This is a genomic window from Streptomyces sp. NPDC050549 (genome assembly GCF_040655035.1).
Lineage (GTDB): Bacteria > Actinomycetota > Actinomycetes > Streptomycetales > Streptomycetaceae > Streptomyces.
This window is the reverse complement of the sequence record NZ_JBFAJD010000001.1, coordinates 1-56,097: the sequence shown is the minus strand read 5'-3', so window position 1 is coordinate 56,097 and position 56,097 is coordinate 1. Positions and strand designations below refer to the sequence as shown.

51 protein-coding genes, 3 tRNA genes and 1 pseudogene (1 of these 55 only partly in view) are annotated in these 56,097 nt (G+C 70.4%); 31 read left to right on the top strand and 24 right to left on the bottom strand.

Annotation, left to right across the window (positions count from 1 at the left end; all coding sequences use genetic code 11):
- The 3 genes from AB0I51_RS00275 to AB0I51_RS00265 all read left to right on the top strand — a co-directional run.
- On the top strand, positions 1–1,455 hold the 3' portion of the coding sequence (locus AB0I51_RS00275) for a histidine ammonia-lyase (protein WP_362969816.1). 72 nt of this gene lie to the left of the window's left edge; only the last 1,455 of its 1,527 coding nucleotides appear in the window; its start codon lies beyond the left edge, outside the window; its stop codon occupies positions 1,453–1,455.
- Positions 1,456–1,599: 144 nt separating this feature from the next.
- Complete coding sequence (locus AB0I51_RS00270) at positions 1,600–2,202, top strand: DUF4328 domain-containing protein (RefSeq protein ID WP_362969814.1); 603 nt, start codon at positions 1,600–1,602, stop codon at positions 2,200–2,202.
- Positions 2,203–2,319: 117 nt separating this feature from the next.
- A complete protein-coding gene (locus tag AB0I51_RS00265) occupies positions 2,320–3,009 on the top strand; it encodes a hypothetical protein (RefSeq protein WP_362969812.1) in 690 nt (229 codons plus the stop codon).
- A 64-nt stretch (positions 3,010–3,073) separates the two neighbouring features.
- On the opposite strand, the gene AB0I51_RS00260 is transcribed toward AB0I51_RS00265, so the two are convergent.
- The 8 genes from AB0I51_RS00260 to AB0I51_RS00225 all read right to left on the bottom strand — a co-directional run bounded on the left by AB0I51_RS00260 (position 3,074) and on the right by AB0I51_RS00225 (position 13,515).
- Positions 3,074–5,074 (bottom strand): beta-galactosidase, encoded by a 2,001-nt coding sequence (locus tag AB0I51_RS00260; protein WP_362969810.1) that lies wholly within the window; start codon positions 5,072–5,074, stop codon positions 3,074–3,076.
- Positions 5,071–6,387 (bottom strand): glycoside hydrolase family 36 protein, encoded by a 1,317-nt coding sequence (locus tag AB0I51_RS00255; protein WP_362969808.1) that lies wholly within the window; start codon positions 6,385–6,387, stop codon positions 5,071–5,073. Before AB0I51_RS00255 ends, AB0I51_RS00260 begins: the two co-directional genes overlap by 4 nt.
- A 27-nt stretch (positions 6,388–6,414) precedes the next feature.
- Positions 6,415–7,308: a carbohydrate ABC transporter permease gene (locus AB0I51_RS00250; RefSeq protein ID WP_362969806.1), complete on the bottom strand. Its 894-nt coding sequence runs from the start codon at positions 7,306–7,308 to the stop codon at positions 6,415–6,417.
- The gene (locus AB0I51_RS00245; RefSeq protein WP_362969804.1) at positions 7,305–8,285 is read right to left on the bottom strand and encodes a sugar ABC transporter permease; all 981 of its coding nucleotides are present in this window, start codon (positions 8,283–8,285) and stop codon (positions 7,305–7,307) included. Before AB0I51_RS00245 ends, AB0I51_RS00250 begins: the two co-directional genes overlap by 4 nt.
- Positions 8,282–9,580, bottom strand: coding sequence for a carbohydrate ABC transporter substrate-binding protein (locus AB0I51_RS00240; protein WP_362969802.1), 1,299 nt, complete (start codon positions 9,578–9,580; stop codon positions 8,282–8,284). Before AB0I51_RS00240 ends, AB0I51_RS00245 begins: the two co-directional genes overlap by 4 nt.
- Before the next feature lie 265 nt (positions 9,581–9,845).
- Positions 9,846–11,303 (bottom strand): cellulose binding domain-containing protein, encoded by a 1,458-nt coding sequence (locus tag AB0I51_RS00235; RefSeq protein ID WP_362969800.1) that lies wholly within the window; start codon positions 11,301–11,303, stop codon positions 9,846–9,848.
- 107 nt (positions 11,304–11,410) lie between these two features.
- Complete coding sequence (locus AB0I51_RS00230) at positions 11,411–12,814, bottom strand: HAMP domain-containing sensor histidine kinase (protein ID WP_362969798.1); 1,404 nt, start codon at positions 12,812–12,814, stop codon at positions 11,411–11,413.
- Positions 12,811–13,515 carry a response regulator transcription factor gene (locus AB0I51_RS00225; RefSeq protein ID WP_362969796.1) on the bottom strand — a complete coding sequence of 235 codons (705 nt, stop codon included), beginning with the start codon at positions 13,513–13,515 and terminating at the stop codon, positions 12,811–12,813. Before AB0I51_RS00225 ends, AB0I51_RS00230 begins: the two co-directional genes overlap by 4 nt.
- Before the next feature lie 120 nt (positions 13,516–13,635).
- Between AB0I51_RS00225 and AB0I51_RS00220 the strand changes: the two genes are divergently transcribed.
- The 4 genes from AB0I51_RS00220 to AB0I51_RS00205 all read left to right on the top strand — a co-directional run bounded on the left by AB0I51_RS00220 (position 13,636) and on the right by AB0I51_RS00205 (position 16,471).
- Entirely contained in the window at positions 13,636–14,169 is a 534-nt protein-coding gene (locus AB0I51_RS00220; RefSeq protein ID WP_362969794.1) for a hypothetical protein, read from the top strand.
- 113 nt (positions 14,170–14,282) lie between these two features.
- On the top strand, positions 14,283–14,522 hold the full coding sequence (locus AB0I51_RS00215; protein ID WP_362969793.1) for a hypothetical protein: 240 nt from the start codon (positions 14,283–14,285) through the stop codon (positions 14,520–14,522).
- An 18-nt stretch (positions 14,523–14,540) separates the two neighbouring features.
- Positions 14,541–15,869, top strand: coding sequence for an MFS transporter (locus AB0I51_RS00210; RefSeq protein WP_362971089.1), 1,329 nt, complete (start codon positions 14,541–14,543; stop codon positions 15,867–15,869).
- Positions 15,866–16,471, top strand: a complete 606-nt coding sequence (locus AB0I51_RS00205) for a TetR family transcriptional regulator (protein ID WP_362969791.1) — start codon at positions 15,866–15,868, stop codon at positions 16,469–16,471. The genes AB0I51_RS00210 and AB0I51_RS00205 overlap by 4 nt, the downstream gene beginning before the upstream one ends.
- Positions 16,472–16,495: 24 nt before the next feature.
- Here the strand turns inward: AB0I51_RS00205 and AB0I51_RS00200 are convergent, their stop codons facing one another.
- Complete coding sequence (locus tag AB0I51_RS00200; RefSeq protein WP_362969789.1) at positions 16,496–17,365, bottom strand: fused MFS/spermidine synthase; 870 nt, start codon at positions 17,363–17,365, stop codon at positions 16,496–16,498.
- 57 nt (positions 17,366–17,422) lie between these two features.
- Entirely contained in the window at positions 17,423–17,854 is a 432-nt protein-coding gene (locus AB0I51_RS00195; RefSeq protein ID WP_362969787.1) for a hypothetical protein, read from the bottom strand.
- A gap of 272 nt (positions 17,855–18,126) precedes the next feature.
- Between AB0I51_RS00195 and AB0I51_RS00190 the strand changes: the two genes are divergently transcribed.
- Positions 18,127–19,599, top strand: coding sequence for a hypothetical protein (locus AB0I51_RS00190; protein ID WP_362969785.1), 1,473 nt, complete (start codon positions 18,127–18,129; stop codon positions 19,597–19,599).
- A gap of 12 nt (positions 19,600–19,611) precedes the next feature.
- Here AB0I51_RS00190 and AB0I51_RS00185 read toward each other — a convergent pair whose 3' ends face one another.
- On the bottom strand, positions 19,612–20,208 hold the full coding sequence (locus AB0I51_RS00185; protein WP_362969783.1) for a histidine phosphatase family protein: 597 nt from the start codon (positions 20,206–20,208) through the stop codon (positions 19,612–19,614).
- A gap of 209 nt (positions 20,209–20,417) precedes the next feature.
- Here AB0I51_RS00185 and AB0I51_RS00180 point away from each other — a divergent pair, with 209 nt between their 5' ends.
- The 7 genes from AB0I51_RS00180 (at position 20,418) to AB0I51_RS00150 (ending at position 26,978) form a co-directional block, all read left to right on the top strand.
- Positions 20,418–21,395, top strand: coding sequence for a phosphatase PAP2 family protein (locus tag AB0I51_RS00180; protein ID WP_362969781.1), 978 nt, complete (start codon positions 20,418–20,420; stop codon positions 21,393–21,395).
- Positions 21,346–22,524 carry a hypothetical protein gene (locus AB0I51_RS00175; protein ID WP_362969779.1) on the top strand — a complete coding sequence of 393 codons (1,179 nt, stop codon included), beginning with the start codon at positions 21,346–21,348 and terminating at the stop codon, positions 22,522–22,524. Before AB0I51_RS00180 ends, AB0I51_RS00175 begins: the two co-directional genes overlap by 50 nt.
- The gene (locus AB0I51_RS00170) at positions 22,515–24,113 is read left to right on the top strand and encodes a hypothetical protein (RefSeq protein ID WP_362969777.1); all 1,599 of its coding nucleotides are present in this window, start codon (positions 22,515–22,517) and stop codon (positions 24,111–24,113) included. The genes AB0I51_RS00175 and AB0I51_RS00170 overlap by 10 nt, the downstream gene beginning before the upstream one ends.
- Positions 24,110–25,444, top strand: a complete 1,335-nt coding sequence (locus tag AB0I51_RS00165) for an AAA domain-containing protein (protein ID WP_362969775.1) — start codon at positions 24,110–24,112, stop codon at positions 25,442–25,444. Before AB0I51_RS00170 ends, AB0I51_RS00165 begins: the two co-directional genes overlap by 4 nt.
- A 347-nt stretch (positions 25,445–25,791) precedes the next feature.
- Positions 25,792–26,163: a hypothetical protein gene (locus tag AB0I51_RS00160; protein WP_362969773.1), complete on the top strand. Its 372-nt coding sequence runs from the start codon at positions 25,792–25,794 to the stop codon at positions 26,161–26,163.
- Between the two features lie 136 nt (positions 26,164–26,299).
- On the top strand, positions 26,300–26,914 hold the full coding sequence (locus AB0I51_RS00155) for a bifunctional DNA primase/polymerase (RefSeq protein ID WP_362969771.1): 615 nt from the start codon (positions 26,300–26,302) through the stop codon (positions 26,912–26,914).
- Positions 26,905–26,978 (top strand) — tRNA-Lys (locus tag AB0I51_RS00150). The genes AB0I51_RS00155 and AB0I51_RS00150 overlap by 10 nt, the downstream gene beginning before the upstream one ends.
- A gap of 51 nt (positions 26,979–27,029) precedes the next feature.
- Here the strand turns inward: AB0I51_RS00150 and AB0I51_RS00145 are convergent.
- Positions 27,030–28,376, bottom strand: a complete 1,347-nt coding sequence (locus tag AB0I51_RS00145; RefSeq protein WP_362969769.1) for a M6 family metalloprotease domain-containing protein — start codon at positions 28,374–28,376, stop codon at positions 27,030–27,032.
- Between the two features lie 344 nt (positions 28,377–28,720).
- On the opposite strand from AB0I51_RS00145, the gene AB0I51_RS00140 reads away from it, so the two are divergent.
- Entirely contained in the window at positions 28,721–30,550 is a 1,830-nt protein-coding gene (locus tag AB0I51_RS00140) for an EAL domain-containing protein (protein ID WP_362969767.1), read from the top strand.
- Here the strand turns inward: AB0I51_RS00140 and AB0I51_RS00135 are convergent.
- The 3 genes from AB0I51_RS00135 to AB0I51_RS00125 all read right to left on the bottom strand — a co-directional run bounded on the left by AB0I51_RS00135 (position 30,538) and on the right by AB0I51_RS00125 (position 33,266).
- Positions 30,538–31,659: an LLM class flavin-dependent oxidoreductase gene (locus AB0I51_RS00135; RefSeq protein ID WP_362969765.1), complete on the bottom strand. Its 1,122-nt coding sequence runs from the start codon at positions 31,657–31,659 to the stop codon at positions 30,538–30,540. The genes AB0I51_RS00140 and AB0I51_RS00135 overlap by 13 nt on opposite strands.
- Positions 31,660–31,749: 90 nt before the next feature.
- Positions 31,750–32,484, bottom strand: a complete 735-nt coding sequence (locus AB0I51_RS00130; RefSeq protein ID WP_362969763.1) for a decarboxylase — start codon at positions 32,482–32,484, stop codon at positions 31,750–31,752.
- Positions 32,481–33,266, bottom strand: a complete 786-nt coding sequence (locus AB0I51_RS00125; RefSeq protein ID WP_362969761.1) for an aspartate/glutamate racemase family protein — start codon at positions 33,264–33,266, stop codon at positions 32,481–32,483. The genes AB0I51_RS00130 and AB0I51_RS00125 overlap by 4 nt, the downstream gene beginning before the upstream one ends.
- Positions 33,267–33,414: 148 nt before the next feature.
- Here AB0I51_RS00125 and AB0I51_RS00120 point away from each other — a divergent pair, with 148 nt between their 5' ends.
- On the top strand, positions 33,415–34,377 hold the full coding sequence (locus tag AB0I51_RS00120) for a D-2-hydroxyacid dehydrogenase (RefSeq protein WP_362969759.1): 963 nt from the start codon (positions 33,415–33,417) through the stop codon (positions 34,375–34,377).
- Between the two features lie 22 nt (positions 34,378–34,399).
- Positions 34,400–35,809, top strand: a complete 1,410-nt coding sequence (locus AB0I51_RS00115; protein WP_362969757.1) for an amidase — start codon at positions 34,400–34,402, stop codon at positions 35,807–35,809.
- A 3-nt stretch (positions 35,810–35,812) separates the two neighbouring features.
- Here AB0I51_RS00115 and AB0I51_RS00110 read toward each other — a convergent pair whose 3' ends face one another.
- Entirely contained in the window at positions 35,813–36,307 is a 495-nt protein-coding gene (locus AB0I51_RS00110) for a DUF3830 family protein (RefSeq protein ID WP_362969755.1), read from the bottom strand.
- An 89-nt stretch (positions 36,308–36,396) separates the two neighbouring features.
- On the opposite strand from AB0I51_RS00110, the gene ehuB reads away from it, so the two are divergent.
- The 7 genes from ehuB (at position 36,397) to AB0I51_RS00075 (ending at position 41,350) form a co-directional block, all read left to right on the top strand.
- A complete protein-coding gene (gene ehuB, locus AB0I51_RS00105) occupies positions 36,397–37,272 on the top strand; it encodes an ectoine/hydroxyectoine ABC transporter substrate-binding protein EhuB (protein ID WP_362969753.1) in 876 nt (291 codons plus the stop codon).
- Positions 37,269–37,976 (top strand): ectoine/hydroxyectoine ABC transporter permease subunit EhuC, encoded by a 708-nt coding sequence (gene ehuC / locus AB0I51_RS00100; RefSeq protein WP_362969751.1) that lies wholly within the window; start codon positions 37,269–37,271, stop codon positions 37,974–37,976. The genes ehuB and ehuC overlap by 4 nt, the downstream gene beginning before the upstream one ends.
- Entirely contained in the window at positions 37,973–38,623 is a 651-nt protein-coding gene (ehuD, locus tag AB0I51_RS00095; RefSeq protein WP_362969749.1) for an ectoine/hydroxyectoine ABC transporter permease subunit EhuD, read from the top strand. Before ehuC ends, ehuD begins: the two co-directional genes overlap by 4 nt.
- Positions 38,613–39,410, top strand: coding sequence for an ectoine/hydroxyectoine ABC transporter ATP-binding protein EhuA (gene ehuA, locus AB0I51_RS00090; protein WP_362969747.1), 798 nt, complete (start codon positions 38,613–38,615; stop codon positions 39,408–39,410). The genes ehuD and ehuA overlap by 11 nt, the downstream gene beginning before the upstream one ends.
- A 220-nt stretch (positions 39,411–39,630) precedes the next feature.
- Positions 39,631–40,389, top strand: coding sequence for an IclR family transcriptional regulator C-terminal domain-containing protein (locus tag AB0I51_RS00085; RefSeq protein ID WP_362969745.1), 759 nt, complete (start codon positions 39,631–39,633; stop codon positions 40,387–40,389).
- 87 nt (positions 40,390–40,476) lie between these two features.
- A tRNA-Lys gene (locus AB0I51_RS00080) sits at positions 40,477–40,550 on the top strand.
- A gap of 188 nt (positions 40,551–40,738) precedes the next feature.
- Positions 40,739–41,350, top strand: coding sequence for a hypothetical protein (locus AB0I51_RS00075; protein WP_362969743.1), 612 nt, complete (start codon positions 40,739–40,741; stop codon positions 41,348–41,350).
- On the opposite strand, the gene AB0I51_RS00070 is transcribed toward AB0I51_RS00075, so the two are convergent.
- Positions 41,331–41,672: a hypothetical protein gene (locus AB0I51_RS00070; RefSeq protein WP_362971152.1), complete on the bottom strand. Its 342-nt coding sequence runs from the start codon at positions 41,670–41,672 to the stop codon at positions 41,331–41,333. The genes AB0I51_RS00075 and AB0I51_RS00070 overlap by 20 nt on opposite strands.
- On the opposite strand from AB0I51_RS00070, the pseudogene AB0I51_RS00065 reads away from it, so the two are divergent.
- Positions 41,572–42,183: pseudogene (locus AB0I51_RS00065) on the top strand (helix-turn-helix transcriptional regulator); the annotation flags it as partial. The gene AB0I51_RS00070 and the pseudogene AB0I51_RS00065 overlap by 101 nt on opposite strands.
- A 13-nt stretch (positions 42,184–42,196) precedes the next feature.
- On the opposite strand, the gene AB0I51_RS00060 reads toward AB0I51_RS00065, so the two are convergent.
- From AB0I51_RS00060 to AB0I51_RS00040, 5 genes are all read right to left on the bottom strand, one after another.
- On the bottom strand, positions 42,197–43,852 hold the full coding sequence (locus AB0I51_RS00060) for a long-chain-fatty-acid--CoA ligase (protein WP_362969741.1): 1,656 nt from the start codon (positions 43,850–43,852) through the stop codon (positions 42,197–42,199).
- Between the two features lie 49 nt (positions 43,853–43,901).
- Entirely contained in the window at positions 43,902–44,366 is a 465-nt protein-coding gene (locus AB0I51_RS00055) for a DUF3592 domain-containing protein (RefSeq protein ID WP_362969740.1), read from the bottom strand.
- A gap of 78 nt (positions 44,367–44,444) precedes the next feature.
- On the bottom strand, positions 44,445–45,050 hold the full coding sequence (locus AB0I51_RS00050) for a lytic polysaccharide monooxygenase (RefSeq protein ID WP_362969739.1): 606 nt from the start codon (positions 45,048–45,050) through the stop codon (positions 44,445–44,447).
- Between the two features lie 133 nt (positions 45,051–45,183).
- Complete coding sequence (locus AB0I51_RS00045; RefSeq protein WP_362969738.1) at positions 45,184–46,323, bottom strand: SPFH domain-containing protein; 1,140 nt, start codon at positions 46,321–46,323, stop codon at positions 45,184–45,186.
- A gap of 54 nt (positions 46,324–46,377) precedes the next feature.
- On the bottom strand, positions 46,378–47,745 hold the full coding sequence (locus AB0I51_RS00040) for a peptidoglycan-binding protein (RefSeq protein WP_362969736.1): 1,368 nt from the start codon (positions 47,743–47,745) through the stop codon (positions 46,378–46,380).
- A 177-nt stretch (positions 47,746–47,922) separates the two neighbouring features.
- Between AB0I51_RS00040 and AB0I51_RS00035 the strand changes: the two genes are divergently transcribed.
- The 4 genes from AB0I51_RS00035 to AB0I51_RS00020 all read left to right on the top strand — a co-directional run bounded on the left by AB0I51_RS00035 (position 47,923) and on the right by AB0I51_RS00020 (position 53,023).
- Positions 47,923–47,996, top strand: a tRNA-Lys gene (locus AB0I51_RS00035).
- Between the two features lie 123 nt (positions 47,997–48,119).
- Positions 48,120–48,833, top strand: coding sequence for a FadR/GntR family transcriptional regulator (locus tag AB0I51_RS00030; RefSeq protein WP_362969734.1), 714 nt, complete (start codon positions 48,120–48,122; stop codon positions 48,831–48,833).
- Positions 48,834–49,148: 315 nt separating this feature from the next.
- Positions 49,149–51,092: a glycosyltransferase family 2 protein gene (locus AB0I51_RS00025; protein WP_362969732.1), complete on the top strand. Its 1,944-nt coding sequence runs from the start codon at positions 49,149–49,151 to the stop codon at positions 51,090–51,092.
- The gene (locus AB0I51_RS00020) at positions 51,089–53,023 is read left to right on the top strand and encodes a kelch motif-containing protein (RefSeq protein WP_362969730.1); all 1,935 of its coding nucleotides are present in this window, start codon (positions 51,089–51,091) and stop codon (positions 53,021–53,023) included. Before AB0I51_RS00025 ends, AB0I51_RS00020 begins: the two co-directional genes overlap by 4 nt.
- Positions 53,024–53,106: 83 nt before the next feature.
- On the opposite strand, the gene AB0I51_RS00015 is transcribed toward AB0I51_RS00020, so the two are convergent.
- Positions 53,107–54,135, bottom strand: coding sequence for a glycoside hydrolase family 6 protein (locus AB0I51_RS00015; RefSeq protein ID WP_362969728.1), 1,029 nt, complete (start codon positions 54,133–54,135; stop codon positions 53,107–53,109).
- 151 nt (positions 54,136–54,286) lie between these two features.
- Between AB0I51_RS00015 and AB0I51_RS00010 the strand changes: the two genes are divergently transcribed.
- A complete protein-coding gene (locus tag AB0I51_RS00010) occupies positions 54,287–55,036 on the top strand; it encodes an ANTAR domain-containing protein (RefSeq protein ID WP_362969726.1) in 750 nt (249 codons plus the stop codon).
- A 264-nt stretch (positions 55,037–55,300) separates the two neighbouring features.
- On the opposite strand, the gene AB0I51_RS00005 is transcribed toward AB0I51_RS00010, so the two are convergent.
- Positions 55,301–55,984 carry a class F sortase gene (locus AB0I51_RS00005; RefSeq protein WP_362969724.1) on the bottom strand — a complete coding sequence of 228 codons (684 nt, stop codon included), beginning with the start codon at positions 55,982–55,984 and terminating at the stop codon, positions 55,301–55,303.
- Positions 55,985–56,097: the final 113 nt, after the last annotated feature.

The following is a 56,097-nucleotide window of genomic DNA, read 5'->3' as shown; positions in this document are numbered from 1 at the left end:
CGCGTCGAGTTCGACGCGACCTACGTCGACCGGGTCCGCAAGTCCCGCGCACTGGTCGAACGCTTCCTGGCCGAGAACCGCCTGGTCTACGGCGTCACCACCGGCTTCGGCGACAACGTCACGGAGGTCGTCGACCCGGCGGACGCCGAGCAGCTCCAGCGCAACATAGTCCGCTCGCACGCCGTGTCGGTCGGCGAACCGCTGCCCACCGAGATAGTCCGAGCCACCGCGCTCATGGAACTGGTCGGCCTCGGCGAGGGCTACTCCGGCATCCGCTTCGAGACCCTGGAACTGATCCGGCACATGCTCAACGCCGGCGTCACCCCCCACGTCCCCGGCGAGGGCTCCGTAGGCTACCTCGCCCCCGAGGCCCACATGGCCCTCGTACTCCTGGGAGAGGGCCGGGCGACGCACGACGGTCAACTCCTTCCCGGCGCCCAGGCGTTGGCCCGCATCGGCGAACAGCCCACCCGGCTCGCCTGCAAGGAGGGCCTGTCGCTGACGAACGGCACGCACTCCGTCACCGCGACAGCCGTCCTCGCCGCCCATGACGCCGGCCTGGCGGCAACCACCGCCGACATCGCCGCGAGCCTGTCGGTACAGGCGCTCAAGGGGACCGTCCGCGCCTACGACGCCCGGCTGCAAGCCCGCAAGCGCCACCCCGAGCAGGCCGCCGTAGCGGACAACCTACGACGCCTCACCGCATCCAGCGCGATAAGCACCGAGTTCCTCGACCACCGCCTCCAGGACAGCCTCTCCCTGCGCGCCGTCCCGCAGATCCACGGCGGCGCGAAGCGGGCGCTCGCGCAGGCCCGGGAGGTCATCGTCGAGGAGCTGCACTCCGTGGGCGACAACCCGGTCATCCACCCCGAGGGCGAGGACGGGGTGGCACTGAGCGGCGCGAACTGCGACAGCACCTACGCAGGCATCCAGGCCGACACCATGGTCAACGCGATGACAGTCCTCGCCAAGGTCTCCGAACGCCGCACCGACCGCATGGTCAACAGCAACTTCAGCGAACTGCCCGCCTTCCTCGCACCGCAGCCCGGCCTCAACAGCGGCTACATGATCGCCCAGTACACGGCCGCGGCACTGACGATGGAGTTGCGGGGCCTGGCAGTCCCGGCGTCCGCCGACAACGTCACCACCTCCGCCAACCAGGAAGACTCGGTCAGCAACGGCTACTTGGCCGCCCTGAAGGCCTACCGCGCGGCCCACAAGCTCGCCTACGTCATCGCGATAGAGCTGATGTGCGCGACCCAGGCCCTCGACTTGCTCGCACCACTCACACCCTCCCCGGCGGCGGAGGCACTACGGGCCCGGATCCGCGAGACAGTCCCGACCGTCGACGAGGACCGCGTCTTCCACACCGACATCGAGCACATCGCCGAACTCGTGCGGAACGGGGAGGCGTTGCGGGTGGTCGAGGGCGTGGTCGGCCGCCTGCACCGCTGAGGTCGGGGACTCGCACTCCTGATGGCCGACCGGCTTGTGGTCGAGGGCCCGAAAGTCGTGCGCGCGTGCGGCGCTCGGACCCCTATGATCACTCAGCCCCCACGGCCCCACGGCCGCACCCGCCTCCGAGACAGGCCAGCGACGATGACGAGTTCCACCTCCAAATCCCCCTGGGTCCTTGCCCGTTCCGCGCAGGCGGCGGTAGCGACGGCGGCCGTGGTGGACGTGTTCCGGGCAGCGGCGGTCCGCGATCACTACCTGCACCGCACGGACGCGTCCCTGCACAGGTCGGGCCTGATCTCCATGATCTTCGTCTATCTGATGACTGTGACGATCGCGCTGTTCCTCGTGTGGCTCGCCCGCTCCCGGCGCAACGCCCAGGAGCTGTCCCCCGAGGCCTCGCTCCCGAGTCCGGGCTGGACGATCGGCTCGTGGTTCATACCGTTGGTCAACCTCGTCGTCCCTCGCGGGATCGTCCTCGCTGTCGGACGCACCGGCTCCGTGTCGTGGGAGGAGAGGCGGGACACGGCACTGGTGAATCTGTGGTGGTCCGCCTGGGTCGCGCACGCGCTGCTGATCGTGATCACGAACCAGGTGGCGCCGGGGTCCATGGCGCTCCTCGTGGCGGCGGAGGCGCTCATGATCGCGGCGGCCGCACTGCTGGGGCTCGTCATCCAGCGCATCACCGCGATGCAGAACTCCGCGCTCGGCGCCGCCGTCCCCGTCGCACCGCCCGCGCAGGTGTGAGGCGGTCCATCCGCACTCACAGCAACCCCTCAGACCCCCCGCAGCAAGCTCCCAGCCCCAAGTCGTCCAATCCCTGTGTACGGGGTGATCCGATCCCGGCGCAGACGGGAGGACGTCGTGTTTTTCATCGTGTTGGTGCTGCTGGCCCTGATCGTCGGCGGCGCGGTCGCCTACGGCAAGCGGCAGGCGGGCGGCGGGAGTTCGCGGTACGGAGCCGGGAACGCGCAGCAGGTCTACGACGCCGACGCGGGCGCGGAGGCCACCCGTTGGGTGGAGCGGCTCGGCGGGAGTCTGTCCACGCTGGACGCCGGTGGGAACACCGCCGCCCGGCAGGCCCTCGCCGACGCCACCGAGCGGCACCGTGCGGCCGAGGGGCAGCTCGCCGTCGCCTACTCCCCCATGCAGTACGGGCTGGTGACGCAGACCGCCGTCGAGGGGCTGCACCACATCCGCACCGCCCGTGGCGCGCTGGGTCTCGACCCGGGGCCCGAGTTGCCCGCACAGGCGGCGGGCGGCCAGGTCACGGTCGGCGGACAGACGTACACGGCCTCGGCCCAACCCGGTGCGAACACGCCGTACTACTACCCCGGCGGGGTCGTGAACGGCCGTTCCATGCCCGGGGGTTGGTACACCACCCCGTGGTGGAGGACCGCCCTCGTCGCGGGCGCCGCGGGCGTCGGCGGCATGCTGCTCGCGGACGCCCTCCTCGACGGCTTTCACCATCACGGGCCGCATGGCGGAATGTTCGGCGGCGGACCTGGTGGGCCGGGTGGGTTCGGGGGGTTCGGCGGCCCGGGGCCGTTCTGAGCCATCCGGCCGTTCCCGGCCCCGCGCCACCCGACCGTTCCGAGCCCCCGCGCCGTCCTCCGGGTCAGCCGGCCCGGCGCGGCTCCCGGACCACCGCCACCCCGCCCGGCGGCACGCTCACCGATCCGCCCGACACGGGCTTGCCGGTGAGGAGTTCGACCGCGTCGGCCCCGACGACCGGGACCTCGGCGCCCTGCCCCGCATGGTCGATGAGGAACAGATAGTCCGCGTCCGCCCCGCGCCGCAGCGCCGCCTCCACTCCCTCCGGCGTCACCCGCACCGGCTTCACTCCCGCCTCCCGGCGGATGAGGTCCAGGAGCCCGGCGAGGGTCGCCGGGTCAGGGCGGGTGGCCATGTACCAGGCCGTGCCCTCGCCGTACGCGTTCCGGGTCACCGCCGGGATGCCGGTCAGCGGGCCCTCCGCGTACGACGTGATCGCCTCGGCGCCCGCCAGGGCGACCCGCTCCGACCACAGGGACGCCGTACCGCCGCCGCTGCTCAGCGCGAGCGACTCTCCGGGGAGCAGCGGAAACAGTTCGTCCGTGCGGACGCCGAGCACCTCGCGGAAGGCTCCCGGGTAACCCCCCAGCCGCACATGGCAGTTCTCGTCCACGGCCCCGCTGTGGAAGCCCACCGCCAGGGTGCCGCCGGACGACGCGAAGTCGGAGAGGTTGGCCGCGCCGGCCTCGTCGACCAAGTAGAGGCTCGGGGCCAGGACCAGGCGGTACGGCGACAGGTCGGCGTCGGGGCGGACGAAGTCCACCGCTATGCCCGAGCGCCACAACGGCTCGTACCAGGACCGGACCTGGTCCAGGTAGCGGACCTCCTCGCTGGGCTGGGACGGCAGTTCCAGGGCCCAGCGGGCGTTCCAGTCCCACACCACCGCGACCGACGCCGTGCCCGTGCTGCCCCGCACCTCCGCCAACGCCCGCAGGTCCGCGCCCAGTTGGACGACGTCCTGCCAGATCCGGCTGTCCGTGCCCGCGTGCGGCAGCATCGCCGAGTGCCACTGTTCGGCGCCCGCCTTCGCCGCCCGCCACTGGAAGTAGGCGATGCCGTCCGCGCCGTGCGCGACATGTGCGAGCGCGTTGCGTCTCAACTCACCCGGGTTCTTCGCCCTGTTGACCTGTTGCCAGTTCACGGCGCCGGTCGAGTGCTCCATCAGCAGCCACGGCCGGCCGCCCGCCAGCGAGCGGACCAGGTCGCCGCTCATCGCGATGTCGATCTCGGACTCGGGGTCCGTGGAGCGGAGGTAGTGGTCGTTCGACACGACGTCCAACTCCGGTGCCCAGCGCCAGTAGTCCAGCGCGTCGAAGTTGAACATCACCATGAAGTTGGTGGTGGCGGGGACGGCCGGGGCCGCCTCCCGCAGTACGTCCCGTTCCGCCTTGTACAGCGACAGCAGCGCGTCGCTGCAGAAGCGGCGCCAGTCCAGCTGGTGGGTGGGGTTGGGGACCGCGCCCGTCGCACGCGGGGGCAGGACCTCCGCCCAGTCGTAGTACCACTGGCTCCAGAAGGCCGTGCCCCAGGCGTCGTTCAGCGCCGGCAGGCTGTCGCCGTACTTCGCGCGCAGCCACACCCGGAACGCCTCCGCGCTCTCGTCGCAGTAGCAGGCCGGGTTGTGGCAGCCGTACTCGTTGTGGATGTGCCACATCGCGACGGCGGGGTGGTCGGCGTAGCGGCGCGCGAGTTCGCCCGCGATGCGCAGGGCCGCCGTACGGTACGCGGGGCTGGAGGGGCAGAACGTCTGGCGGCTGCCGTACGACAGTCTCCGGCCGTCCCGGTCCACCGGCAGCGCCTCGGGGTGGGCGCGGAAGAACCAGGCCGGTGGCGCCGCCGTCGGTGTCGCCAAGTCGGCGGCTATGCCGTTCTGTTGGAGCAGGTCCAGGACCTTGTCCAGGAGGGTGAAGTCGTAGACGCCCTCGGCCGGTTCCAGCAGCGCCCACGAGAAGATGCCGATGCTGACCATGGTCACCCCGGCCTCGCGCATCAGGCGCATGTCCTCGGCCCAGACCTCCTCGGGCCACTGCTCGGGGTTGTAGTCGCCGCCGTATGCGATGGTCATCGGTCAACTCCCGTCAGGAGGCGACGGGTTGTCGTCACACCCCACTGGTCCAGGGACAGCAGTCGGTCGCTCGACGCCATCAGGCCGCCGGTGGCCTCCACATGGGCCGCCCAGCGTTCGCGGGTCTCCACGGCCGGGCGGGCCATCAGGCAGTCGGGGTCGTTGGTCCAGAGGCGGCCGTGCTGCCACTGGCGGGCGAATCCCGTGAACTCGGCGGAGTCCTGGCCGGGTTGGGAGTAGTCGTCGGCCTCGGGGCGACGGTGCGGTGCGGTGTCGGGGCTGACCCGCATCGCGTCGAACAGGCCGAGGGAGGGGAGGATCGGCGCTCCGCAGCCCAGGAGGTAGGCGTCCGGGCCGATCACCTCGCGGATCAGTGCGATCCCGGCCCGGTAGGCCTCGATGGCGTCGACTCCCTTGTGGCGTACGCCGTCCAGGGCGCCGGCGTAGAGGAAGTCGGCCTTGAAGTAGTCGTAGCCCTCGGTGCGGAGGGTGGCGTAGACCTCGGTCAGGTATGCCGCCGCGCCGGGGTGGGTGGGGTCCAGGACGCAGAGGTCGTGGCCCCAGTTGCGGCCGGCGTGGGCGAAGCCGCCCGCCGGATCGCGCACCAGCCACTCGGGGTGTTCGGCGGCCAGGTCGCTCGCCGGGTCGACCAGGAAGGGGGCCGTCCAGATGCCCGCCCTGCGGCCACGCCCGCGGATGGTGTCGGCGATCGCAGCCCGTGAGCGGAAGCGGCCGGACAGGGTCAGCCAGTCGCCCAGCGCCTTCTGGTAGCCGTCGTCGATCTGGACGACGTCGATGGGCAGGTCGAGGGTGTCCATCGCGCGGAGGTTCTCGTGGATGTCCTCCTCGGTGACGGCGGTGAAGTACTCGTACCAGGAGCACCAGACCGTGGGCGCCGGGCGGGGGGACGGCAGGGCCAGGCCGTCGGCCCAGTCCCCCAGTACCGACTGGATGCCGGTCCCCGTCCACTCCTTCACCGGGCCGTCGGCGGCGATCTCCGCCACCCCGTCCCGTACGGCCAGCCGGATCGACGGGACCGATCCGGTGGGGTCGACCGCCGCCCACAGGCGGGCCGGTGAGCCGTCGCCGGGGTCCAGGGCGAGCAGACCCTCGCCCTGGAAGACATCGGCGGGCACGGTGGCACCGGGGCGGTAGCACACCGTCGCCCAGTTGGCGTTGGCCGGCCGGTACGGCCGCGCCCCGAGGGGGTAGGCGCCGCTCGGGCTCCAGGACTGCCAGCCCTCCTCGTGGACCCGGGCGGTACGCGGATTCACGGGGACGGAGGCGAGCGTGGTGAAGGGGTGGTCGTGCACGGTGGTTCTCTTTCAACGGGAAGGGCGTCAGCCCTTGTTGGCGCCCAGCGTGAGACCGCTGACGAACTGGCGCTGGAGCGCGAAGTACACGATCAGGGTCGGGATCGCGGTGAGCAGGGCGCCGGCCGCGACCAGGTTGGGGTCGGTGAAGTACTGGCCGGAGAGGTTGTTCAGGGCGGAGGTGATCGGCATGTTCTCCCCGGTCGAGATCAGCACGATCGCCCAGAAGAAGTCGTTGTAGATCCAGATGGAGAGCAGGGTGGCCAGGGCCGCCATCGCCGGCTTGCACAGCGGAAGCACGATCTGCCAGTACTGGCGCCACACGGACGCGCCGTCCACCAGGGCCGCCTCGGTCAGCTCGGTCGGCAGCATCCGCATGTAGTTGCTGAGCACGAAGGCGCAGAAGCCGGACTGGAACGCCACGTGGATGAGGACGAGGCCCAGCGCGGAGTCGTAGAGCTTGCCGCTCATCGTGATGCCCGGCAGGTCGATCAGCAGGTACAGGCGGTACAGCGGGGTGATGATGACCTGCTGCGGCAGCAGGTTGCCGGCCGTGAAGACCAGCAGCAGGGCGATGTTGAAGCGGAAGTCGAAGCGGCTGACGTAGAACGCGACCATCGACGCCAGCAGCAGCGTGAGCAGCACGGCCGGGACCGCGATGATCAGCGTGTTGACGAAGTAGTGCGTCATGTCGGACTGCTGGAACGCGTTCTTGAAGTTGTCGAAGTTCAGCGTGTCCGGCCAGGAGACGTAGCCCTTGTTGCTGGTCTCCGCGTACGGGCGCAGGGCCGCGTAGACCGCCCACAGCAGCGGGGCGAGCCAGGCCAGCGAGGTGACGACGAGGAACGTGTGCAGCAGGACCCGGGCGGGGCGGAGCGGGGTGCGCTGCTTCACGCCGAGTGCGGCGGTGGGGGTGGTCATGCGCGCCGCTCCTTCCGGAAGGTCGCGATCAGGTACGGAATGATGACCGCGAGGGAGATGACCAGCAGGACGACTGCGATCGCCGACCCGTAACCGATCCGGCTGGACTCACCGATGATGTTGTTGGTGATCAGGATCGACAGCAGTTCGGTGCCCTGGGCGCCCTTGTTGAAGACGAAGACCAGGTCGAAGGCGCGCAGCGACTCGATGATCGTGACGACCAGGACGACCGTGTTGGTGGGGCGCAGCGTCGGGAAGATGACGTTCTTGAACGTCTGCCACTCGTTCGCCCCGTCCAGTGCGGAGGCCTCCCGCAGGGACGGGTCGACGCCCTTGAGGCCGGCCAGGTACAGGATCATCATGTAGCCGGCGTGCCGCCAGGACGCGGCGATCAGGACGGCCCACAGGTTGAGCTTGGGGTCGCCGATCCAGTCGATGTAGTGGCCTGGCTTGTTGGCCCCGATGAGGCTGTTGATCAGGCCGGTGTCGGGGTTGTAGATCAACTGCCAGACGAATCCGGTGACCGCCAGCGACATCACGACCGGCAGGAAGAACGCGGTCTGGTAGACGCGGCTGAAGCGGATCTTCTTGTCCAGCTGGACGGCCAGGAACAGGCCGAAGGGCGTCGGCAGCAGGATGAGCACGACGAACCAGATGATGTTGTGCTCAAGGGCGGGCCAGAACTGCGGGTTGTCGGTGAACAACTGCTTGAAGTTGTCCAGCCCGACCCACTTGATCGAGTCGAAGCCGATGCCGTCCCAGCTGGTGAAGGCCAGGGCGATCGAGGCGAGGGCGGTGACCCAGACCAGGGCCACGTGCAGGACCGTCGGCACGCCCGCCATGAAGGCGAGCGTGATGCGGTCACGGCGGGTCAGCAGGCGCTTGGCACCCTGCGGGACCCGCTTCTTGGCAGGCGCGGGGCCCGGAGGCGGAACGGCGTCCGCCTCCGGGCTCGTCGTAGTCGTCTCGGAGATCATGAGGAGGCGAAGATCGTCTTCTTCTGGCGCTCGATCGAGGACAGCAGACTGTCGACGCCCTTGGGGTTCTGGAGGAACTTCTGCAGACCGGGCTGCATCACCGTCGAGGTGAAGTCCGGACGGGAGTCGCGGTCCATGAACTGGGTGAGGCTCTTGGCGGCGCCGATCATGTCGAACGCCTTCTTCTGCAGCGGCGAGTACGCGGCGGTGGATGCCTTGCTGGAGGCGGCCACCACGCTCGGGTCGGTCTTGAGGTAGAGCTCCTCGGCCGCCGGGCTGCCCAGGTACTCCATGAGCTTCACGACACCGGCGTGGTTCTTCGGGGCCTTGCTGACCATGAAGCCGTCGGTGGGCGCCTCGACGGTGTCCTGGCCGTACGCGGAGTTGATCTCCGGGAAGGCGAAGAAGTCGAGGTCGTCGAGGTCGGCCTTGTTGGTGAACTGCTGGGCCACGAAGGAGCCGAGGAGGTACATGCCGGACTTCTTCGACACCAGGCCCTGGGCGGCGTCCTGCCAGGTGCGGCCCATGAAGCCGTCCTGGTGGTACGGGAGCAGCTCGGCCCAGTGGTCGAAGACCGCCTTGACCTTGGGGTCGGTCCACGACTCGGTGCCCGCCATCAGCGCCTTGTGGAAGTCGTAGCCGTTGAGGCGGAAGTTGATCTGGTCGAAGGTGCCCATCGCCGGCCAGGCGTCCTTGTCGCCGAAGGCGATCGGGACCAGGCCGTCGCTCTTCATCTTCTTGCACAGGGCGACCAGCTGGTCCCAGGTGGTGGGGACGGTGTAGCCCTTCGCCGCGAAGACGCTCTTGCGGTAGAAGATCGCCCACGGGTACGTGGTCAGCGGCACGAAGTAGTACTTGCCGTCCTCGCCCTTGCTGAGCTTCTTCATGGCGTCGGGGAAGTTGTCCCCGATCTTCGCCCACACGTCGTCGATCGGGGTGGCGAGCTTCTTGGCCGCGAAGAACTGCATGCGGTACCCGGCGAACCAGTTGAACACGTCGTCCGGCGTGCCCTGGAGGTAGGAGTTGATCTGCTCCTGGAAGGTGTTGTGGTCCTTCGTGTTGACCTTGACGGTAATGCCGGAGGTCTTCTTGAAGTCCGCGTAGACACTCGCGAACGCCTTCTTCGGCACGGCGTCGGACGCGTTGGACCCCAGCGTCACGGTCTTCGAGTCGGACGAGCTGCCACTGCTGCCACACGCGCTCAGCAGGGGGATACCGGCTCCGAGCACGGCGGCGCCGCCTATGCCGCGCAGGACGGAACGGCGGCTCGCAGCGGGGAGGGAGAAGTCGGGCATGAACGGCTCCTGACGGACAGGGTTCGGCCGGAATGCGCCACGCCCCAGGTCGTCGTAACCGACCAGAAACCAACGCGACCAAACACGGTGGCGTAATAACAGTCCCATGTCTGGTCATGCGTCAACACCCGCCGCCTTCATTTGTCGAAACGTAATCGACACGCACCAGCAAGAGAAGCGGACGTACAGCCGAGTGGCCATACGTCCGCTGCGGGGCGACTGGGGCCACGGGGACCGCGAGGGGCTCCCGGGGCACATGGGGCGACTACTGCAAGGCAGAGAAGGCCTTGGAGAACGCGGACGGGGCCTGCACGACCGAACTGCAGGTCGCGTCAGCAGTGGGCTCGGCTCCGCCGGCGCACTGCTTGTCACGTGTCGCGGACCACATCGAGATGCCACCGAGCCCCTTCGCCTCGGCGAAAGCGACGAGCCGGGTCGCGTCGTCGACCTTGAAAACCTCCGACGACACGTCATTCACGCCGATCATCGGAGTGACAGAAATCGCTTTCCAAGAGGCACTTTCAGACAGCCCGAGAACACTCTTGACTTGGGCCTGAGTCGCTGTAGCCGCTTGCTCTGAGTACGTTCCCATATCTCCGCTGTAGGCCGGTCCGTAGTCCATCGCCATGATGTTGACCGTGCCGATTTTCACGCCGTTGGATTTGGCGTTGGAGAGCAGGTTCACACCGTCCTGCGTCAGCCCCTCGGGCATCACCGGGAGGGTGTAGGAGACGTCCAGGTTCGGGTGCTGCTGCTGGAGCCTGGCTATCGCCTGGGCGCGGATCGTGTTCGCCGCCGTGTTGGGCAGCGCGGCGCCCTCGATGTCGAAGTCGACCTTGGTGAGGCCGTACGCGTCCACGACCTTGCCGTAGGCGCTCGCCAGCGTGCTCGCCGAACCGCACGTCGTCGCCAGCTCGGAGCCGGACGCGCCGCCGAAGGAGACCCGTACGTCGCCGCCCTTGGCACGCAGCGCGCCGATCTGGGAGGCCACGCCGTCGCTCGCAAGGTCCGTCACCCCGCCCCACTTCGGGGTGCAGCCGCCGCCGTCGGTGATGAAGGCGAGGTTGTAGTTCTTGACGCCGGTCGCGGTGACGTTGGCGAGGAGGTCGAAGGCCGGGTAGAGGGAGGTGTCGACGTAGGGGGCGAAGCCGCCGCCGGCCGTCGTGCCGGTGCTTTGCGAAGGCGAGGCGGTGGGTGTCGGAGTGGGCGTCGGCTTGGTGGTGGGGGTCGGCGAGGCGGTCGGCATGGGCGTGGGTGACGAGGTCGTCGGGCGGCCGGACGGCTCGGGGGTCGCGCCGCCGTCCGCCGAGCACTTGGCGCTGTCGATCAGACAACTCGTCGGCTGGCCCGTGCCGTTGACCACGAAGCCGACCGTGACCGACTCGCCGGCCGCGAGCCCGTCCGTGTCCCACTTCGGCGGCTTCACGGTGACGTGCTGCCCGCTGACACTCGACTCGGCGTTCCACAGCGAGCTCACCTTCGAACCGGACGGCAGGTCGAACTCCAGCGTCCAGTCCTTCTTGGTGGCACCGGTCGTGTTGGTGACGACGTACTGGGCGGTGTACCCCGTCGACCACTCGCTGGTTCTCGTGTACGCGGCGCCGACGCTCGCCGCCTGGGCGACGCCGGTCAGCAGGACCGCGCCGCCGCCGACCACCGCCGCGGCGACCGCTCCGCCGATCACCTTGTTCCTGTTGCTGATCCTGCGCCGGTGGGTGCTCATCGCGTGCCTGCCTTCGCCGTACGGGGGTGGGGTGCGGCAGCACGCTAGCGATCCGGAATCGGGCAAAGCGCCTGATCCGGGCAGGAGTCGGTGATCTTAGGGCGCGCTTAAGGGAGGGATCGGGAACCGTTAAAGGTAGAGACCAATCTGCCGCGCCGACGCCTTCGTACGGCCCCCCGGTGCCCCTTGCGCTCCGGCTCCCGCCCGTCCAGCTGGATCCAGATCCGCACCTCCGTGCCGCCGAGCATCGAGGAGCCGATCCGGACGTCCCCGCCCGTCGACTCGGCGAGCCTGCGCACGATGTCCAGGCCGAGCCCGGTCGACCCGTCGCTGCCGGAGCCGCGTCCGCGCGCCATCGCCGCCTCGGGGTCCCGTATGCCGGAACCCGCGTCCGAGACGAGCACGATCACCGCGTCCGCGCTGTTGTGCACGTCGACCGCGAAGGCCGTGCCCTCGGGCGTGTGCCGGAACACATTGCCCAGCAGGGCGTCGAGGGCGGCGACCAGGTCGGCGCGGGCCACGGGTATCCGCACCGGCCGCTCCACCCCGGCCACCCGTACCTTGCGGCCCTCGTCCTCGGCGAGCGCGGACCAGAACCGCATCCGCTCGCGCACCACCTCGGCCGCGTCGCACCCGGCGCCGGGCCCGGCCGCCACAGTCTGCGGCTTGGCCTCGCGCGCGGTCCGGATGATCGTGTCGATCTCCCGCTCCAGCTGCGCGACGGCGGTCCGCGTCTGCTCGGCGGCCGGACCGTCCCCGAGCGAGGCCGCGTTGAGCCGCAGCACGGTGAGCGGTGTGCGGAGGCGGTGCGAGAGGTCGGCCGCCAACTCCCGCTCGTTCGCCAGCAGTTGTACGACCTGGTCGGCCATGGAGTTGAACGCGACCGCCGCCAGCCGCAGTTCGGTCGGCCCCTCCTCGGGCACGCGTGCGCCGAGCTTTCCCTCCCCCAGTTCGTGCGCGCCCTCGACCAGGCGCTGCGCGGGCTGCACCATCCGTACGCCCAGCCGGTCGGCGACCGCGACGGACCCGACGATCAGCGCGATGCCGACCCCCGCGAGTACCGCCCAGGCCGTACCGACGCCGTTGCTGACCTCCGACTCCGGGACGAACACCTCGACGACGGATATCTGGCCGGAGCTGAGCGCGACCGGCTGCAGCAGGGTGGAGCCGCCGGGCACCTCGGTGGTGGAGGCACGGCCCAACTTCCTCACGGTCGCGATGTCCTTGTCGGCGGCGCGCTGGCGCCCGATGTCGAGGGCGGCTTTCCCCTCCCCCGCCGGTATGTGCACGGCCATCCCGGAGTCCGTGCCCGCCGAGGCGACGACCTTCTCCAGCTGGTCCCGGTCGGTGGTGATGGACAGCGCGGGAGCGACGGCCGCGGCCTCCCGCTCGGCGTTGGAGAAGGCGCGGTCCCGGGCCATCTCCTTGATGACGAGCCCGAGCGGGACCGCGAAGGCGACGACGACCATGGCCGCGATCGCCAGACAGACCCTGACCAGTGCCCACCTCATCGCAGTGGCTCCGCTCCCGGTGGCTCCAGCTTCACGCCGACACCCCGCAGGGTGTGCAGATAGCGCGGCCGGGCCGCCGTCTCCCCCAACTTCCGGCGCAGCCAGGACAGATGGACGTCGATCGTCTGGTCGTCGCCGTAGGACTGCTGCCACACCTCGGCGAGGAGTTCCTTGCGCGGGACGACGACTCCCGGCCGCCCGGCGAGGAAGGCAAGGAGGTCGAACTCGCGGCGGGTGAGGTCGAGTCGGACGCCGTCCAGGTCGGCCTGACGGCGCAACGGGTCGACGGTGAGACCGCCGACGCGGAGGACCGAGGACGGGGGCGCCTCGCCGGTGGTGGCACGGGAGCGTCGGAGGACGGCAGACATGCGGGCGGACAGATGGTCGACCGAGAAGGGCTTGGTGAGGTAGTCGTCCGCGCCCGCGTTCAACAGACGGACGATCTCCGACTCGTCGTCCCGCGCGGTGGCGATGATCACCGGTACGTCGGTGATTCCGCGCAGCATCTTCAGCGCCTCGGACCCGTCCAGGTCGGGCAGTCCGAGGTCCAGGATGACCACATCGAAACGGAAATGGGCGACCTCGCGCAGCGCCTCAAGTGCCGTACCGACACTGCGCACCGTGTGTGCGGCGTCGGTCAGATGCCGGATGAGGGCCGAGCGTACGAACTGGTCGTCCTCGACCACGAGCACACTTGCCATGCGCCGCACCGTACGCCATGCGGGCGACCCGTATCCGGGGCTGTGGACAACTCCCGCCTGTGGACAAAGCGATGGCCATCGCCGGGACACCTGTGGGGCGCGTGAGGCAGTATGGCCGCGATGCCCAGAGGACTCGTCAACGGATTCATGCACGTGCTGGCCTGGTCGCTCGCCACCGGCGCGGCGGTCACGCTGTCCTGGTGGGGCGTCCACAAGGTCATGACGGGCACGGCCTACGACCCGCCGCGCGCCCTGCCCATCACGGCGGCCGGCGCGACCGCCCAGGAGGCGACACCGCCCGCCGAACCGACGGTTCGGGCCGAATCGGTCCCGAGCCCGTCGAGTACCCCGACACCGACCCGCAGCCCGAGCCCGAGCCCCACGAAGACGGCGACGGCGAGCCCGTCCCCCTCCGTCTCCACCTCCGGCCAGGTGAAGAGCTACGACACCGACGGCGGGCGGGTGGTGCTCGAACTCGACTTCGCACCGGCCTATGTGACGCTCGTGTCGGCGACGCCGGGTACGGGCTGGTCGATGCAGGTGTGGAAGACGGACTCATGGCTCCGGGTGGAGTTCACCAAGGGCACGGGCAAGGTGTCCGTGATCTGTACCTGGCACGACGGGGCACCGCGGGTGGATGTGGGGAGCTACTAGCGTCCGGGCGGCAGGGCCGGACGGACCGGAAAGCGGAAGCCAACTACATATCGACAGTCGACTCCCATTTGGAAGTGGCTTCTCATTAGGTTGCTGCCTTCTGGGAGGTTCGCATGTCCGCACCGCCCCCTCTGTCCTCGTCCCCCCACCGCTGGCTCGCGCTCGCCGCACTCACCCTGGGCGTGCTGATCGTCGGCCTCGACGGGACCGTCATCAACGTCGCCCTGCCGACCGTCGCGGGCCGGCTCCACGCCGACGGCGCCCAGTTGCAGTGGATCGGCGGCGGCTATCTGCTGGCACTGTCCGTGGCGATGCTCCCGGTCGGCCTGCTCGGCGACCTCCACCACGCCTAAAGGGCGCGGGGGACCACCATCGGCCACAAACGCCTGCTCCTGTCCGGCATCGCGCTCTTCGGACTCGCCTCGCTCGGCGGGGCGCTCGCCACCTCGACGGGACAGGTCGTCGCGGCCCGCGCGGTCCTCGGTCTCGGCGCCGCCGCGATCACCCCGCTCTCCATGGCGATCCTGCCGCGCGTGTTCGCCAAGGAGGAACTGCCCCGGGCCGTCGCCGTCTGGACCGCCGCGACCGCCCTGGGAATGCCGGTCGGCCCCCTGGTGGGCGGCTGGCTCCTGAACCACTTCTGGTGGGGCTCGATCTTCCTCTTCAACCTCCCCGTGGCCGCCCTCGCCCTGACGGCCGGCATCTGGCTGCTCCCACGGGACAGGACCCGCGCGCGCGAGACCCCCGCCTTCGACACCCTCGGCACCCTCCTGGGCGGCCTCGGCATCACGGCTCTCGTCTACGGCACGATCCTCATCCCGCAGCTCGGCTGGACGCACGCGCGCGTGGCCGTCCCGCTCGCCGCCGCGGCCGTACTGCTCACCGCCTTCGTGGTGCGCGAGCGCCGCCACCCGCACCCGATCGTCGACCTGCGGCTCTTCACCGACCGGCGCTTCCTGTGGGGCACCCTGATCGCCGTCTTCGTCAACTTCGCGGTGATGGGCATCCTGTTCGTCGTCCCGCAGTACCTGGAGGCGGTCCTCGGCAACGACTCCTTCGGTACCGGACTGCGCGTACTGCCGCTGATCGGCGGTCTGATGGCGGCGGCGGCCGCGGCGAGCGAGCCCCTGGTGCCGCGGCTCGGCGTCCGTACGGTCATCCCGTTCGGGCTGTCCGCGCTCGCGGCCGGCGCCCTGCTCGGCGCGGCCTCGGACGGCTCGACCGGCTACGGCTTCACCGCGCTGTGGCTCTCCCTCACCGGCCTCGGCTTCGGACTCGCCGTCGTCCCCGCGACCAGCCTGGTGATGGGCTCGCTGCCCGCCGACAACACCGGTTCGGGCACCAGCCTCCTGGAGACCGTCCAGCAACTCGGCGGCGTCCTCGGCGTGGCCGGCCTCGGCAGTCTCCTCGGCTACGGCTATCTCGCCCGCGTCAGCATCGACGGCCTCTCGGCGCAGGCGGCGCACACGGTCCGCGACTGGGTCTCCGGCGCCGACGAGGTGGCCCGGCAGCTGCACGACACGGGCCTCGCGGCCTCCGCCCACGAGGCCTTCGTGCACGGCATGAACCTGGTGCTGACCGCCTGCGGCACGATCTCCCTGCTCGCGGCGGTACTGGCCCTGCTCTTCCTGCCCGGCCGCGCCACCTGCTCCCGGACGGTGGCCCGGTCCCCGCGCGAACACGCAGAATCGGTGGCATGACGACGCACGAGACCTCCGCCCCCCTCGGCCTGCGCGAGCGCAAGAAGCGGCAGACCCGCGAGCGCATCCGCCGTGAGGCCTGCCGCCTCTTCGCCGAGCACGGGTACGAGACGACCACGGTCGACCAGATCGCGGACGCGGCGGAGGTCTCGCCGAGCACGTTCTTCCGGTACTACCCCACCAAGGAGGACGTGGTCATCCAGGACGAGTACGACCCCGCGCTCGCCGAGGCCCTCCGCGCGCGGCCCGCCGGCGAACCGATCGTGGACGCGATCCTCAACTCCCTGAAGGGGCCGCTGGGTCAGATGCCGGACCAGGACCGCGAGGACCTGCTCCTGCGCACCCGCATCACCTTCACCGACGCCGCGATCCGGGCCCGCAACGTCGTCGAACAGCAGCGCAGCGAGGAGGCGGTCGCCGCGATCATCGCCGAACGCACCGGCCGCGACGCGACCGACCTGGAGATCAAGTGCGCGGCGGCGGCCATCATCGCCGTGTTCACGACGCTCGTACGGCACTGGGTGGAGGGCGACGGACAGGAGGACCTGGCGGAGCTGTACCAGCGCCATCTGCCGCTGCTGGCACGGGGGTTGGACTTCTGACCGTTCGGCGCCGGATTCCCGGACTCAGCGGAACACCGACGGCGGCGGCGCCGGTGAGGCGACCGCCGCGGCGTCCGTCACCGGTACGGCGCCGCCCGTGAAGTCGGTGAGTTCGCGGCCGTGTTGGACCCGGCCGGGGTGCGGGTCGGAGGCGGCGCGCCGGGTGAGTTCGGCGAGCGGCAGCGGGTGGTCGGAGGCGACGAGGACCGCGTTGCCGAACCGTTTGCCGCGCAGCACGGTCGGGTCGGCGATCAGCGCGAGTTCCGTGAACCGGGCGGCCACGGTGGCGATCTGGCCGCGCAGATGCGCGAGCGGGGGCCCGTCGGCGAGGTTGGCGGCGTAGATCCCGCCCGGTCGTAGCGCCCTGCGCACCTCGTCGAGGAACTCGGTGGAGGTGAGGTGGGCGGGCGTACGGGCGCCGCTGAAGACATCGGCCACGACGAGGTCCGCCCAGCCCTCGGGCAGTTTCGCGAGTCCCGCGCGGGCGTCGGTGGAGCGCACCCGGATCCGCGCGTTCGGGTCCAACGGCAGCTCGCGGCGGACCAGTTGGACGAGCGCCGCGTCGAACTCGACGACCTGCTGGGTGGACCGGGGGCGGGTGGCGGCGACATACCGGGCGAGAGTGAGGGCGCCACCGCCGAGGTGCACGGCCTGGACCGGCTTGCCCGCCGGTGCGGCGAGGTCGATGACGTGCCCGAGGCGGCGCTGGTACTCGAAGGACAGATACGCCGGGTCGTCGAGGTCGACGTAGGACTGCGGCGCCCCGTCGATCAACAGGGTCCAGGCCCGTGCACGGTCCCGGTCGGGTATCAGTTCGGCGAGCCCACCGTCGACCGCCTCGACGACGGCTTCGGCGGAGCCGGCACCGCGCCGGGGGGTCCTGGACTTTCCCATTGGCCCATTATCGGGGGTCGGGGGTGGTCCGGCGCGTCCGGCCTCGGCCCGGAGCGTTCAGCGACACCCGTCCGCCGCCTCGATCAACCGGGCCGCCTCGTCCAGCGCGGCCCGCAGGACCGCCGGGTCGGTCGCGAGGTCGGCGTCACCGGGGGGCAGCAGCCAGTCGGAGCCCTCGACCGGGGGTTCGGGGTCGGGGGCGAGGCGCAGGCCCCGGCCGTTGGTCTCCGTGCAGGTGCTGCCCGGGACGTCCCAGGCCGCCGCGGTGCCCGGCGGGACCAGGAAGCCGAGGGTGTCGCCGCCGTCGTGCAGCACGGGTCCGACCCCGTCGCCCGCACCGCGCCGCAGGATGTCGACGGCCTCCAGCCCCTGCCGCGTCGGCACGGTCACCAGATCGCAGGCGGAGTCCGCGAAGGGTGGCGCACTGCACTCCGCGCTCGGCATTCGAGGATCGACGCTCTGACTGGTCTCCATCCCGGTCTCCACCACGGAACCCCTCCTTGGACGAGCGGGTCGGGAGTCGGGTGGCTCCCGGATCCATGGAGTTCAACGCGTCAGAGCGTCAACGGCTACGGCACAAGTCCGCCGCAAAGGATGGCAGTTCATGGCAGATCGCGGATGAGATATCCGGTTTGTAGCCAAACCCTGCGTGGCGGGTCGTGCACAGCAGGTACGTTCTTGCCCGCTGGAAACAGGGCTTCACTTACACAAGTCACCCTGAATCCGGCATGGTTCGACGGTTCGCACGAGAGGACCCGGCCATGGCGTCGTCAACGGTGCCCCCGCCCCAGTTCCCCCAACCACCGAGACCCAATCCCGCCTTCCGGCGGCTGCGCGGACAGCGCTCACCGGCGGAGTTCGCCGCGGCCGTACGCCGGTCCGCGCGTGAGATCGGCGAGCGGGTCAGCTGCGACGCGCGCTACGTCGGCCGCGTCGAGGCCGGTGAGATCCGTTGCCCCAACTACGCGTACGAACGGGTGTTCCTGCACATGTTCCCCGGCCGCACGCTCGCCGACCTCGGCTTCGCGCCCCGCTCGTCCGTACGCGGACGCGGGGCGCGCACCGCCGAGGACACGCCCCCCGCACACCTCACGAGCCCGGAATACACCCCGGGCGAGACAGGTGGGACGGATGAGATGCGAGGGGTGTACGAGCCGTATGACACACAGGACCCGTACGACACGCACGAGAACCACGAGAACCACGAGGAGAGCGACGTGCTGCGTCGCGCATTCATGAGGGGCGGCACCGTCACGGTGGCCGCCGGCACCCTGGGCCCGCTGGGGCTCACTCTGGACGCCGTGGCAGCGGAACGTTCCGTCCGCCGTCCCGGTACGAGCGAGGCGGGCGCCCTGGAAGAGGCCGTCCGCAGAATCCGGCTGCTCGACGACCGGCACGGCGCCGACGGCCTCTACCGGCGCGCGGCAGCCCCGCTGCGCGCCGCCTATGCCCTGCTCGACGCGGGCACCACCCGGCAGTCGGTCGCCGAGCGACTGCACTCCGGAGCCGGTGAACTCGCCATCTCCGTGGGCTGGCTGGCCCACGACTCCGGCCGCTTCGACGACGCCCGCTCGCACTACGCGGAAGCCCTCGCCACCGCCCGCATGACCGGCGACGCGGGCCTGGAGGCACACGCCTTCTGCAATACGGCGTTCCTCGCGCGGGACGCCGGACGCCCGCGCGAGGCGGTGCGCGCCGCACAGGCCGCACAGCGCGTCGCCCGCCCCCTGGGCTCGGCCCGTCTGATGTCGCTGCTCGCGCTGCGCGAGGCGGGCGGCTGGGCGGGGCTCGCCGACCGCACCGGCTGCGAACAGGCGCTGGCCCGCGCACAGGCCCTCTACGAGCGCGGCCACTCGGAGGCAGACCCCGAGTGGATGAGCTTCTACGGAGAGGCCGAGCTGGAGGGTCTTGAGGCGCAGTGCTGGTCGACACTGGGCGACTGGCCGCGTGCCGCGCGGCACGCGCGGCGGGCGGCGCAGCTCCAGGATCCGCACTTCACGCGGAACATCGCGCTGTACACGACCGAGCTGGCCGACGACCTCGCGCGGGGCGGCCGGCCCGACGAGGCGGCGACTGCGGGGATGAGGGTGCTTGATCTGCTGGACCTGGTGCAGTCGTCGCGGATTCAGACGATGCTGGCCGGGACCGCGCGGGTGCTGTTGCCCCATCGGCGGGCTTCGGGGGTTTCCACGTTTCTGGAGAGGCATGCGAGCCTCCCCAGGACAGCGGCCTAGGCACAGGAGCCTTCAGGCCACCAGGTGCCCCAGGTCGTTCCAGCTCTCGATCGCCGGTTCGTCGTAGGCCCAGCCGAGTACCGACAAGGACGTCGGGTTGAGACGGATCCGGGCCGCGAAGTCGATCGGCAGGCCCAGCCAGCGGGCGCCGATCGACCGGAGGATGTGGCCGTGCGCGAAGACCAGGACGTCACGGTCCTCGGCGCGTGCCCAGGCGACGACCTCGTCCGCGCGGGCGGTCACCTCGGCGATGGTCTCCCCTTCGGGGACGCCGTCGCGCCAGATCAGCCAGCCCGGCCGGAGGGCCGCTATCTCCTGCGGGGTGAGGCCCTCGTAGGCGCCGTAGTCCCACTCCATGAGAGTGTCCCAGTCGGTGGCGCGGTCGCCGAAGCCGGCGAGTTCGCAGGTCTCACGCGCGCGTGCCAGCGGGCTGGTGCGCACCTCGACCCCGGGGAGGCCGTCCAGTGGGGAGCGGTGCAGTCGCTCTCCGAGCACCTTGGCGCCGCGCCGGCCCTCTTCGAGGAGCGGGACGTCGGTCCTGCCGGTGTGCTTCCCGGACAGCGACCATGCCGTCTGTCCGTGCCGGGCCAGCAGGATGCGCGGTGCCATGGGGGACCCTTCCGGAAGATGAACAGGGGCGGGTCATTCCATCATCGCGCACCCTGGAGAAGGGCAACCCGGGGGGCGATCTCTGCGTCTTTGAGGTCCGGGGGCGCCCGAAACGGGGCGCGCACGTACGCCGTAAAGTGTCCCGACCGAGCAACCGGGAAGCCGGAGCACCGGGCACCGCACCAGGACAGAAGGGGGAGGGCGATCGGATGCCGCAGACCGAGACACCAGGCATCGAGGCGGACCGGCGAAACCGGCTGCGCTGGTGGACCGAGCTGCCGCTGATCCTCATGGTGTATGCCTCGTACTCGGCGGGCCGCCTGCTGGCCAGGGGCGACACGGCGAGCGCCGTGGACCACGGGCTGGCGATCCTGCGCGTCGAGAAGTTCCTGCACATCAACGCCGAGCACCCGCTCAACCGGCTGTTCACGCGCGAGGCCTGGCTCGGCATTCCGGCCGACTTCTGGTACGCGTCGCTGCACTATCTGGTCACGCCCGCGATCCTGATCTGGCTGTTCCGTTCACGTGCACAGGTCTACCGCGCGGCCCGCACCTGGCTGATGACGTCCACGTTCATCGGCCTGATCGGCTTCACCCTGGTCCCGACCTGCCCGCCCCGTCTCCTCTCTCCGGACTACGGCTTCGTCGACACGATGGCCAAGTACAGCTCGTACGGCTGGTGGGGCGGCGACGCGAGCGCGCCGCGCGGTCTGGGCGGGATGACCAACCAGTACGCGGCGATGCCGAGCCTGCACTGCGGGTGGGCGCTGTGGTGCGGAGTGATGCTGTGGCGCTACGGCGGCACGCGGCTGACCAAGGCCGTCGGTGTCGCCTATCCGCTGCTGACGGCGATCGTGGTCATGGGCACCGCGAACCACTATCTCCTCGACGCGGTCGCGGGTGTGGTCGTGATGGGGCTCGGGTTCCTGCTGACACCGCAGGTCCTGAAGGGCGCGGACCGGATCGGGGCGCGGTTCGAGGGGCGCGGCTCTCTCGTCGCGGCCCGCTCCCGCGACGCCGCCCGTGGCGCCTCTCTCGGCACAGAAACCTCAATTGTCAGTGGTGGATGCCAGACTTCCCCGGGTGAGCGAATTCCACGGCAGCGCGAGTCACAGCTCGGTACCGGAGCCGAGCCGGGTGCCTCCCCCACGGACGCGGGGGAAGGCGCTCCGGCACCGGCTCGCTGAGCTGCGCGGCCCTGACGTCCCGGCCAAGGCCCTGGACGCGCGCGCCCTCGCGGCCCTGGCCGCGAACCCGGGCTGCGAGCGGCGGGCGATCCTGGACGGCGCGGGGGTGAACAAGGCGGTGCTGGCCGACGCGCTCGGCGCACCGTCCGTCTTCGGGCAGTCCCAGTTCGCCTTCATGCGGGGCAACGCGTTCGAGGCCCGGGTGAAGGCGGACGGCGGCGCGGAGCTGCTGCGGCTGGTGCACGAGAAGCTGGACGCGGGCGCCGAGCCGCCGACCCGCGCGCGGGTGCCCGGGCTGACCGCGGTCGGCCCCGAGGGACGCGCGGCGCGTACGGCGCTGGCGCTGCGCGAGGCGACCGGGGCCGCTGCCTGGACGCTGCTGGACCACCCGATGCTCGCCCTGGACGTGGCGGGCTCCCCGGCCTTCCTGGAGCCGGACGCGGTGGTCGTGCACCCGGACGGCAGCTGGACGGTCGTGGAGATCAAGTCCTTCCCGATGCTGGACGGTTCGGCGGACCCGGCGAAGGTCGGCGCGGCGGCCCGCCAGTCGGCGGTGTACGTGCTGGCGCTGGAGGAGGTCGCCGCGCGCCTGGACCCCGCGCCCCGAGTCCGCCATCGCGTCCTCCTGGTCTGTCCGAAGGACTTCTCGAACCTGCCCACCGCGTCCGCCGTCGACGTCCGCAAGCAGCGCGCGGTCACCAGCCGTCAACTGGCCCGGCTCACCCGCATCGAGGACATCGCCGACACCCTCCCCGAGGGCACCTGCTTCGCCCCCGACCGCCCGGCCGCCGAGCTCACGGCCGCCGTCGAGTCGGTCCCGGCGGCCTACGCCCCCGAGTGCCTGGCCGCCTGCGAGCTGGCCTTCCACTGCCGCGACCGCTCCCGCGCGTCCGGCGCGGTCACCGCTCTCGGCCGTTCCCTGCGCGCCGAGTTGGGCGACCTGACCACGATCGACGAGGTCCTGGCGGCGGCCCACGGTGAGGCCGGCGACCCGGACGACCCGGCGGTGGCGGCACTGCGGAGAGCGGCCGAGCTGCGGGCCGAGGCACTGGCGTACCACCCGGAGGAGCCGCGGAGCCGACAGGGAGTCCTGGACGACGCCCGGCCGGAGGGCGCCCCATGTCGCTGATCTCAACTCTCGCCCGGCTGGTGGCAGTTCGCACCGGCCGCGCCCAGCCCACCGCCACGGTCCGGCACCGGCACCTGTCCGAGCGCCCCCTCGTCCTGGTGCCGCTCACCACCGCCGGTGAGGCCGGCGCGCCCCTCGGCGCCCTCGTCGGCACGGACCGGGACGCGCCGCGCCTGCTCGTCGTACCGCAGCCGCGCGACCGGGATCTCAGGTTCGCGTTCCTGGCCGAACTCGCGGACGTGGTCCTGCCGTACATCGACACGTTCGCCGACGACGTGGAGGCCGCCGAGCGCAACGAGACGGACCCGGAGACCGGCAAGCGGGTCAAGGTCGAGGTCGAACTGTGCGCGGACGCCCCGCAGTTGATCGTGCCGAGCCGCGCAGGCGTCGAGCTGGTCCGGCTGCTCGGCCGTTCGATGCGCTTTCGCCGTACGGCCGAACAGGACCCGGAGACCCCGCATCCCGCGCCCCCGCGCGTGCCGTTGCTCGGGCGCTGGCTGACCCACTTCGGGGAGCGGGCCCGGGTGCCCGGTTCGGCGCTGCTGCTCGCGCTCACGGAGGTGCTCGGCCGGCACTGGGCGACCGGTCAGTCCAGCCTGGAGGACCAGCACCTGGGCGCGCTGCTCGCCTGGATCGACCCGCCGGAGGGTGTCTCCGGTGCCGAGGCCTCGCTCGACGCGGAGCTGCGGCGGGACGCGCAGGGCCAGTTGGTGTGCCCGCCGGCCGGCCCGGCCACCGACCCGGCGTTCGACAACAAGCTGCTCGCCCCGGCCATCGAGCGCTACGACCGCGCCCGTACTGCACTCGCCGCCGCCGAGGACGGCCTGGAGGCCGACGACCGGCTCAGTGAACTCACCGCCGCCGAGCGGGAGATCAGGGCCCTCGTCGAAAGCCGAACCCGACCCACCTGGGACGCGGTGTGGCGCGGGCTCGACCTGCTGCGGGCGCTGCCGGAGGGCGCGCACGCCGTCGACCGGTGGACCCGCGACCGCTGGTCGTTCACCGGGCACCGCGACCGGATCGTGGCCGGCGAGCCCCCGCAGCCGCGCCGTGACGACGCGGTGACCGCGGCCAACAAGCTCGCCGCGCGCGAGCGCGAGCAGGCCCGCCTGGACGCCCAGGAGGCCCTGGACGACCCGCTGGTGATGGCCGGGCGGCGGCTCGCCGGGGAGGCCTTCGCGGGTGAGGTCACGGATGTCGTCATGGCGTACAGCGAGGGCAAGAGCCCCCGGCCGCGCCCGCTGGTGACCGTGCGCACGGACGACCGGCCGCATCTCGGAGAGCGGGCGAAGGTGTTCCGGTCGCTGGGCGGCAAGCCGCAGTCGGCGGAGTTCGTGGGCCACGAGGAGGAGGGCGCCCTCGTCGTGCTCCGGGTCGTCGACAAGATGGGCCGGGGCAAGGAGCCGGAGACCGGTTCGGTGCCGGAGAAGGGCGACCGGATCTGCTTCACGCTCTTCGAGCACGAGCAGCGGGGCGGCGCGAAGCTGCCCGACCCGGAGGAGACACCGTGGACGCACGGCGGGCCGCCGGGCGAGGAGACCGCCGTACAGGAGCAGGCCGACCCGGTGACCGAGGAGGACGTCCTGTGACCGCCGTGTTCGACCCAGGTGCCGAGGCCGGCCGCGCCACCGAAGCGATCCTCCGCGACACCCTGCACGGCACGGCGCGCGGAGTCGTCGTCGACTCCCCGCCCGGCGCCGGCAAGTCCACGCTCGTGGTCCGCGCGGCGCTCGAACTGGCCGACGCCGGGCGCCCGTTGATGGTGGTCGCGCAGACCAACGCCCAGGTCGACGACCTTGTCGTGCGGCTCGCCGAGAAGAACGGCGAGCTGCCCGTGGGCCGGCTGCACAGCAGCGACGCGGACCCGTACGACAAGGCGTTGGACGACCTGCCCAACGTGCGGAAGTCGGCGAAGGCGGGTGAGCTGGCCGGGCTCCCGGTAGTCATCTCGACGGCGGCCAAGTGGGCACACGTCAAAGTTGACGAGCCGTGGCGGCACGCGATCGTCGACGAGGCGTACCAGATGCGCTCGGACTCGCTGCTGGCCGTGGCCGGGCTGTTCGAGCGGGCGCTGTTCGTGGGTGACCCGGGGCAGTTGGACCCGTTCGCGATCGTCGGCGCGGAGCAGTGGGCGGGCCTGTCGTACGACCCCTCGGCCTCGGCGGTGACGACACTCCTCGCGCACAACCCCGAACTCCCGCAGCACCGCCTGCCGGTGTCCTGGCGCCTCCCGGCGTCGGCCGCCCCCCTCGTCTCGAACGCGTTCTACCCGTACACCCGTTTCCGCAGCGGCACCGGCCACGGCGACCGGCGGCTCGCCTTCGGTGTCCCGTCGGACGGTTCGGGCCCGGACCGGGTGATCGACGAGGCGGCGGAGTCGGGCTGGGGCCTGCTGGAGCTCCCCGCCCGCCACACGCCCCGCACCGACCCGGAGGCGGTACGGGCGGTGGCGACGGTCGTACGGCGGCTGCTGGACCGGGGCGGTGCGGCCACGTCGGAGCGCTCGCCCGACCCCACCCCGCTGACCGCCGACCGGATCGCGGTCGGCACCGCGCACCGGGACCAGGCGGCGGCGGTCCGCGCGGCACTGTCGGAACTGGGCGTCACAGACGTGACGGTGGACACGGCGAACCGGCTCCAGGGGCGGGAGTTCGACGTCACGGTGGTCCTCCACCCCCTCTCCGGCCGCCCCGACGCCACCGCCTTCCACCTGGAGACGGGCCGCCTCTGCGTCCTGGCCTCCCGCCACCGGCACGCCTGCATCGTGATCTGCCGAGCAGGCGTGACCGACCTCCTGGACGACCATCCGTCGACGGAACCGGTGCAGCTGGGGGTGACGGTGAAGTTCCCGGACGGCTGGGAGGCGAATCACGCGGTGCTGGCACACCTGGCGGAACACCGGGTGGTGTGGAGACCGTGAACCGGCGTTCCGACGCCGGGCCGGCCGGCACCCGGCCGCCTTCGCACCGAACGGAGTCCGGCACGCCGCCGGAGGCGGCCAACGGATACAGCCCGGACGGCTGGGAGGCGAATCACGCGGTGCTGGCACACCTGGCGGAGCACCGGGTGGTGTGGAGACCCTGGCGGCTGGGCAGCCAATCACGCGGTGCCGGTGCACCTCGGGGAACATCGCGTGGCCCGGCGGGCTTGAGGGTTCCGGGACCGTGCCCCGGTGGTATGCCCGGGGCCTCTTGCGCGGTCGGGAGACAATGGACGGTGGTCCGGCTCGTGAGGCGGGTCATCCGTGACGTACGAGGAGGAGAAGACATGGCGGAGCACACGCCGCGTCGCAACGAATCGCGGCTACGCCCCGCGCCCCTGCTCTTCGAGCCCGCGCAGGCGGCCGAGGACCCGGAGCACTTCTTCGATCTGGAGTCGATGGACGACCCGCGCGCGCTGCTGGCGCGGGCGACGGAGCTGACGCACGCGTTCCGCGCCGCGACGGACCGCGCGGTGGAGTTCCAGGCGATCGCGGCGGCGCAGCTCGCCGACCCGCGCCGGTTCGACCGGCTGACGCCGGCGGACATCGCCGAACAGGCCGGGTGGACCGAGGACTACGCGAAGAAGATGGTCGAGTTCGGGCGGGATCTGCTGCGCGGCACCGAGGGCCGGGACAGCGGGGCCGTGGACCCCGTGTGACCCGAGGGGCGCGGGAGTTCTCGACATGGCTTTTGGCATATGCCCGGCGGGCAAGATACTCCCTCCCGCCCCTTCCTGTCCCGATTTCCGGCAACCCTCGGAGAGCGCGCGCTCACGGCCGGTAGATCTGTTCGCCATGAGCCGTACTCAGGACGAACCCTTCGCCGACCGCTTCGACATCTCGGGCGTGACCCCGGACGGTGCCGCCTGGCTCGCCTCGGCAGGAACGTATCCGCGTAGCACGCTCGCCCTGTGGCGGGAGCGGCCGGACGCCCCGGTCGTTCTGCCTTGCGGTTCGGCCTTCGACGTGGTGACCGCTCCGGCGATCTTCGGCCGCCGTATGGTCGACCGCTTGTGGGAGGAGGGTCCCGGCTCCGGGCCGGTCGCGACGTACCGGGGCCGGATGCTCCTGTTCGCCACCCCGGGGACGGCTCAGCGGCTGCCCTCGCTGCTGGGCTGGGAGGAGTGGGGCGCGGCTGGCACGGAGCGCGGTCGTACGGGGTCGGTCCCGCCGCTGCTGTGCCACGGCAAGGGCGACGCGGTGACCGTCCCGGCGCTGGTCGGCGCGGCCGATCCGGCGCCGTTCGACTCCCGCTGGCTGGTGGCTCCCGACACGCGCCGCCCCTGGCTCCCCGGCGCGGAAATCCTGCTCTGGGCGGCCGTGCGCGCCGCTCGCGCGACCGTGCGCATATCGATTTTTCCTCCCGCCGATCAGGATGCTAAGGTCTACGACGTCAGCAGGCGCCGCTAGCTCAGTTGGTTAGAGCAGCTGACTCTTAATCAGCGGGTCCGGGGTTCGAGTCCCTGGCGGCGCACCTGTGAAGGGCCCCTCGCGAGAGCGAGGGGCCCTTCGACGTACCCGGCACTCAGGACATGTCGCCCGGCGTGATGGTCACCGTCCACGCCCCCGAATCCGTCCGTCCCTCCACCGCCACCCGTACGTTGTCGCCGGGCACGGTGAAGGTCTCGCCGAGGGCGACCGGGGCGTCGGCGAGGGGTGGGTAGACCGAGGTCTCCCAGCAGGCCTCGGTGCGGGGGTGGGCGTCGACGACCTCGATCGGGCCGCTCCCGGAGGCCGCGCCGCCGCGTACCCGGTAGACGAGGATGCCCTGCTTGCAGGCCGTGCTGTCGTTGCCGACGGGGCTGCGGGCCTCGAAGGCCAGCGCGCTGTCGGCGCCGGTCCGCACCACGGCCAGCTTGACGCCGAGACCTAGGCCGAACGCGGGCGATCCGGCGTTGCCCGCCGTCGGCGGCTCGGCGGCCAGGGGTTCCAGGGTCAGCCGGGTCGGCCCGGCCCCCCGGACGCACACCACCTGGCGCGGATCCAGCCAGCCCAGCTTCCACTTGTGCCAGGCGAACAGGTCGGGCGCCAGGCCGAATTGACTGCCCATCAGATCCCAGTCGCCGACATACGTGTCCCAGTCGCCCTTGCCGTCCACCGGCCGGTGGTAGAGGTCCGGCAGGTCGAAGACATGGCCCGTCTCGTGGGCGAGGACGAGCCGGTCCGGCGGGTGCTTCTCGAAGACGGTGACGACCCGCCGGATGTCTGTGCCGTCGGCCCGCAGCGGGGTGTCCAGGTTGACGACCTTCGTCGCGTCCGAGTCCACCCCGGGCGCGTCCGGATCGGCCACGAAGTAGACGACGTCGTAGCGCGCGAAGTCGACCTGCGGGTCGGCGGCGGCGAGTGCGTCACGGAGGTACGCGGCGCGGTTCACCGGGCTCCAGTCGCGCTGTATGGCGTACGACGTGGACGGCTTCGGCATGCGGATCCAGTTCCGCAGCGGATGCGGGTGGAGCGTGAACCTGCCGTAGGAGGCGCGTTCGTAGAAGCGGGTGGTGGCCGGGAAGTGGTCGGCGGCCAGTTCGGCGGGGGTGGTCCGCGGGATCGCGTCGGGGAAGGAGAGGAAGATCATCACCGCGTCGAGCGGGCGGGTGGGGCGCGGGTAGGCGGCGTTCCAGGTGTCCAGGCCCTCGGAGTGGTGGGCATCGGTGCGCTTGAGGGCGCAGGGGGTGGACGAGAAGGGCTCGGCGACCGACTGGCTGGACATGATGGTGGTCGCGGCGAGCGCGGACATCGTGGTGAACACGGCCGCGGTGCTGCGCAGCCGGGGGCGGGCCCGCCACTGGGCGAGCCCCTTGAGCGCCGTACGGGAGAGCCCCTTGAGGGGGAGCTGACACGGCACGAGGACCTCCGGGAGCGGTTCGCGGGACACCGACACCCAGCCTGTGATGGTTTGTTGGGGTATGCCTCGTTTATCTGCACCAGATGAGTGAGGGGGACGCCCGGGACGGCTGAGACACGCCCGGGCCGACATCCGGAAACACTCACGGAACGTCACATGTGGTCGGCCATTTGGCGAACCCGCCCAGGTGCGGGCGGAATCGATCTGCCGGAACGGGCCGTTGTTCCGGGACACTGGTGAGTGGCTGGTAGGGCCGGGGGCCAACCTCTATGATCGGCACACTTTCCTGCACGGACACGGCACGGCGGCCTCCCACCCGGTCGGCCATCCCGACGAGACCCATCCGAAGATCGAGTGCACTGCGGGAGCGAGCGGTGAGCGGAACGTCCGAAGGGCCGGCGCCCGCGGCAGACCTCGTCCGGCCGGCCGTAACAGAGAGTAATGGTGAGGCGTCGCCTCGTGTCAGTCTTCCCGCGGACGGCCGGCTCGGGTCCGCCTTCTCCGCGTCCCCCCTCGCCATGGCCGTCGTGGACCGCGACGGGCTGGTGGTGAGCGCCAACGACACGTTCGGCGCGCTGCTCGGCAAGGGCGGTGCGGCGCTCGCCGGACTGGTCGCGGCCGATCTGGTGGACCTGAGGTCGGACGCCCGCACCTGGCACGCCTATCGCGAGGTGCTGCGGGGCAGGCAGGCCAGGCTGAGCCGCACCCGCCGGGTCAAGCACCCTGACGGGCACTCCCTGTGGGTTCAGGTGACCGCGGCTCCGTTGCCGGCCGCCGAGCACGGGGTACTGCTGTCACTGACGGACATCAGCGACCGGCGTGAACTCCAGGCGCGGCTACGGCACTTGGAGATGCACGACCCGGTGACCCGGCTGCCCAACCGCACCCTGTTCTTCGAACGGCTCTCGGCCGCGCTGGAGGCGGAGTCGTACGAGCAGGGCGGCACCGGGCGGATCGGCCTGTGCTATCTGGACCTGGACGGCTTCAAGGCGGTCAACGACACCCTCGGCCACCGGGTCGGCGACCGGCTGCTGGCCGCCGTCGCGGAACGGCTGACGCGGTGCGCGGACGAGGCGGGCCATGCCCGGGCCACCGCCCCGCTGGTGGCGCGGCTCGGCGGCGACGAGTTCGCGCTGCTCGTCGAGGACTCGACCGGGACCGACCAACTGGCCGATCTCGCCGAGTCGGTGCTCAAGGCGCTGCAGGCGCCCTTCGACCTGTCCGGGCAGCGGCTGTCGCTGTCGGCGTCGATCGGTGTGGTCGAGCGGCAGGCGGCCGGTACGACGGCCACCGGTCTGATGCAGGCCGCCGACACCACGCTGTACTGGGCGAAGGCGGACGGCAAGTCCCGCTGGACGCTGTTCGATCCGGAGCGCAACGCGCACCGCATGACCCGCCAGGCGCTGGCCTCCACCCTCCGCCCGGCCATCGAGCGGGGTGAATTCACCCTGGAGTACCAGCCGTTGGTGGGCATGGAGAACGGACGGCTGCGCGGGGTCGAGGCGTTGGTCCGCTGGAATCACCCGCAGTTCGGCATGCTGACGCCGAATCGGTTCATCGGACTGGCCGAGGAGGACGGCTCGATCGTGCAGCTCGGCCGCTGGGTCCTGGTCACCGCCTGCCGCCAGGCCCGCCGTTGGCAGCTCGACCACCCGGACGAGCCGCCGATCTTCGTGAGCGTCAACGTGGCCGTGCGCCAGGTGTGGGACTCGGACCTGGTCGCGGACGTGGCGGAGACCCTCGCCGAGACCGGACTCGCCCCGCATCTCCTCCAGTTGGAGCTGACCGAGTCCGCGGTGATGGGCTCGGCGGGCCGGCCGTTGCAGGCGCTCCAGGCCCTCAGCGACATGGGCGTGCACATCGCCATCGACGACTTCGGCACCGGCTACTCGAACCTGGCATACCTGAGCCGACTGCCCGTCTCGGTCCTGAAGCTGGACGGCTCCTTCGTACGGGGCTTCCAGTACGAGGGCGAGGGCATCCCGCCGAACCCGGCCGACGAGGTCATCGTCGAGGCGATGATCCAACTCGCCCACCGGCTTGGCCTGTCGGTGACCGCCGAATGCGTGGAGACCACGGCACAGGCCACCCGGCTGCGCCGGATCGGCTGCGACACCGGACAGGGGTGGCTCTACTCCCGCCCGGTGGCGCCGGATCGTATCTCCGCACTGCTGAGGACGAAGGCCTGCAATCAGGCCTCCTGATCGGCCGTGAACTCATAGGCGTCGGCGATCAGTTCGTACGAGCGCAGCCGCAGGTCCGCGTTGTGGGCGTGGGACGTGAGCATCAACTCGTCGGCGCCCGTGCGCTTCTGCAGGTCGTCGAGGCCGGTGCGGACCTCGTCGGCGGTGCCGTGGATGACGTTGGCGTTCCAGGACGTGATGAACTCCCGCTCCATGGGGCTGAACTCGTACGCCTCGGCCTCTTCCGGAGTGGGCACCAGGCCGGGGCGGCCGGTGCGCAGCCGGACCATGTTGAGAGCGGCGGCCAGGACCTGGCGGCGGGCCTCCTTCTCGTCCTCGGCGGCGAGGGCGGAGACACCGATCAGGGCGTACGGCGCGTCGAGCACGGCGCTCGGCCGGAACGACTCGCGGTAGAGGTCCAGGGCCGGAACGGTGTTCTGGGCCGAGAAGTGGTGGGCGAAGGCGAAGGGCAGGCCGAGCATGCCGGCGAGGCGGGCGCTGAAGCCGGAGGAGCCGAGGAGCCAGATCGGCGGGCGGTGCGGGGACTGCACGCCGCCGGGCGAGGTCGACTGGATCGGGCCGGGGACCGCGTGGATGCGGGCGTAGGGGTGGCCGTCCGGGAAGTCGTCGTCCAGGAAGCGGGTCAGCTCGGCGAGCTGCTCCGGAAAGTCGTCGGCGCCCTCGTTCAGACGGTCCGTGCGGCGCAGGGCGGCGGCGGTGGCGCCGTCGGTGCCGGGGGCGCGGCCGAGGCCGAGATCCACACGCCCCGGGGCCAGCGCCTCCAGGGTGCCGAACTGTTCCGCGATGACGAGCGGCGCGTGGTTCGGGAGCATGACGCCGCCCGAGCCGAGGCGGATGCGGTCCGTGTGGGCGGCGAGGTGGGCCAGGATCACCGCAGGCGAGGAGGAGGCGACGCCCGGCATCGAGTGGTGCTCGGCGACCCAGTAGCGGTGGAAGCCGCGGGACTCGGCGAGCTCGGCGATCCGCACACTGGTACGGAGCGCGTCCGTGGCGGTACGGCCGGCGCCCACGGTCACCAGGTCCAGTACGGAGAGGGGAGCGGGGGCGGTGCCCCGCGCCGTACCCCGGATCTCGTCGGTCGCGCTCCGGACCTCGTCGTCTGCCGCCACGGTGGGTGCCTCCTGTTGTGAGCTGTGCGGTGTCTTCCCGGGCTAACAGGAGGCTGTCTCCGCTTTATTCCCGGCGCCCGGCCGGACCGCTCAGTCGGCCTGTACGAGGGGTTCCCTGGTGAACAGCGCGCCCAGCTCCGGCGCGTTGACCCTGCGGTCCGCCAGCCGCAGCGCCTCCCAGACCGTGACCTGGTTCGCCGTGAGGACCGGCTTGCCCAACTCCTTCTCCAGCTCGGTGAGATGAGCGGCGGTGTGCAGGGCCGTGTCCGGCAGGAGGATCGCCTCGACGTCCGGGCCGTCCACGGACCGGGCCAGTGCCAGCACCTCGTCCCGGCCCCAGGTGCCGACCTCCGCCGCGGTGACGATGCCGGAGGCGCGCACCACGACCGGCTCCACTCCCCCGGCCCGCAGGAAGTCCGCGAACAGGTTCGCCACGTCGTCCGGGTACGTCGCCCCTACGGCCACCCGTCGCACCCCCAGCTCCTTCGCCGCGTACACGAAGGCGAAGGACGTCGACGACGCCGGCAGTCCGGCCGCCCGGGCCAGGCCGCGCACCTGCTCGTGGGCGCCCTCCCAGCCGCGGACGAAGCTGCCGCTGGTGCATGCCCAGACCACCGCCTCCGCACCGCACAGGCGCAGCTGTTCGACGCCCGCCGCGAGCCGCTCGGGGGAGCCCATCTCGCGCAGCGCGTCGACGCGGTGCGCGTCCTCGCCGATGTCCGTGTGGACCAGGTCGAGGCGGACGTCGCTGCCGAGGAGCTGCTCGATGCGCGGGTAGTCGTCCTCGGCGGAGTGGCCCGGGTAGAGGAATCCGAGTGCGGTCATGACCAGCCTTCCTGGTGTTCTTCCGGCAGTACCGGCCCCTGGTGGCGCGCCGATTCGTCGAGCAGCGCCTGATAGGGGCCCACGGCACGCGTACCCAGTCGGCGCAGGGCTGCCCACATCGTTACCTGGTTGGCGGATATCACCGGTATGCGGAGTTCTGCCTCCAGCTGGGGGATCACGTCGTACGTCGGAAGGTTGGTGCAGCTGATGAAGAGCGCGTCGGCGGCGCCCTTGACGGCCTGGCGGGCCATGTCGACGACGTCCCGGTACGGCACCTTCCAGATGTGCCTGGTCAGGCCCATGAAGGCGCGGCCGGTGACCTGGACTCCGGCCTCTGCGAGGTACTCCTCCAGGGACTGGGTGACGGACACCGTGTACGGCGTGACCAGGGCGATACGGCGGGCGCCGAGTTCGGTCAGGGCGGCGAGCAGGGCACCCGAGGTGGTCAGGGACGGCACCTCGCCGGCCCGGGTCATCGCCTCGCACATCGCGCGCTCCCCGGCGAGTCCGCCGACGAAGCTCCCGGAGGTGCAGGCGTAGGCGACGACCTCGGGGGCGATCGCGTTGAGCGTGCGGACCGCGTCGTGCAGGGTCTCGTGCTCGCTGACCAGACGGGCCAGGTCGAGGCTCACCTCGACGGGCACGAACGGCGTCCGCGTGAGGTGCAGCGAGATGTCGTCGGGGACCCAGCGCCACAGCTCGCGGTCCAGCGCGAAGTCGAAGGGGGCGACGACACCGACACCGCGCTGCGGGCGGGGTCCGCCCAGGAAGGAAACGTGCATGGCAACACCGGCCTCACCAAGAGAAACGGGGTGACAACGGTCCGTGCGGGCGTCCGTGTTGACGAAGGTAGGTTCGAGTGCGAGCGTGGTCAATCCGCGCATGTCAGACCGTCGCACCCCGGTTGTTTCCCGCGAGAAACGGCTCCGCATGACCGCAACGCCCGCCGCCCCGCCCACCCTTCTCGTCCTGGACGCCGACCCGCTCCCCCGCCTCGGAAAGCTCACCGGCCGCGTACGCGTGAAGCACGCCGACGCGTCGACACTCGCGGAGCAACTGCCCTCCGCCGACGTCCTGCTGGTGTGGGACTTCACCTCGCACGCGGTGCGCTCGGCCTGGCCGGGCGGGGGCCCGAGACCGCGCTGGGTGCACACCGCCAGCGCGGGCGTGGACCACCTGATGTGCCCCGAACTCGCCGACTCCGACACGGTGGTGACGAACGCGCGCGGTGTCTTCGACGATCCGATCGCCGAGTACGTCGCCGCCCTCGTCCTCGCGATGGCCAAGGACCTGCCGAGGACGCTGGACCTCCAGCGCGAACGGACCTGGCGGCACCGCGAGGCACAGCGGGTGGCCGGGACCCGTGCCTGTGTGGTCGGCTCCGGGCCGATCGGGCGGGCGATCGTCCGCGTTCTCAAGGCACTCGGCGTGACGACGGCGCTGGTCGGCCGCACCCCGCGCGCCGGTATCCACGGCCCCGGCGAACTCGACCGGCTGATGGCCCGCGCCGACTGGGTGATCTCGGCGGCCCCGCTCACCGACGACACGCGGGGCATGTTCGACGCCCGCCGGTTCGGCTGTATGCAGCCCTCGGCCCGGTTCATCAATGTGGGCCGGGGACAGCTCGTGGTGGAGGACGCGCTCGCGGAGGCCCTCACCAAGCACTGGATCGCGGGCGCCGCGCTGGACGTCTTCGAGACCGAACCCCTCACTCCCGACAGCCCGTTGTGGCAGGTTCCGGGGCTGATCGTCTCCCCGCACATGAGCGGCGACACGGTCGGCTGGCGGGACGAACTCGGCTCGCAGTTCGTGGAGTTGTACGAGCGCTGGGCGGCGGGCAAGCCGCTGCGGAACGTGGTCGACAAGAAGCGTGGGTACGTACCGGGGCACTGAACTCCCCACTCTGGAGGGCCGGATGACGACCGAACTCACCGAGCTGACCGCCATGGAACTCCTGGACGGCTACCGCAGAGGGGAGTTCAGCCCCGTGGAGGCGACCCGCGCGACCCTGGAGCGGGCCGGGGAGATCCAGCCCGTCGTGAACGCGTTCGTACGGCTCGACGCGGAGGGCGCGCTGGCGCGGGCGGCCGAGTCCGCGGAGCGCTGGCGGCGCGGCGAGCCTGCCGGGCTGGTGGACGGGGTGCCGGTCACCGTGAAGGACATTCTGTTGCAGCGCGGTGCCCCGACCCTGCGTGGCTCCAAGACCGTCGCGGAGCAGGGCAGTTGGGACGAGGACGCGCCCTCGGTGGCCCGACTGCGCGAACACGGCGCGGTGTTCATCGGGAAGACGACGACCCCGGAGTTCGGCTGGAAGGGCGTCACGGACTCCCCGCTGTCCGGCATCACCCGCAACCCGCACGACCCCGCGCGCACGGCAGGCGGTTCAAGTGGTGGCAGCGCGGCGGCCGTTGCCCTCGGCGCGGGCCCGTTGTCGCTGGGCACGGACGGCGGCGGCAGCGTCCGTATCCCCGCGTCCTTCTGCGGGATCTTCGGACTGAAGCCGACGTACGGCAGGGTGCCGCTCTACCCGGCGAGCGCGTTCGGCACGCTGTCCCACGTCGGCCCGATGACCAGGGACGCGGCGGACGCGGCGCTGCTCCTGGACGTGATCGGCGTACCGGACGCCCGCGACTGGTCGGGCCTCGACCGGCCGCCGGGCTCCTTCACGGAAGGGCTCGCGCACGGCATACAGGGCCTGCGCATCGCGTACTCCCCGTCCCTCGGCGGCCAGGTCGCGGTGCGTCCGGCGGTCGCGGCGGCGGTACGGCGCGGTGTGGAGCGGCTGGCCGCGCTCGGCGCGTACGTCGAGGAGACGGACCCCGACTTCACGGACCCGGTGGACGCCTTCCACACCCTGTGGTTCAGCGGCGCGGCCCGCGTGACGCAGAAACTCGCGCCGCGGCAACGGGAGTTGCTCGACCCGGGACTCCGGGAGATCCGCGCCGCCGGCGGCCGCTTCTCCGCGCTGGACTATCTGGCCGCGGTGGACGTCCGGATGGAACTCGGCCGCAGGACGGGCCTGTTCCACGAGCGCTACGACCTCCTCGTCACCCCCACCCTCCCGATCACCGCCTTCCAGGCGGGAGTTGAGGTCCCCAAGGGTTCCGGGTACCGCCGCTGGACGGGCTGGACCCCGTTCACGTACCCCTTCAACCTGACCCAGCAGCCCGCCGCCACCGTCCCCGTGGGGAACGACGGGGACGGGCTGCCGATCGGGCTGCAGATCGTGGGGGCCCGGCACCAGGACGGCCTGGTGCTGCGGGCGGCGCACGCGCTGTACGGCGCCGGTGCCGCGTTCTCCGGACTCGGGCCCGCCGAAAGCTGAACGTCAGGCCCGCCCGAAGCTCAGGGTCTCCCCCGCCGCCCCCGTCCGCCACAGGTCGTTGCAGGCCTCGGCCATCTCCGCCAGCCCCTCGGTCACCTCGCCCCAGACGATGCCGGGCACCCAGCCCACATCGCCGTTGAGCAGCAGGTTGTTGCGTTCGTAGAAGAGGGCCAGGTCGACGACCGTCGTGCCGGCGCGGACCTCGCGGTCGTAGCCGTAGGCCTTCGTGCCGAGTTCCGTACCGGCGAAGGCGAAATAGCAGAGATCACCCGGTATGGGGGTTACTGTGGGGTTTTCCAGCGGGGGTTCCGTTTCCGCGAATGGCGGGAAAAGGGCGTAGATCTCGTTGCGGGCGTACTTGGCGTGGTAGACCTCGCCGGCCAGCGGGAGTGCGTTCCAGATCGCCGCACAGGTCAGCGGCGCGCGGCCTACCAGCAGTTTTGCCCGGCAGCGGACGTTCCGTTTTGCGAGTGAAACCTCGATGAACTGATCCGTCATGCCTTCCAGGGTGCATAACCGCGATGCGGTCGGGTAGCTGCGCGCCCATGGCTCCACCAATTGGGAACGACAGACACACATCCGGTCACATGCCGGGTCACACCCGCCGGGCTCTGCTCGCCGGGGTGGCGGCGGCCGGTGCGCTGGGCGCGGCCGGCTGCAGCCGCGTGGCCACCGCGTCGACCACGAACGGCGGCGATCTGCTCGACCGGCTGAAGGCGCAGGGCGTCGTACGGCTGGGGATAGCGGGTGAGATCCCGTTCGGGTACATCGACAAGGACGGTCAACTCACCGGTGAGGCACCGAAGTTGGCGGAAGCGATCTTCAAGCGGCTCGGCGTCGGCAAGGTGCAGCCCGTGCCCACCGAGTTCGGCTCGCTCATCCCGGGGCTGAACTCGCAGCAGTTCGACGTCGTGGCCGCCGGGATGTACGTGACCCCGGAACGCTGTGAGCAGGTCATCTTCGCCGACCCGGACTACCAGGTGCTCGACTCGTTCGTCGTCCGCAAGGGCAATCCGAAGGGGCTGCACACCTACAAGGACGTCGTCGCGAAGAAGGCGAAGTTCGCCACCGGCACCGGCTACGCACAGATCCAGCACGCCGTCGACGCCGGGTACAAGCAGAGCGACATCCTGATCGTGCCGGACCAGGTCGCCGGGCTGAACGCCGTAGAGGCGGGGCGAGTCGACGTCTTCGCCGGTACGGCGCTCACCACCCGCGCGGTCGTGAAGAAGTCGGCGAAGGCGGAGTCGACCCGGCCCTTCGCACCGCTCGCCGACGGCAAACCGCGGATCGACGGGGGCGCCTTCGCGTTCCGGCCGACCGAGACGAAGCTGCGCGACGCCTTCAACGTCGAGCTGCACAAGCTCAAGAAGAGCGGGGAGCTGTTCCGCATCCTGCGGCCCTTCGGGTTCACCAAGGCCGAGATGACGGACCTCACCGCGAAGGAGCTCTGCGGCGCATGACCTCAGGACTCTGGGAACTCGTCCTCAAAGGGATCTGGACCACCGTCCAACTCCTCGTCCTCAGCGCGCTGTTGGCGACCGTCGTGTCGTTCGTCGTCGGCATCGCCCGCACCCACCGGCGATGGATCGTCCGCTTCCTCGCCGGTTTCTACACCGAGGTGTTCCGCGGCACCTCGGCCCTCGTCATGATCTTCTGGGTGTTCTTCGTCCTGCCGGTCGCCTTCGGCTGGCAGCTCGTCCCGCTGTGGGCGGGCACCCTCGCGCTCGGGCTGACCTACGGGGCGTACGGCTCGGAGATCGTGCGCGGTGCCCTGGGCGCAGTCGACCCGGCGCAGCAGGAGGGCGGAGTCGCGCTGAGCTTCACACCCTGGCAGCGGATGCGGCTGATCCTGCTGCCGCAGGCGGTGCCGGAGATGATCCCGCCCTTCTGCAACCTGCTGGTCGAACTGCTCAAGGGCACCGCCCTGGTGTCCGTCATGGGCATGGGTGATCTGACCTTCAGCGCCAACCTGGTGCGGCTCGCGCTGCAGCAGAGCGCGGAGATCTACACGTACATCCTGCTGATCTACTTCGTGATCGCCTTCACCCTCACCCGGCTGATGCGCGGCCTGGAGAAGAAGCTGAAGGCCGGGATCGGCAAGGGGCCCGCGAGCACCGAGTCCAAGCGCGAGCAGACCGTGGGTGTCGGAGGTGGCGTCGCGTGAAGTGGAACTGGAACGCCGTGAGCGACTTCATGCCGTACTTCTGGGACGGCCTGAAGGTCACCCTGCAGATCCTGGTCCTCGGGTCCCTGATCTCGTTCGTACTCGGCCTGGTGTGGGCGCTGTTGATGCGGACCCCGACTCGCTGGGTGCGCTGGCCCGTCGGGATCGTCACCGAGTTCGTGCGGGACACCCCGCTGCTGGTGCAGCTGTTCTTCCTCTTCTATGTGCTGCCGGAGTGGGGGCTGGCCTTCTCCGCGCTGACCACCGGTGTCCTCGCGATCGGGCTGCACTACTCGACGTACACGATGCAGGTCTACCGCGCCGGCATCGAGGCGGTGCCCGTCGGCCAGTGGGAGGCGGCGACCGCGCTGAACCTGCCGGTTCGCCGGACCTGGACAGCCGTGATCCTGCCGCAGGCGATCCGCCGGGTGATCCCGGCGCTGGGCAACTACGTGATCGCGATGCTCAAGGACACCCCGATCCTGATGGCGATCACCGTGCTGGAGCTGCTGGGGCAGGCCCGGCTCTTCTCCCAGCAGCACTTCCAGTTCACCGAGCCCATCACCGTGATCGGGGTGGCGTTCATCCTCATCTCCTATCCCGCCTCCCTGCTGATCCGAGCCCTGGAGCGACGCCTTGTCCGCTGACACGCCCCTGACGAAGGAAACCGACGCCAACGCCAACCCCCCGGTGGACGGCAGCGAGTTGATCCGCCTGGACCATGTGACGAAACGTTTCGGGTCCAACACCGTGCTCGACGACCTCGACTTCTCCGTGGAGTCCGGCAAGCACGTCACCCTGATCGGGCCCTCCGGGTCGGGCAAGACCACGATCCTGCGGCTGCTGATGACCCTGACGAAGCCGGACGAGGGGACGATCGCCGTCGACGGGGAGCAGCTCTTCCCCGCGCCCGAGAAGCGGGTCCGGGAGATCCGCAAGAAGATCGGGATGGTCTTCCAGCAGTTCAACCTGTTCCCGAACATGACCGTGCTGCGCAACATCACCGAGGCGCCGGTCACCGTCCTGGGCATGCCCAGGGACGAAGCGGAAGCACGCGCCCTGGAGCTGCTGGACCTGGTCGGCCTCGCCGACAAGGCCGACGCCCGCCCGACCCGGCTCTCCGGCGGCCAGCAGCAACGCGTGGCGATCGCGCGGGCGTTGGCGATGCGCCCGCAGGTGCTGCTCCTCGACGAGGTGACCTCCGCACTGGACCCGGAGCTGGTCGCGGGCGTGCTCGACGTACTCAGGGACATCGCCCGCACCACCGACATCACCATGCTCTGTGTGACCCACGAGATGAATTTCGCCCGGGACATATCCGACCAGGTCCTGATGTTCGACGCGGGCAAGGTCATCGAATCGGGCCCGCCGGAGCGGATCTTCGGCGATCCGGAACACCAGCGGACCCGGGAATTTCTCGGCGCGATTCTTTGACATTTGTTCAACTACGCCAAGTGAACAACCGAACACCCAAGGTCTACGCCACGTGGCATGCCTAAGGCATATGCCAAAGGTCCCGCATCCCAGTTCGGAGGGCATGAGGAGGGCCACAATCTCGCCAACAGCCGCTCCACATCGGCCGTTTGACAGCTATCGTGGAGAGGATTCGCTGTCCGGTATCACGGCCCAAGAAGCGAGCGCAGGGAGAAACACCGTGGCGCTGATGCACGAGCCGACCGCTCCCTACCACTCGGTACAGGAAGCACTGCGCATCCTGGAGACCGTCGCGGGACACGCCACCGGTGTCACAGACACCGAACTGGCCCGCCGCACCGGCCTCGACGTCGAGCGCCTGACCATACTGCTGCGGACACTGCGCCGCGAGGGCTACGTCGAGCAGCTCACCGACGGCGCCTACGTCACCGGCGAGGCCCTGGGCCGGCTCGGCTCCGCGGCCGGCCGCGACCAGGCGGTGCGCGAGCAGATCCAGCGGACCCTGGACCGGCTGCGCGACTCCCTGGGAGCGGCGGTCTACGTCAGCCGGTACGTCGACGGCGAGGTCACGATCACCCAGTACGCGGCCGGGCCCACCGCCCCGGCGGTCAACGAGTGGGTCGACTTCCGCTTCTCCGCGCACGCCACCGCGCTCGGCAAGAGCCTGCTGGGCCAGCTCGACCACAACGGCCGCCGCGACCACCTCTCCCGGCACAAGATGGCCCGCCTCACCTCGCGCACCATCACCAGCGACAAGCTGCTGCTCTCCCGCCTGGAGACCCAGCCGCCGACCGTCCCCCACCTCGACCTCCAGGAGTACGCGGTGGGCACGGTCTGCGCGGCCGTCCCGATCACGGCGGGCTCCTCGGTGGGCTGCCTGGCCCTGTCCCTCCCGGTCGAACACGCCCACCGCCTACGCCAGGCAGCGGACACCCTGAACCGCGAAGCGGGTCCCGTACTGCTGTCTCTCGCGATCTAGCACCTGGTCCGGAGCACCCCTCCGGACCAGGTAGTATTTTCTCGTCGCCCTCCGCGAGACTCAGATCCAGCGGAAGGCGTGAGTCATGCGCCGCTAGCTCAGTTGGTTAGAGCAGCTGACTCTTAATCAGCGGGTCCGGGGTTCGAGTCCCTGGCGGCGCACAGTGTGTGACCAAGGGCATCCTCCTTCGGGAGGGTGCCCTTGGTCGTGTGCGGGCCGCTCACCACGCAAGACAAAGATGATCACGATTGATCAATTGATCATAAAATCCATAGATATCACGCTTCGTGTTCACCCGACTGGAACCATCGTGCGGTACCAGTAAGCACCACGAAGGGGAGCACACCGAGTGAAGACCCGCGAAACGGAGAAGTCCGCGGTACGCCGATCCCCGCGGCGCCGATGGATCGCCGCGGCGCTGGGTGCCGCAGTCGTGACCGCCCTCGCCGGCGGTCTGTTGGCCGGCAGCGCCCATGAAGATTCCGAGAAAGCGACCGCTCCCGTCGCGGCCCGGCAGTTCGCGGTGAACCCGCGAGGACCGACCTCTGCCGAGTCGTCCGAGTGGGAACATCTGACCGCGACCCCGGAGAGCAGGACGCGACTCATCAGCGAAGTTCAGAAAGCCTTCGCCGGTGTGGCCACGGTCCGCACCGACGCACCGGTACAGAACACCGGGACCGTCACCTCGGCGACGTCCACCGACAAGGGGCACGCCGTCCAGGCACTGGCGACCGGTGTGACCGGGGACCACTTCTGGATCATCGCTTCCTACGGGGACATCGCCCGGGGAACGATCGCGGGCGCCGTTCGCGCCTGTACCGCCAGGGTCCCGGCCTGGCTCTGCACGAACGCGGGCAACCTGCTGACTTCCTGGAGCCGGGGCTGGGGAGCCGCGGCGAACCACGGAATCTGGGCCGCCGTCTACTGGAGGCCCGCACACGTCACCGGTGGCCGCTGGTAAGTCCGCCGCCGGGCAGACGCGGAGATCGGCCGAGGGCGTTCTCTCCCCGTGGAGAACGCCCCCGGCCGTTTTCGGGGTCGGCTGCCCGTCGCACGAAGACGCAGGCGAGCCGGAACTCCTCCCACGAGCCGAAGTTGGACAGCGTCGCGTCCGTGTGGACGGCTTCGGTGGTCCGGCCGCCGCCGCTCACCGCGGTGGGGAGGTTTCCGTTCACTGTCTGGATGCGCGTCGGTTCGGAGGTGGAAACCGTGAACACCAGGAACGAGCTCGGCCGTGCCGCGGGTATCGCGATCGCCGTGGCGGGGATACTGCCGACCTGCACGATCCAGACTTTCGACGTGCACTTCCTGACGGCGGTCGACGGAGGCGGGCACACGACGAACGCGATCCAGAGCAACCGCTCCCCCTTCCAGCGGTCGGGTCGTCGCCGACCGCGGCTGCAGAACCCCGTCGCTCTCCTGAGCTCGTCGGTCGGCGGATCCATGAGAAAGCGTGCTCCGGTAGCCGTGGGACGGCATGAGCAGCCGTTACTCGAACCGCCCCGGAACCCGCACCGCGCCCCTCCGGAATGTGCCGCAGACATGCCACGCCGGGCAGGCTCATGTCAGTGGTGCCGCCGGACCGGGGGACAGACATGCAGGAGTTGCCGTGGCCGCTCGTGGAGCGGGACCGGGAGCTTACGCCTCACGGACCGCGAACGTGAGATCGCCCTGCTCGCCGCTACCAACCTGCGCAGCGAGGAGATCGCCGAGGCACTGCGCCTGTCCGCGCGCACGGTCGACAACCATCTGCGGCGCGTCTACGCCAGACTCGGCATCCGTACGCGCCGCGAACTGGCCGACATGCTCAGCCGATCCGACTGGTCCCCGCCGCCACCGCAACGTCCTCCGGAGTCAGCTGTCGATACGCCGCCTCCCCCGGTGGCCGCCACCACACCGGATCGGCGCACCGGATCCCCTCCCGGCGCAGCCCCGCCCGGTGGATCTTGTTGGTCGCCGTGACCGGCATCCGCCGCACCACTCGTACGAACCGTGGTGCCATCTTCGTCCCCAGGTCCGGCTGGGCCAGCAGGAATTCGGCGAAGGCGAGCGGGTCGAAGTGCCCGGCGACGGTGGCCATGACCTGGTCGCCGGTCACCGGGTCCGGTACCGCGTATACCGCCACGGCGTCGGCGCCCTCGTAGCGGGCCAGGATGTTCTCGATCATCGCGGCGGCGAGGTTCTCGCTGTCGACGCGGAGGCGGTCGTCGGTGCGGCCGGCGAAGTAGAGGTAGCCGTCGGTGTCCCGGTAGAAGAGGTCGCCGGTCCAGTACCAGCCGCCCCCACTCTCGGCTTCGCTCGAGCGGGGGGACCCCCACCGGCGGCGTTCCGCGTCCGCCTCCGGATTGCGCCAGTAGCCCTCGAAGGGGTTGGGCGCGCGGTTCACCAACTCCCCTATCGCCGCATCCCCGTTGAGCAGCCGCCCGGCCGAGTCGAAGACCGCCGGCGGGCACTCCGCCCGCGTCTGCGGATCGAGTACGGCGAGCCCGGGCGCCGCCCGCCCGACCGCCCCGGACGGTGTCCCCGGCGACCACTGCACCGCCGCCCCGCCCTCCGATGACCCGTACCCCTCCACCAGCCGCACCCCGAACCGCCGCTCGAAGGCCGCCGCGTCCACCGCCCCCGCCTCCGTGCCGAAGCCCGTCCGCAGCGGGTTGTCCCGGTCGTCGGGGCGTTCCTCGGTGGCCAGGACGTACTGCACGGCACGGCCGACGTAGGTGAAGTACGTGGCCCGGTACTCCCGTACGTCGTCCAGGAACCGGGACGCGGAGAACCTGCGGCGCAGCGCCACCCCCGCCCCGGCCGCCAGCGCCGGTGCCCAGTCGGCGATCACCGCGTTGCCGTGGAACATCGGCATGCAGATGTAGTGCACGTCGTCCGGACCGACCCCGAAGGCGTCGACCAGCGAGCGCCCTGCGGCGGCCAGGCGGCCCTGGGTGCAGATCGCGGCCTTCGGGGCGCCGGTGGAGCCCGAGGTGAAGTAGAGCAGGACGCGGTCGTCGGGGGTGGCCCGGGAGAAGGCGTCCGGTTTGGTGTCCGCGTACGGCGCCAGAAGGTCGTCGTAGGCCTGGGTGTCCGTCACCAGGAGCCGTACGTCCGGGAGTTCGAGGCCGTCGAGGAGCGGGAGGTGTGCGCGCTCGGTGACCAGGACCCGGCACTCGGTGTGCAGGATGTCGCGGGCCAGCTCGGGGCCGCGGCGGGTGGGGTTGATGCCGGCGACGGCCGCGCCCGCGAGGGCCGCCGCGCTCAACCACAGCGGATATTCAGGGGTGTTGTCGAGCAGGACGCCGATGTGGGGCGGGGTGCCGGGTGGCAGGAGGTCGGTGAGGAGCGCCGCCCTGGCCGCGGCGCCGGCCGCCACCTCGTGGTGGGTGAGCGTCCGCCCCTCGCACCACAGTCCCGGGCGGTGGTCCTCCCACCGTGCCTGTACGAGTTCCGCGACGGTACGCCTCCTGGACTCCATGGGGGCGCACGGTAGTTGACGTACCGTCAGATGTGGAGAGGTGTGCCGGTCAGAACCCGTCGGGGCCCGAGCCCGCGAAGGTGGTGGCGTAGGAGGCGATGAAGCCCACGCAGAACACGACGATCACGCCGAGGAAGGCCAGGATGCCGAAGGTGGCCGCCGCCTGCTTGCCCCGGCTGGGCTCGTGCGCGGTGGCGACCACCTCGGAGCCGTCGGTGTAGTACACGGTGACGTAGTCGCCCTCGATGACGGTCCCCCGGCCGTCCTCCTCCTCGAACCGCACGGAGCGGCCGTCGCGGGCGGTGAACTCGTACACGTGGTGCAGTGTGGTGCGCACGGAGGTGTCACCGTGCCCGCCGCTCACCGTCGTGTAGGCGCGCAGGCAACGCCCCTCGGCCGTCAGCCCGCTGTTCCAGGCGGCTCGCACCTGGAGCCAGCGGCGTGTGACGCGGTACCCCATGAAGAGGGCGAGGCCCATGATGAGGCCTGGGACGAGGTAGAAGATCAGGTCCATGGTGCTTCCCCCGAGGTCGGATGCCGCTTGGTGTGGGGAACCTACCCCCGGGGGACGCCGGACTGTCTCAAGCAATGCTCAGAAAGTGACGTCCGAGCAGGCGTAGAACGCGTTGGCCGTGTCCGCGATCGTCCACACCGCGACGATCACATGGTGGCCGGAGAGGCCGGACGGAAGCGTGCCGCTGTGCGAGAGCGTGGCCGGCGGACGCTGGCCGTTGTAGGGGACGGTGAGGAACGGCGTGGTGTTGAGGTCCGAGCGGGCCAGGCTGTGGTTCTGGTTCCAACCCTGCTTGGTGACGTAGTACTTGAAGTCCGTGGTGGCATGCATGGCCGTGAACTGCCAGCGGAAGGTGTACGACTGACCACCCGTCACCTTTGTCGTGGGCCAGGCGCCGCCGGACGGGGTCGTCGGTGAGCTGAGCTGGCTGAAGCGGCTGATCCCGCCGCTGCAGATCTGGCCGTCGGCGGGGCCGGCCGCCGGGAAGCCCTTGGGGCCCTCGACGCTCTGCGGCTCGTACTGGATGTCACCGCAGTTCGTCACCGTGTCGTTGGCACAGAGCTTCTGCCTGCTGATGGGGAGGTCGGTGTAGCCGTGGCTGCTCGCCGCCCCGGACGAGAGCACGATGGCCCCGGCCGTGGTGAGCCCGAGCACGCCCGCGTACCACTTGGTCTTTTTGCGCATGCTGCCGCTCCTGGAGAACGTGTGGGGAGTTCCGTGAGCCGTGCAGGTCTAGACCAAGTCCCAGATTATTGCCCCTACTTGACTGTGTCCATACCAAAAGCCGTGTCCGTCTCCATGGACGTCTCCGGCTCCGTCACGGCGCGGCCTCTCCCCGTCCCGAGCAGAACGCGACCGTCAAGTCCTTGACCAGCGCCTTGCGTTCGTAGTCGTCCAGCTCCACCAGACCTCGCATGGTCAGCCGGGTGACGGTGTCCTCCACCGAGTCGACCACCGAGGTGAGCATCGTCGCCCGCTGCTGCGCGTCCAGCGCGGCGATACGGCGGCGGGTCATCGCCGCGGCCACCTCCGGGGCGTACTCGACACGCAGCGGCTGCACCGAGAACACCTCGATGCCGACCGGCGCCGCGTCCACCGAGACCAGCCGGGACAGCGCGTCGACGGCCAGGTCGGCCGCGCCCTTCGCGCCACCGCCCGGCGGCTCCACCGGCACCCGGGTCAGCGCCGCCTCCACGCACTCGCGCAGATACGTCTCGTGGTCCTCGACCCCGAGCGTGGCCCGCGCGGTGTCCCGCACCCGCCACACCACGAGCACGGCGACCCGCAGCGCGACCCCGTTCGCGTCGGCGGCCGGCATCGGCTCGCTGCGCCAGTGCCGCAGCCGTACGTCGACCCGGCGGCGCAGCAGCAGCGGGTTGACCCACATCAGCCCGGTGCGCCGGACGGTCCCCCGGTACCGCCCGAACAGGCCGAGCACCCACGCCCGTCCGGTACGGCCCCGGGCAAGACCGCCGAAGCCGAAAAGACCGAGCGCGCCGGCCCCGGCGTACGCCGCCCACTGCGCCGGGCCGAGTCCCGCACCGGCGTAGACCGGCAGTCGTAGCGCGTGGGCCGCGAGCGGGGGCAGGACGCCCGCCCACCACGAGGTGGCGAGACAGCCGGTGAGTCCGCAGGAGCCGGCGAGCACGCCGGCCGTGCCGGGCAGCACCCGGGCCGGCCGCTCCACCAGGTCGGGGTCGACCTCCGGTGCCGGGCGCGGCTTGGCCGGGAGGGGGCGGCGGAAGCGCGGCTGTTCGCCGGTGCCTTGCCTGCGTCCCACGACGGCGGGCCTGAGCGGCAACGACACCGGGTCGGGGTCGTCGCGGAACAGCAGGTGGACGGGGATCTCGGTGGTCGCCTCGTTCTGGATGAGCCGCGCGGGACGGGCCAGCGCCGCCTCGGGCGGCCCCACCGGTTCCTCGTTCTCGGGCGTCTGTGAAGTGGTCGTCGTACTCATGGTTGCCTCCAGCCTCCGCGCCAGATGCGTCACAACGGGTGGGGATGAACGTGGTTACGAGAAGAGCCGGCGCCAGGTCTCCGGCCCCGGGTAGCCGTCCGCCGCGCCGCCCCGCCAGCCCTGGGCGCGCTGGAATGCCTCGACGTTGCGCCGGTCCGGCTCGCCCCAGCGCGGTCCCGGGCCGGTCGTGTAGTACTTGCCGAAACCCTTCTTGACCAGCTGCTCTCCGAGCTCGGTGACGTACTTGTTGGTCGCGCCGGGGCGGAACATGCCCCGGCCGGGGTAGCCGGGGACACCGTGCGAGGCGGCCGAGGCACCGGGCGGGCCCGCCGCCCCCACCACCGTGCCGCCGATGTTCCTGCCCTTGCCGGTGATCAGCAGTTCCCAGGTCAGCGGTCCCGGCAGACCGTCCGCGTCCGCGCCGGTCCAGCCCTGGGCCTTCTGGAACGCCTGGGTGGCCATCCGGTCCGCGTCCGACCAGACCGGGCCGGGACCCGCGGTGTAGTAGGCGCCGGCACCGCGGGCGACCAGCATCGTGCCGAGCTGGGTGACGTACTTGTTGTTGGCGCCGAGGCCGAAATACGCCGCTCCCGGGTACGCCGTCTTCGGCGTGACCGCGCCGGCCGGCGTCACCGGGGGTACCGGGGGCACCGCCGGCTTCGGGTTCACCTCCCCCGCACTCACCGTCAGGCCCTTGTAGCGGTAGGGGACGTAGTCGGCGGAGTGGCTCCAGTACGCGTACGGCGTGGACTGGCGCCGGGCGTGCGAGGGAGTCTCCTCCAGGGCGATGTAGTAGGTGTGCGTGTAGTCGGTCCAGCCGCCGAAAATGACGACGTGGGAGCCCTTCTCGGGATTCTCCGGATTGTGGAACAGCAGAATGTCGCCGGGCTGCAGTTCCTCCTTGGAAATATGCGTCCCGTACTGGTCGAGGCTGCCGGTCCATTCGTTCCCCGGCAGCCCCCAGGCCATCGAGACGAACCCCGAGCAGTCCTGCCGGTAACCGTCCGACCAGTATTCGTTCATGCTGTACGGCACCTGCGCCGCGATCCAGGTCTTGGCCCGGTTGATGATCTCCGCCCGGGTGGTCGCGGGCGCCTTGAGGACACCGGCCGGCTTCGCCGGTCTCCCGCTCGGGCCGTGCAGCGGGGCCTTGGTGCCCTGCGGGGTGGCGGGCTCGTCACCCGTTTCACCTGCGGGGACTCCGGGGTGGGGCGAGGCGTGGGGGGCGGCGAGGGCCGGTACGGCGTGTCCGGCGGCGAGGGTCGCGGACGCGGCGGCGGCCACGACCAGGACCCGCTGGGCGGTGGGCCGGCCACCGGTGCGGCCGGTCGGGGAATGAGGCAGGGAACGCCGCCGGTGAACACAACCTGGGCAATCACAATCGCTCGCGGGATCGAATTCCTCGAATACCGGAGTCTCCATGCGATGCCCCTCACACTCCAGGTGGAAAATTCCGCGCTCGTGCACGTCCGCCAGTTTCTCAACTGTCTTCCGGACTCGCATGTTGACGGTCCGAATGATGTACAAGGAGCCACCGGGGGCCCGAGGGGGTGGTCAGGAGCACACCTCCGCGTCCGGTAGAGTTGTCCAGGTCAGCAGGCGCCGCTAGCTCAGTTGGTTAGAGCAGCTGACTCTTAATCAGCGGGTCCGGGGTTCGAGTCCCTGGCGGCGCACAGACAGCGAGGCCCTCCGCACTGCGGGGGGCCTTTTGCATGGGCGGCGGCAGCCGCGGGGGCCGGAACATCCGTACGGGCGGAACACAGCTCTCCCCCCGTTTGGCCGGATACCCTCTCGCCATGGCAGCCCGTGACCTCCAGGAGCGGATCAAGAAGCTCATCCTCGACCGTCGGCTGCCCTCCGGGGCGCCACTGCCGACCGAGCCCGAGCTGATGGTGTTCCTCGGCGCGAGCCGGAACTCGGTGCGCGAGGCGCTCAAGGCCCTGCAGGCGATGGGGATCGTCGAGATCCGGCACGGGTTCGGGACGTACGTCGGCCCGATGTCGCTCGCACCGATGGTCGAGGGCCTCGCGTTCCGTACCGTCGCCGGGCACTACCGGGGCGAGGACAGCCTGCTCCAGCTGCTCGAACTGCGGGAGGCGGTGGAGTCGGGGCTCGTCGCCCGGCTCGCGGGGCGGCTGCCCGAGCGGGATCTCGTCGAACTCGACGCGCTGGTACGGCGGATGGAGCGGGAGACCGCCGAGGGGGTCGGGCTCGCGGCCACCGACCGCGCCTTTCACGCCACTCTCTACCGGGGGCTGGACAACGCGCTGTTGAGCGAGGTCCTGGAGGCCTTCTGGGACGCCCTCCACCGCGTCCGCGCCGATCTCGCGGCCGGCCCGCAGGACCCCGAGGTCACCTGCCGCCAGCACCGGGAGATCCTCGACGCGGTCCGGTCCGGGGATGCGAAGCGCGCCGAGAGGGCCATAAGGGAGCACTTCGACAACGTGCGCACAAGGCTGTCCACAACGACTCCACCTGATCCCCACACACGCCCCAATGAACGCGTATGACCGGTAAACACCGCGTTTCGTGTCTTGCGATCAAGATGAACACCGTAGAACCCTGGTTTTGAAGATGCTGTCGATACACGGCAGTTGAGGGGGTAAGGAACCAGTTGCGCGGTTTCGCGGGGAGGAGGGGCCCCGCCGGGGAACAGATGTCTGAGGGGGCATCGCGCAACCGGACGGTCGCAGTCGCATGTCTTTGTGAGTGGACTGTGTGGTGACTGTGGCCACCACTGACACGCCTGTCGAGGGTCGAGGGGGACCCTGACGGGCGGCCGCGACAAACAGACACGCGCGTTCTCGCGTGTGGGGGGATGACTCATGACGTCGACGCCGACGGGCGCCCGACAGGGCTTCGATCCATCACAAACCACCGAACTCAGAGTCCCGGGACACCGGACCGGCAGCTTCCGCCGGATCAGGAACACACTTCCGAGGTACGACTACGAGCACTACAGCCGCCTTGCGGGACCCCTCACCCAGCCCGCCCCGGACCGGCCGTACAAGGTCCAGTACCGGTCGCTGCTGTCGCAGGAGACGCACCGCGTCCGCGCCGCGCTCATGCTGGGTGCGGCGCCGCTGCTCTCCCTGATCCTGCTGGGCTGGCTGCTCCAGCCCGAGCACTGGACCCAACGCGACTATCCCGCCTACGACTTCCTGCCCGCGCTGGACATCGTGATGCTGGTCGCGATCGGTCTGATCGAGTTCTTCCGCTGCATGAACGTGCTGTCCAACGCGCACGCCACGCTGGTCGCCCGCGACCCGATCCCGGTGGTCCCCGAGACCGGCACGAGAGTCGCGTTCATCACGACGTTCGTGCCCGGCAAGGAGCCCCTGGAGATGGTCACGAAGACCTTGGAGGCGGCCGTACGGCTGCGCCACCGGGGGCTTCTGCACGTGTGGCTGCTGGACGAGGGCGACGACCCCGAGGTCAAGGCGGTGTGCGGGCGGCTCGGCGTGCACCACTTCACCCGCAAGGGGGTCGAGAAGTGGAACCGGCCCAAGGGACCCCACCGCGCCAAGACCAAGCACGGCAACTACAACGCCTGGCTCGAGGCGCACGGCGACGAGTACGACTACTTCGCCTCCGTCGACACCGACCACGTCCCGCTGCCCAACTACCTGGAGCGGATGCTCGGTTTCTTCCGCGACCCGGACGTCGGTTTCGTCATCGGCCCCCAGGTGTACGGCAATTACGACACCCCGGTCACCAAAGCCGCCGAGTCGCAGCAGTTCCTCTTCCACGCCCTGATCCAGCGGGCCGGCAACCGCTACGGCTCGCCGATGTTCGTCGGCACCTCGAACGCCGTACGGATCAAGGCACTTCAGCAGATCGGCGGCCTGTACGACTCGATCACCGAGGACATGGCCACCGGCTTCGAGATGCACCGGGCCAAGAACCCGGCCACCGGGAAGAAGTGGAAGTCGGTCTACACGCCGGACGTGCTCGCGGTCGGTGAAGGGCCCAGCGCCTGGACGGACTTCTTCACGCAGCAACTGCGGTGGTCCCGGGGGACGTACGAGACGATCCTCAAGCAGTACTGGAAGGGCTTCTTCTCGATGCCTCCGGGCAAGCTCTTCAACTACACCATGATGATCATCTTCTACCCGATGTCCGCCCTCAACTGGATTCTGGCCGCGCTGAGTTGCGCCCTGTTCCTCGGTCTGGGCGCCTCGGGTGTGAACATCGACCCGACGATGTGGCTGATGCTCTACGGCAACGCGTCCGCGCTGCAGATCGGCCTCTACATCTGGAACCGGCGGCACAACGTCTCCCCGCACGAACCGGAGGGGTCGGGCGGGGTCGCCGGCATGGTGATGTCCGCGCTGTCGGCGCCGATATACGCGCGCTCGCTCTTCGACGCCGTACTGCGCCGCAAGAGCAAGTTCGTCGTGACGCCGAAGGGCGACTCGGCCAGCCCCGACACGTTGTTCGGGACGTTCCGGGTGCACTGGTTCTTCATCCTGATCTTCGGCGGCTCGCTGATGGCCGGGTTCGAGAACGGGCACTCACACCCGGCGATGATCACCTGGGCCACGTTCGCCCTGCTGATCACCGCGTCACCGATCCTGGCCTGGCGCTACATGCTGCGCCAGGAGAAGAAGCAGCCGGCCACTCTCCCGGACGAACCCCGGGACGCCGTCCCGCCGCCGCAGCCGGCCTCGCATGTACCTCAGCAGAAGCCCAGTTGGGCGGCCTCGGCCACCAACAGCGAGCAGACGATGCAGATCGCGCTCGGTGGACCGGGGGGTCGTAAGGAATGAAGGAAGCCGGCCGGCGCCGTGCCCGTCGACTCGCGATCAGCACGGTGGTCGTCATCGCCCTGGCCGGGATGAACGGGCCCTGGCTGTACAGATTCAGCACCGAGAGATACCACCAGTACGTCATCAACAAGCCCGAGTACAAAGCCGACAACGGGCACTGGGACATCATCCAGTTCCCGGAGAAGTACCGGCAGGACACCATTCACGCGGCACTGCTGCGCACCGGCAAGGTGCTGCTCATCGCCGGGTCGGGCAACAACCAGGACAACTTCAACGCGAAGAAGTTCGACACCCGGATCTGGGATCCGGTCAAGGGCACCATCAAGAAGGTGCCCACCCCGGCCGACCTGTTCTGCACCGGGCACACCCAACTCGCCAACGGCAACCTGCTGATCGCGGGCGGCACCCAGAAGTACGAGAAGCTGAAGGGGGATGTGAAGAAGGCCGGGGGCGTGATGATTCTCTACAACGAGAACCCCGACAAGCCGATGACCCTGCCCCAGGGCACCAGGTTCACCGGGAAGGCGAACGGCAAGTCCTTCGTCTCCACGGACTCGGTCATCGTCCCGCGCGCGACCAAGGTGTTCGACAAGAGCACCGGCAGGTTCCTGCGGAACAACCCCGGTTACGCCCGGGTCGTCGTCGAGGCGCCCAAGGAGGGCACCAAGTACGAGACCGGCACCCAGGACAACTACCGCGTCCAGGGGCTGACCGGTGCCGACGAGCGCAACACCTACGGCATCGGGAACAAGTTCGGGCTCGACAAGCGGGACTTCGAGGGGATCAAGAAGGCGTACGAGTTCGATCCTGTCGCCGAGAAGTACATCAAGGTCGATCCGATGAACGAGGCGCGCTGGTATCCGACGCTGACGACGCTGTCGGACGGGAAGGTGCTCAGCGTCTCCGGGCTCGACGACATCGGGCAGTTGGTGCCGGGGAAGAACGAGATCTTCGATCCGGCGACGAAGAAGTGGACGTACACGAAGACGAAGCGGCAGTTCCCGACGTATCCGGCGCTGTTCCTGATGGAGAACGGGAAGCTGTTCTACTCGGGGTCGAACGCGGGGTACGGGCCGGACAACGTGGGCCGCGATCCTGGCATTTGGGACGTCGACACCAACCAGTTCACGAAGATTCCCGGGCTCAGTGATCCGAACATGATGGAGACCTCGGCGACCGTGCTGCTGCCTCCGGCGCAGGACGAGAAGTACATGGTGATCGGGGGTGGGGGTGTCGGTGAGTCGAAGCTGTCGACCGCCAAGACGCGGCTGGTCGATCTGAAGGACGCCAACCCCCGTTTCGTGGACGGGCCTTCGCTGGAGAAGGGGACGCGGTATCCGCAGACGTCGATCCTGCCGGACGACACCGTGCTGGTGTCGGGCGGGTCCGAGGACTATCGCGGGCGGAGCGACTCCAACATCCTTCAGGCTCGGCTGTACCACCCCGACACGAATACCTTTGAGAAGGTCGCCGATCCGCTGGTGGGGCGGAACTACCACTCCGGATCGATTCTGCTGCCGGACGGGCGGGTGATGTTCTTCGGGTCCAACTCGTTGTACGCGGACAAGGCGAACACGAAGCCGGGGGTTTTCGAGCAGCGGATCGAGATCTATACGCCGCCTTATCTGTACCGGGATTCGCGGCCGGATCTGTCCGGGGGGCCGGAGTCGATCGCGCGGGGGGCGTCGGGGACGTTCACCTCGCAGCATGCGTCGTCCATCAAGAAGGTGCGGTTGATCCGGCCGAGTGCGTCCACGCATGTCACGGATGTGGATCAGCGGTCCATCGCGCTGGACTTCAAGACGGCCGGGAACAAGATCACGGTGACTGTGCCGAAGGGCAAGAACCTGGTGCAGGCCGGGTGGTACATGCTGTTTGTGGATGATGATCTGGGGACGCCGAGCAAGGCAGTGTGGGTGAAGGTGCCGTAGGGGGTCGTCGGTTGGGTGCGGGTGCGTGGGAGCTGGTCGCGTTCACGCGGCGGAGCCTCATATCGACACAGCCCCGCACCCCTTCACGAGGTTGAGGCCTGCGCCAGTTTCAGGGCGTAGGTCGGCCACCATTGGCCTGCCTTCGGGCCGCCTTTGCAGGTCCCGTCCGACTCCCCCGGGCGTTTGATCCACAGGTAGGCGTCCACCAAGGGGTCTGCCGTCTTCGTGGTCGGGGTTTCGCCCAGGGACCTGCCGGGCGGGTTGCACCAGTTCTCGTCCTCGTCGCCGGCCGTATACGGTCCGTTGCCGTTTCGGCTGGTGTCGATGACGAAGTGTTTGTTGCCGGTCCTGGCCGAGAGTTGTTTGCCGTAGGTGATGGAGTCCTCGGTGGAGTAGAAGTTGGAGACGTTCACGGCGAAGCCGTCGGCCTTGGCGACGCCTGCCCGTTGAAGGGGCTGGTAGATCTCGTCGGGGTGGCCCCAGCCTGCGTTTCCGGCGTCGAGGTAGACCTTCGCGTGCTTGAGGGACTTGAGCTTGGTGATGGCGTAGTTCAGGAGGTCGTAGCGCTCGTCCTGGAATTGGGCGGGGGTGCAGCCGTCCACCAGGTGGAGCACGGCGTCCGGTTCGAGGATCACCGTGGCGGAGCGGTCGGCGATGCCCTGGGCCACGGCGTCGATCCAGGCGCGGTAGGAGTCGCCGTCGCCCGCCCCGCCCTGGGAGTACTGGCCGCAGTCGCGGTGCGGGATGTTGTAGAGGACGAGGAGCGCGGTGCGGCCGGCCTTGTCGGCGGCCTCGGTGAAGCCCTGCGCCTCCGCCTTCGGGTTCTCCGGGCCGATCCACTCGCCGGTCGGCTGCTCGGCGATCTTCCTGATCTGTTCGGCGTCGGCGGTCTTGCCGGCCTTGGCGTAGGCGGCGACCTGCCGGGCCGCGTTGGTGTCCGGGTTGACCCAGATCGGGTCGCTGCCGCCGGGCTGCTGGGTGATCTTCGCTCCCGCGTCGGGCTTCTTGTCCCCGCCCCCCGAGGAACATCCCGCCAGGAGCAGTGCCGCCCCCAGGACCAGTGCCGACGCCCGTGTGCCGAAGGGAACCGGGGTCCCCTGGCTGCCGTACATCCAACTCCCCCTTGGCTGTACCGATCCAAGGCTCAATCGTGACATACGTGGCGTGCCGCCCACGAGAACGCCCGGGATGTTGTCGGCCGGTTGTTACAGCACCGCCCCGTTGGGTAGGCGCCCGCCCCAAGGGCAGCGGAAGGTGGCCGTCATGCACCACACGACCCGGGATGGCCGGCTGGCCGCGGCGCTGGTGGAGGCGGCCGACACCCTGACCGAGACCTTCGACACCGCGGACTATCTGCGCCGGCTGTCCGACCACTGCGTGGAGCTGCTGTCCGCGTGGACGGCCGGGGTGATGCTGATCGACGGCGGGGAGGCCGTGTCACTGGCCGGGAGCAGCCATCGGGAGGCGGCGGCGCTCGATCTGCTGGCGGCCCAGCACGCCGGCGGGCCCTGTCTGGAGAGTTACGGCTCCGGGCGTGCCGTACCGCCGGTGTCGATCGGGGTGGCCCATGCCGCCGCCCGCTGGCCGGAGTTCACCGAACGCGCGCTGCGGCACGGGATCGTGGCGACCTTCGCGGTGCCGGTGCGCCGCCGGGACACGCTGCTCGGCGCGCTCAACGTGTTCGTACCGACGCTGCCCAACGGCGGCCCGGACGGCGGGCGTTGTGAGTTGATGGTGGCGCAGGCGTTGGCCGACGCGGCGGGACTCGGGCTGCAGAACCATCGCGCGTACGCCCAATACCGGTCCCTGGCCGGGCAGTTGCAGGAGGCGCTGTCGAGCCGGGTACGGATCGAGCAGGCCAAGGGGATGCTCGCGGAGCGCTGGCAGGTCGGCACCGACGAGGCGTTCGTCGAGCTGCGCCAGTACGCGCGGCGGCGTCGGCTGCCCCTGGACCAGGTCGCCCGGTGGGTGATCGAACGGGGCGTCGGCGATGCCGAGTTGAGGGGTTCGTAGCAGCGTCGGCCACCTGTGCATATGACAGGGCGCTACCGCATCGGGACATGGCGTCATTCGCCCTCTAGGCCCGGGCGCTCATTCGTTCTACAGTCGACTCCAACGGCCCCGGTCCCCGGCCGGTTCATAACCTCCACCACGGTGTTTTCCCATGCCTCCCGCGCAGTTCACCGGGTTACTCCCGCAGCCCGGGCACGCGCGGTCGAGGACCAGCCCGGTCGGCGGCTTCGGGGGGAGCGGGTCGTCGGCCGGGCCAGGTGCGGTTCAGGAACCGGTTCCGGTGAGGTAGGCGGACACGACGACGTTCGCCGTGTAGCTGCGGTCGGCGCGGTCGAAGGTGCCGCCGCAGGTGATGAGGCGCAGTTCGGCGCGGCCCGACTGCCTTGTGCCGTAGGCCTGTTGGGCGTCGAAGTGGGCGCGGGTCAGCACGCGTACGTCGTCGACGGTGAACTGGGCGACCTTGCCGTCGTCGCGGACGACGCGGATGACGCGGCCCGGGCGCAGCGTGCTGAGCTTGTAGAAGACGGCGGGCCGGGTCTCGGTGTCGACGTGCCCGACCATCAGCGCGGTGCCGGGGGCCCCGGGCCGCACCCCGCCGCCGTACCAGCCGACCACACCGGCCTGGTCGAACGGCGGTGGGTCGATCGCGCCCTGCGCGTCGAGGCCGCGGGTCACCACCGGCGCCTGTACGGCGAGGTCGGGGATGTCGATGCGCTGCGGCAGGGCACTGCCCAACGGCTTTGCGGCGGGCGGGAGTTCGGCCTCGGGGGGCCGTCCGACCGCGGCGATGTCGCCGGTGGTCGGCGCGGATATGCCCTGCCGTATGTCGGTCAGGTCCTGGCCCCAGAGCCACAGGCCGAGCAGGAGCACGGCCCAGGCCACGCCGGTCAGCAGCCGTCCGGTGCCGGTGGAGCGCTCGGCCTCCGCGGGCCGGTCGTGATCGAACATCGCGGATCAGTCCGTCCTGGGCGTCGAGCACGGCGGAGACGCGGCTGTCGGTGGCCTGGCCCATCGCATCACGGACGTCGGGATTCCGGGCGTTCTTGCGGATCTTGGCGACG

Excerpts from the sequence above, each read along its gene's own strand:
- AB0I51_RS00270 (WP_362969814.1), top strand. The coding sequence starts at position 1,600 with ATGACGAGTTCCACCTCCAAATCCCCCTGGGTCCTTGCCCGTTCCGCG.
- AB0I51_RS00260 (WP_362969810.1), bottom strand. The coding sequence starts at position 5,074 with ATGACCATCGCATACGGCGGCGACTACAACCCCGAGCAGTGGCCCGAG.
- AB0I51_RS00250 (WP_362969806.1), bottom strand. The coding sequence starts at position 7,308 with ATGACCACCCCCACCGCCGCACTCGGCGTGAAGCAGCGCACCCCGCTC.
- AB0I51_RS00245 (WP_362969804.1), bottom strand. The coding sequence starts at position 8,285 with ATGATCTCCGAGACGACTACGACGAGCCCGGAGGCGGACGCCGTTCCG.
- AB0I51_RS00240 (WP_362969802.1), bottom strand. The coding sequence starts at position 9,580 with ATGCCCGACTTCTCCCTCCCCGCTGCGAGCCGCCGTTCCGTCCTGCGC.
- AB0I51_RS00235 (WP_362969800.1), bottom strand. The coding sequence starts at position 11,303 with ATGAGCACCCACCGGCGCAGGATCAGCAACAGGAACAAGGTGATCGGC.
- AB0I51_RS00230 (WP_362969798.1), bottom strand. The coding sequence starts at position 12,814 with ATGAGGTGGGCACTGGTCAGGGTCTGTCTGGCGATCGCGGCCATGGTC.
- AB0I51_RS00225 (WP_362969796.1), bottom strand. The coding sequence starts at position 13,515 with ATGGCAAGTGTGCTCGTGGTCGAGGACGACCAGTTCGTACGCTCGGCC.
- AB0I51_RS00220 (WP_362969794.1), top strand. The coding sequence starts at position 13,636 with ATGCCCAGAGGACTCGTCAACGGATTCATGCACGTGCTGGCCTGGTCG.
- AB0I51_RS00215 (WP_362969793.1), top strand. The coding sequence starts at position 14,283 with ATGTCCGCACCGCCCCCTCTGTCCTCGTCCCCCCACCGCTGGCTCGCG.
- AB0I51_RS00205 (WP_362969791.1), top strand. The coding sequence starts at position 15,866 with ATGACGACGCACGAGACCTCCGCCCCCCTCGGCCTGCGCGAGCGCAAG.
- AB0I51_RS00200 (WP_362969789.1), bottom strand. The coding sequence starts at position 17,365 with ATGGGAAAGTCCAGGACCCCCCGGCGCGGTGCCGGCTCCGCCGAAGCC.
- AB0I51_RS00190 (WP_362969785.1), top strand. The coding sequence starts at position 18,127 with ATGGCGTCGTCAACGGTGCCCCCGCCCCAGTTCCCCCAACCACCGAGA.
- AB0I51_RS00185 (WP_362969783.1), bottom strand. The coding sequence starts at position 20,208 with ATGGCACCGCGCATCCTGCTGGCCCGGCACGGACAGACGGCATGGTCG.
- AB0I51_RS00180 (WP_362969781.1), top strand. The coding sequence starts at position 20,418 with ATGCCGCAGACCGAGACACCAGGCATCGAGGCGGACCGGCGAAACCGG.
- AB0I51_RS00170 (WP_362969777.1), top strand. The coding sequence starts at position 22,515 with ATGTCGCTGATCTCAACTCTCGCCCGGCTGGTGGCAGTTCGCACCGGC.
- AB0I51_RS00160 (WP_362969773.1), top strand. The coding sequence starts at position 25,792 with ATGGCGGAGCACACGCCGCGTCGCAACGAATCGCGGCTACGCCCCGCG.
- AB0I51_RS00155 (WP_362969771.1), top strand. The coding sequence starts at position 26,300 with ATGAGCCGTACTCAGGACGAACCCTTCGCCGACCGCTTCGACATCTCG.
- AB0I51_RS00130 (WP_362969763.1), bottom strand. The coding sequence starts at position 32,484 with ATGACCGCACTCGGATTCCTCTACCCGGGCCACTCCGCCGAGGACGAC.
- AB0I51_RS00125 (WP_362969761.1), bottom strand. The coding sequence starts at position 33,266 with ATGCACGTTTCCTTCCTGGGCGGACCCCGCCCGCAGCGCGGTGTCGGT.
- AB0I51_RS00120 (WP_362969759.1), top strand. The coding sequence starts at position 33,415 with ATGACCGCAACGCCCGCCGCCCCGCCCACCCTTCTCGTCCTGGACGCC.
- AB0I51_RS00115 (WP_362969757.1), top strand. The coding sequence starts at position 34,400 with ATGACGACCGAACTCACCGAGCTGACCGCCATGGAACTCCTGGACGGC.
- AB0I51_RS00110 (WP_362969755.1), bottom strand. The coding sequence starts at position 36,307 with ATGACGGATCAGTTCATCGAGGTTTCACTCGCAAAACGGAACGTCCGC.
- ehuB (WP_362969753.1), top strand. The coding sequence starts at position 36,397 with ATGCCGGGTCACACCCGCCGGGCTCTGCTCGCCGGGGTGGCGGCGGCC.
- ehuC (WP_362969751.1), top strand. The coding sequence starts at position 37,269 with ATGACCTCAGGACTCTGGGAACTCGTCCTCAAAGGGATCTGGACCACC.
- AB0I51_RS00060 (WP_362969741.1), bottom strand. The coding sequence starts at position 43,852 with ATGGAGTCCAGGAGGCGTACCGTCGCGGAACTCGTACAGGCACGGTGG.
- AB0I51_RS00055 (WP_362969740.1), bottom strand. The coding sequence starts at position 44,366 with ATGGACCTGATCTTCTACCTCGTCCCAGGCCTCATCATGGGCCTCGCC.
- AB0I51_RS00050 (WP_362969739.1), bottom strand. The coding sequence starts at position 45,050 with ATGCGCAAAAAGACCAAGTGGTACGCGGGCGTGCTCGGGCTCACCACG.
- AB0I51_RS00045 (WP_362969738.1), bottom strand. The coding sequence starts at position 46,323 with ATGAGTACGACGACCACTTCACAGACGCCCGAGAACGAGGAACCGGTG.
- AB0I51_RS00040 (WP_362969736.1), bottom strand. The coding sequence starts at position 47,745 with ATGGAGACTCCGGTATTCGAGGAATTCGATCCCGCGAGCGATTGTGAT.
- AB0I51_RS00030 (WP_362969734.1), top strand. The coding sequence starts at position 48,120 with ATGGCAGCCCGTGACCTCCAGGAGCGGATCAAGAAGCTCATCCTCGAC.
- AB0I51_RS00025 (WP_362969732.1), top strand. The coding sequence starts at position 49,149 with ATGACGTCGACGCCGACGGGCGCCCGACAGGGCTTCGATCCATCACAA.
- AB0I51_RS00020 (WP_362969730.1), top strand. The coding sequence starts at position 51,089 with ATGAAGGAAGCCGGCCGGCGCCGTGCCCGTCGACTCGCGATCAGCACG.
- AB0I51_RS00015 (WP_362969728.1), bottom strand. The coding sequence starts at position 54,135 with ATGTACGGCAGCCAGGGGACCCCGGTTCCCTTCGGCACACGGGCGTCG.
- AB0I51_RS00010 (WP_362969726.1), top strand. The coding sequence starts at position 54,287 with ATGCACCACACGACCCGGGATGGCCGGCTGGCCGCGGCGCTGGTGGAG.
- AB0I51_RS00005 (WP_362969724.1), bottom strand. The coding sequence starts at position 55,984 with ATGTTCGATCACGACCGGCCCGCGGAGGCCGAGCGCTCCACCGGCACC.